This is a genomic window from Sphingomonas hankyongi, assembly GCF_023516575.1.
Lineage (GTDB): Bacteria > Pseudomonadota > Alphaproteobacteria > Sphingomonadales > Sphingomonadaceae > Sphingomicrobium > Sphingomicrobium hankyongi.
Genome location: NZ_JAMGBE010000002.1, coordinates 110,918 through 164,981, shown reverse-complemented (window position 1 = coordinate 164,981; position 54,064 = coordinate 110,918). Strand labels below are relative to the sequence as shown.

Genomic DNA, 54,064 nt, shown 5'->3' with positions numbered 1-54,064 from the left:
CGGAACCGTACCGGTCTTCCACCCGGACGTCCGCACCTTCGAGGTGACCGACCGCAAGGACGGCCACGTCGTTGGGGAGTTCTATCTTGATACCTATGCGCGGACCGGCAAGCGCTCGGGGGCATGGCACAACGCCTATCGCGCCCGCGTCCAGCTGACCGGCGACAAGATCGTCCTCAATTCGAACAACAACAATTTCACCAAGCCGTCACCCGGCGAGCCGGTTCTCATCAGCCTCGATGACGCAGAGACGATGTTCCACGAGTTCGGCCATGCGATTCACTATCTCACGGTGGACGTCGAATATCCGAGCTTCGCCGGAGCACAGCGCGACTTCGTCGAATATCCGAGCCAGGTGAATGAGAATTGGCTGCTGACGCCGGCGGTGCTCAGCCGCTTTGCCAAGCACTACAAGACCGGCGAACCGATGCCGCAGGCGCTCGTCGACAAGATCGAGAAGGCAGAGACCTTCAACCAGGGCTTTGCCACGGTGGAATATCTTTCGTCCGCGATCGTCGACATGATGCTCCACACGGACCCGAACGGCGTCATCGATCCTGACAAGTTCGAGCGCGATGCGCTTACGAAGATCGGAATGCCGAAGGAGATCGTAATGCGGCACCGCCTGCCGCAGATGAACCACCTCTTCTCGTCCGATTCCTACTCGGCCGGCTATTATTCCTACCTCTGGTCGGAAACGATGGACGCGGACACCTGGGCAGCGTTCGAGGAGACCGGGAACGTATGGGACAAGGCGACTGCCGAGCGGTTCAAGACGATGCTCCTCGCGACCGGCAACGAGACCGACAGGATTGAGGCCTATCGCGCCTTTCGCGGGCGTGATCCCGACGTGACGGCGTTGCTGAAGCGCCGCGGCTTCCCGGTCGATGGCGCATCGACCGCGTCGGAAGGCGCAACAAAGTAAGGCTGAACCGGGCGGGTCTGGACGCGTTGTCGGTCCATGACCCGCCTGGTTCATCTTTCAGACCTTCATTTCGGCGCCCACGACGAGGACCTGGTCGATGCGGTCGAACAGTCCGTAGCCGAACTCAAGCCCGACCTTGTGGTGGTCAGCGGCGACTTCACGCAGCGCGCCCGCACCGAGCAGTTCAGGGAAGCCTGCGAATTTCTCGAAAGGCTTCGTGATGGGGGCCATGAGGTTCTCGGCGTCCCCGGCAACCATGACGTGCCGCTCTACGACGTGCTTCGTCGCTTCCTGTCTCCGCTGGCGCGCTACCGCCGCTTCATCGATGCGACGCTCTGCCCGTTCATCGAGCTGCCGGGCGTCGCGGTCCTCGGCGTCAACACCGCGCGTTCGCTCACCTTCAAGGACGGACGCATCAACGATGACCAGGTCGCTTTCATTCGCGACACATTTGCCCGCATCCCCGCCGAGGCGGTGCGCATCCTTGTCACGCATCACCCACTGTTCGCTTTGACGGTCGGGGACGAAGTGGAGCGGGCGATAGGGCGACAGGAGCTGGCGCTCGACGCGGTCGAAGATTCCGGCGTCGACATGCTGCTTGCCGGCCATGCGCACCACGCATCAAGCCAGGATGCGGGCGACCTGGTCACACGTGCCGGCGGTGTGCTCGTCGTGCAGGCAGGCACGGCGACGTCGACGCGCGTCCGAGCGCAGGAGCAAAGCTTTAACAGGATCGACATCGCCGAAGGAAGCGTCACGGTAACGGTCCACGGCTGGACGGGCGAGAATTTCGCGGCAAACGACGCGCAGCGCTACGACTGGCAGAGCGGCAAGTGGGTCCTGCGGAAGTCAGCGGAACCGGCCCACTGACCTTGTCGCGGGCGGCGGGCCTCGCCTAGACGGCCGCTATGGCGCTTCCACAAGATTTTGACCTCGATGATTTCATCCGGCGAACCCTGGCCGAGGACCTTGGCGCCGGTGGTGACGTAACTTCGCGCGCGACCATCGGTGCGGATGCCGTCTTGGCCGCCGACATGAATTGCCGTGAACCGATCGTCGTCGCTGGCATGGACATCGCGGCCGCCTTTTTTCGTATGCTCGATCCGGGTGCGGAGCTTGCTGCCTTAGTGCGCGATGGCGAGGGCATTGATGCCGGGACCGTTCTGATGCGGCTCAAGGGAAACGCGCGCGCCATGCTTACGGCCGAGAGGTCCGCGCTCAACACGCTCCAGCATCTTTCGGGCATTGCGACCCTGACCCGGCGATATGTCGATGCGATCGCCGGAACCGCGGCGATCGTGCTCGACACGCGTAAGACCCTCCCGGGCCTGCGGATCCTTGAAAAATATGCTGCGCGCATGGGCGGCGCACACAATCACCGCATGCGCCTCGATGATGGTGTCCTCATCAAGGACAATCACGTCGCCGTGTGCGGCGGGGTGGCTGAGGCCGTTAGACGCGCGCGTTCCGCCGAGACCGGCTTGCAGGTCCAGGTCGAGGTCGACCGGATCGACCAGATCGAGCCCGCACTGGCAGCAGGCGCCGATCGCCTTCTCCTCGATAACATGCCCCCGGCGGTTCTTCGCGAAGCCGTTGAACTCGTCCGCGGCCGGGTCCCGCTCGAGGCGTCCGGCGGAGTCAATCTCGAGACGATCAAGGGGATTGCGGAGACCGGGGTCGACTTCATCTCCGTCGGGCGCATCACGCAGTCCGCGCCCGCAGTCGATATCGGGCTCGATTATTCTTACGTTAATGTAATTTAGGATAACGGCTCCGTAACAGTACGGATGGCATAAGCCCTGTTGCGTGCGCACTGAGCGCGCTCCCCCATCGAGGAGTCTTTCCATGAGGACACTCGCAGTCATCCTATCGGCATTGGTGATCACGGCGGCGCCGAGCGCGTCAGAGGCGCGCGGGGGTCACGGCGGCTGGGGCGGCGGCCATGGCGGCTGGGGCGGCGGTCATGGAGGTCACGGCAGCTGGAGCGGAGGCCACGGGCATTGGGGTGGCGACTGGCACGGCCATGGCCATCACGGTCACAGCCATAGCTCTTTTTTCCTGAGCACGGGCTTCTTCCCCTATGCCGGCTATGGCTACGGCTATGGCTATTCGAGGCCCTATTACGCGGGCTACGGCTATCAGCCCTATGCCTACGGTTACCCAACCTACGGATATCCGGGATACGCTTATCCAGGCTACGGTTACGGAGCTCCCGGCTATGCCTATCCAGGCTACGGCTACGGAGCGCCCGGCTACGCCTATCCCGGCTACGGCTACGGCTATGGAGCGCCCGGATATGCTTATCCCGGATACGCTTATCCGTCTGCTGGCTACGGGAACGGCTATTACGGGCATCCGGCGTACGGCTATCCGGGATACGGCGGATATTACGGGTACGGCTGCACAAATCCTGGCGCAGGGGCCGCGGTCGGCGGCGTAGCTGGAGCGGCGCTTGGCGGCGCAATTGCGGGAACCGACGGCAACCACGGCAATACTGGCGTAGGCGTGGCCATTGGCGGCGCGTTAGGCGCCGTGCTCGGCGGTGCCGTTGCGGCGGGAAGCTGCTACCACTGACTTCGAATGGAGCGGGGCTGAAGCCGCTTCCGGCGCCGCTCACTTTTTTCGCGCATTGCACGGCAACCGCCTCTATATGCGCGATGGAAGGCGCCTGATGCGCTCGGGAGAGAAAGTTTGTTCAAGGGCCTCAAGCCCATTCTCTACGGCGGGCGTGAAGTCTGGCCGTTGATCGAAGGCGGCAAGGGCGTCAGCGCGACGAACCATGCGAGTTCCGGCGCCTGGGCGGCTGCCGGCGGCATTGGGACCGTCTCTGCGGTCAATGCCGACAGCTATGATCCCGAAGGGCGCATAGTTCCGCAGGTCTACGAGGAGCTCACCCGCCGCGGACGGCATGAAGAGCTGATCAAATATGCGATCGACGGCGCCGTGGCGCAGGTGCAGCGCGCCTACGACATCGCGTCCGGCAAGGGCGCCATCAACATCAACGTGCTTTGGGAAATGGGCGGCGCCCAGCGTGTGCTGCACGGCGTCCTGGAACGCACCAAGGGCCTCGTGACCGGCGTCACTTGCGGTGCCGGCATGCCGTACAAGCTGAGCGAGATCGCTGCATCCTACGGCGTGAGCTATCTGCCCATCATCAGCTCCGCGCGCGCGTTCAGCGCCCTGTGGAAGCGCGCCTATCACAAGGCGGCCGAATGGCTCGCCGCAGTCGTCTACGAAGACCCCTGGCTCGCCGGCGGCCACAACGGCCTTTCGAACGCCGAGGATCCTCGAAAGCCGCAGGACCCGTATCCGCGCGTCAAGGCGTTGCGGGAGACCATGCGCGAGAACGGGATCGCGGACAGCGTGCCCATCGTCATGGCGGGCGGCGTTTGGCGGCTGGACGAGTGGGAGGATTGGATCGACAATCCGGAGCTCGGTCAGATCGTATTCCAGTTCGGAACGCGCCCGCTGCTCACGCAGGAAAGCCCTATTCCGCCGGAATGGAAGGCGCGGCTGCTCACGCTGGAGGAAGGCGATGTGCTGCTGCACCGCTTCTCCCCGACCGGCTTTTATTCATCGGCGGTCCGGAACCCGTTCCTGCGCAATCTCGAAGCGCGCAGCGAGCGCCAGATCGCCTACACCAAGGAGCCGATCGGGGATCACCACTTTCAGCTCGACGTTGGCGTGGGCACGAAGAAGAATTTCTGGGTGACGAAGGGCGACCTTCAGCACGCGCGCGAATGGTATGCGCGGGGTTACACCAATGCGATGAAGTCCCCGGACGACACGCTCATCTTCGTGACGCCGGAAGAAGAGAAGCAGATCCGTGTCGATCAGGCCGAGTGCATGGGCTGCCTCAGCCAGTGCGCTTTCTCGTCATGGGCGGACAATGAGAAGAATTCGACCGGGCGGCTCGCCGATCCGCGAAGCTTCTGCATCCAGAAGACCCTGCAGGATATCGCGCATGGTGGACCGGTGGAGCAGAATCTGATGTTCGCGGGTCATGCCGCGTTCCGCTTCAAGAGCGACCCATTCTATTCGAATGGCTTCATCCCGACGGTGAAGCAGCTCGTCGACCGCATCCGCACGGGCGCGTGATGGTCATCAGAGGGGCGGCTGCGGCAGTCCTGTTGGTGCTGTCAGCGGCTGCAGCCGCGCAAGAGAAGCAGCCGCCTTACTGGGCATCCATCGCGAGCGGCGAAGCGATGACGCGCACCGGTCCCGGCAAGACTTACCCCGGCATATGGCTTTACAAGCGCCGTGACCTGCCAGTTCGCGTGGTCAAGCGTTACGAACATTGGCGCCTTATCCAGGATCCCGACGGCGCGCAGGGGTGGATGCTTGCGACTTTGCTCAGCGAGCGCCGAACGGCGGTTGTGAAGAAAGGCGATCCGCGGCCGGTTGCTGCCGGGCCCGGCGACAATGCCAAGGTTCGCTACCTCGCGGAACCGGGCGTGGTCGGCCGTATAGAGAAATGTCACGATGGCTGGTGCCACATCGCGATGGGCAAGCGCGAAGGATATATCCGCACGACCGATCTGTGGGGCGTGGGAGAGACCGAGGTGGTCGACTAGCTGCAGCAGGAGGGGGTCACATGAAGTTCACTGCCGCGATCGCAACTGGAGTTCTCTTGATGACCAACGCAGCAAGCGCCGCGCCCCGACAAGCTGTCGAACATTATGGAAAGCCAGCCTTGAACGGCCAGGCTTTGCCGTTCTCCGACGCGGTTCGGGTCGGCGATGTGCTTTATCTCTCCGGCCAGCTGGGTATCGGCGCTGACGGCAAGTTGCCTGACGGGATCGAGGCCCAGACGAAGCAGGCGCTCGAGAATATCGGTGCGATCCTCAAGCGCACAGGCCGCGGCTACGAAGACGTGTTCCACTGCACAGCGATGCTCAGCGACATGGCCAATTGGGCGGCCATGAACAAAGTCTACGTGACCTATTTCCCCGAAGGAAAGCGGCCGGCCCGTAGTGCGTTCGGAGCGAACGGTCTCGCGCTCGGCGCTTTGATCGAGCTCGAATGTCAGGCCTACGCCGGCCCTAAATAGGCCGGCGTTTGGCCCTCCGGGCTACATGGTCAGCGGCGTGTAGGCGACACGCGTGACGTTCAGGGTCTCACCCTTGTCGTTGGTCGTCTCCATCGACTGACCGATTTCCACCGGCTTCGTAGTCCAGCAATCCTCGCCTTCCTTGGTCATCGCGCTGGTGAAGCACGCCTTGTCGCCCTTCATGACCGCAGTCCCGTGGTCGACATGCTCGCTTCCTGAATTCACGATGTAATTGCCGCTTGCGTCGACTGACTCCTGCATCTCCTTGCCTTTGCGGCTGTAGGTCCAAGACGTCTCGTTAAGCTGGAATGCGGCGGGCGTGGCCACAGCGTTGGCATCCGCCGCATTGGCGTCCGCCGTCGCATTGGTGTCCGCGACGTTGGTGTCAGCCGGGGCCTCGGCCTTGTTGCACGCAACCAAGGCAAGCGCGGTAAGCGCGACAATCGTCAGGCGCATGGTGATTTCCCCCTTGTCTCAGGAATGGCGCTCTTACCACTGTTCCATGCCCGAAACATCAGGGAGTCTTGCGAGGCCGTTGCTAATCGTTGGAGGCTTGCGCGAGCCTTTTTCGTACCAGCCTAGCCTCCTCACTGAGCCGGCCCTGCCAATCCCGAAAATCGCGAAGACGCTGAATGTCCGCGGCGATCTCATGCTTCAATTGGCCATCCGGCTCCCAGAACGCTGAAGGCCCATCCTTGAGATAGGGCCAGACATCGACCTGCGCGGCCGCAGAGTAACGCTGATACAGGTCGCCCACCGTCTCAGCGCGGGTATAAAAACGCGCAAGCTCGAACATTAGCTCGGGCTCGACCAGTTCGATGGTCCCGGTGGCTATCGCTGCGTTCCAAACTCCGGTCGGCGGCCGCTCGGCATCCGGAATTCGAAAGGCTGGCGGGATTGGCTTTTCTCCGCGTGCAACGGCCTTGTCCCAGGCATCGAGCTGCTCGGTTATGCGCCTGTGCATCATCGGGCCGTGAGTCTCGGCCATTTGTTTCAGTTCGCGATCCAGCGCTCGGTAGACCGCTTCGCGACGCCCGTCTTGCGCGCGAGCATCGCGATAATTCTCGACTGCGAACGCGGCCGAGACGCCGACGAACACGATGAATAGCTCAAGCGCTATCTTCGAAAGCAGCGGACCAAATCCGCCGCGCTTTGAGTCCTGGCTAATCGAGGAGGCCGGCTCGCTCATCCGTGAACGATATCACGTCTGAGCGGCCGCTCGAACTGTTCGGTTAGACCAGCTCCACCGCTATCGCTGTTGCCTCGCCGCCGCCGATGCAAAGCGATGCGATCCCCCGCTTGAGGCCGCGATCCTGCAACGCGGCGATCAGGGTCGTCGTGATGCGCGCGCCGCTGGCGCCGATCGGGTGACCCAGAGCCGTCGCGCCGCCGTTCACGTTGATCTTCTCATGCGGGATTCCGATGTCGCGCATCGCGATCATCGCAACGCAGGCGAAAGCCTCGTTGACCTCGAACAAGTCGACGTCGCCGACGCTCCAGCCGGCCTTGTCGAGCACCTTCTGAATTGCCGGAACGGGCGCGGAGGTGAACTTCTCCGGCTCCTGCGCATGGGCAGCGTGCGCGACCACTCTCGCGATCGGCTGCTTGCCGAGCTTGTCGGCAACGCTCTGCCGGGTCAGCACCAGAGCTGCCGCGCCATCGCTGATCGACGATGAGGTCGCGGCGGTGATGGTGCCGTCCTTCGCGAACGCGGCGCGGAGCTGCGGGATCTTCTCCGGATTGCCCTTGCTGGGCTGCTCGTCGCGGTCGACCGTGACATCGCCCTTGCGGCTGGTGACCGTCACGGGAACGACCTCCTTGTCGAATCGGCCGTTGGCGATGGCGTCATTGGCGCGTCGCAGGCTTTCGATCGCATACTCGTCCTGCTGCTCGCGCGTGAACTGATATTCGCGTGCAGCGTCCTCGGCGAAGGTGCCCATGGCGCGACCCGCCTCGTAGGCGTCCTCGAGGCCGTCGAGCATCATGTGGTCGTAGACGGTGTCGTGGCCGATGCGGGCGCCGGACCGGTGCTTCTTCAGCAGGAAAGGCGCGTTGGTCATGCTCTCCATGCCGCCCGCGACGATCACGTCGGCCGAGCCGCTGTTCAGCATGTCGTGGGCGAACATCGCGGCCTGCATGCCCGACCCGCACACCTTGTTGATCGTCACCGCTTCGGCGGAGCGGGGAAGGCCCGCCCCGAGCGCCGCCTGCCGCGCCGGCGCCTGGCCGAGGCCAGCCGAGAGCACGTTGCCCATGAAGACCTTGTCGACCTGGTCGCCGCTGATCCCAGCGCGCTCGACGGCCGCTTTGACGGCGGTAGCCCCGAGTTCGGTAGCGCTAAGTCCGGAGAGGGCACCCTGGAAGCTGCCCATCGGCGTGCGCGCATAGGAGAGGATGACGATCGGGTCGGCAGAAGGCGAAGTGGCCATGGTTGTGCTCCGGAGTCGGGATGTTGCAGCGCACATAAGGCGGGCGGCTCGCTTGTTCAAACCATGGACGCTCTGCTAGCGGCGACCCGCAACGGAGAAGCGATAATGTCCCAGGAAGCTGCCCTCGATTTCGGCCTCGGCGAGATGGCCGACACCATTCGGGAGACGACTCACCGCTTCGCCTCCGACAAGATCCAGCCGATCGCGGCCGAGATGGATGAGACGGACGAGTTCCCGCGCCAGCTCTGGCCGCAGATGGGCGAGCTTGGCCTTCATGGCATCACGGTCGAGGAAGAGTGGGGCGGGTTGGGCCTCGGCTATCTCGAGCATGTGGTCGCCCAGGAAGAGGTCGCGCGAGCCTCGGCATCGGTCGGCCTCAGCTACGGTGCGCACTCCAACCTTTGCGTCAACCAGATCCGCCGCTGGGCCAACCCCGAGCAGAAGAAGAAATATCTCCCCAAGCTGATCAGCGGCGAACATGTCGGGGCACTCGCGATGAGCGAGGCGGGCGCCGGCAGCGACGTCGTCGGGATGAAGCTCAAGGCGGAGAAAAGCGGCAACGGCTACCGCCTCAACGGAACCAAGTTCTGGATCACGAACGGCGGTTATGCCGATACACTCGTTGTCTACGCAAAGACGGGCGAGGGCAGCCGCGGGATCACCGCCTTCCTGATCGAAAAGGGCATGGACGGTTTCTCCATCGGCCAGAAGATGGACAAGCTCGGGATGCGCGGCTCACCAACGAATGAGCTGGTGTTCGACGATTGCTTCGTTCCGCCCGAGAACATCCTCGGCCAGGAGAATGAAGGCGTCGCGGTGTTGATGAGCGGCCTCGATTATGAGCGCACCGTCCTCGCCGGCATCCAGATCGGGATCATGCAGGCCTGTCTCGACACGGTCCTGCCTTACGTCCGCGAGCGCAAGCAGTTCGGCAAGCCGATCGGCAGCTTCCAGCTGATGCAGGCCAAGATCGCTGACATGTATGTCGCGTTGAACAGCGCGCGTGCCTACGTCTACCAGGTGGCCAGGGCCTGCGATGCGGGACAAACGACGCGCTTCGACGCCGCCGGCGCGATCCTTTACGCCTCGGAAAATGCCGTGAAGGTGGCCAATGAAGCCGTGCAGGCGCTCGGTGGCGCCGGCTACACCAAGGACTGGCCGGTCGAGCGTTACTATCGTGACGCGAAGCTGCTCGATATCGGCGCGGGCACGAACGAGATTCGCCGCATGCTGATCGGCCGCGAGGTGATCGGCGTTTAAGGAAGCAGCCGGGCGCCCCCCCAGGCAATCAGCGCCACTCCCGCCAGACGTCCGATCAGGTCGCCGCCCGGGACCAGCTTCTCGATCCCGACGATCACGGTCAGGCCCGCGATCCACGCGAAGTTCATCACCCCGCCGACGAAGAGCAGCGCCATCAGCAGCCAGCAACAGCCCACGCAATAAGCGCCATGGAGCACTCCCAGGCGTAGCGCGCCGATCGTGCCGGGCCGCCAGTGCCGGCTGAGGAACTGCGCGGGCGTTCGGCATTCGCGGAGGCAAGCACCCTTCAGTGGGGAGAGCTGGTAGAGACCGGCCAGGATGAGGATCGCGCTGACGATCGCGGGATTTTCGAAGGTCATAGACGGTCCGGCCATTAAATGCTGCGCGCTCGCTGCGATGAACGAGAATAGCAACCAGACCGCGACATAGCCTGCGAGGAACACCCACGATTTCGCGACGTCTGCATCGCCCCCGCGCATTTGGCGAACGCGGCCGTAAAGCAGGACAGCTGGTGCGGCCGAGGGCAGCATCATCGCCACCATCATCAGCCACCACATCAGCACCAGCGCACTCAGCGACGGCGGCGCCATCCCAGGCATGGCCATGCCATGATCCATCCCCGCGCCGCTAAGCAGGAACCACCAGCTGAGCGCGACGAGCAGCGCGATGCCGATGGCGACGATCGCGCGCTCGTGACGCAATATTCGGCTAGTCAGGTCAGGCGCGGACGACACCGTGACTGCAGAGATGAAGATTGGCGAACTGGCCGTAACTGTCCGCGAACTCGACCTGCATCGGCCCGCCGGTCGTGCGGCTCGAGGCACTGCCGATGTCGGCAACTTCATATTCGAAGCCGGCCGGCAGTACGATCTGCGCCCGCGATTCCTCGCCCGAGACCTTGTTGCGGATCGGCTCGCCGGTCATCTCGACATAGCCGGGCACCGACATGCGGCCGCGTCTCGCTTCGACGTCGACCTCGAACTCGATTGGAGTGAACACCGGCGGATGCATGGTTTCGACCGTCGAAGCATAGACCGCAAACATCGTCGCGAAGGGGTCGGTGTCCTGGCCGGTCATGATCTTGAGCAAAGCTTCGCGCTGTTCGTCGTCGGCGCGCTCATCGACGAAGGCGAGCGCCTCGCCGTGCCCTTCATGGATCGGTCCCGGCCATTTGAAGATGGCGCCGACGCGCAAGCCGTCCAGGCGCGTTTCGCCGTGGTGCCCCTGGTCGATCTGGATGGCCGCCACAGCGTGGCAATGGCCCTTGTCCGGAAGTGCATTGAACTGACAGTTGCAGCCATATTCGCACGTGCAGTTGACGAGCTCGCGGCCCTTGAACTCCCAATAGGTCATACGCTTGACCTCCGTTGCCCCCTCGCTGGCCCGGCATAGCATGCCGCTTGCGGCCATTGAAGCGGAACCGCCGGGCAGTTTTCAATCTCGATCGCAGCGGCTAGGCCACTCGCCATGAGCGCTCCGCGTCTGGACAGCAAGATTGCGACGGAAGGCGAGGAGTTCCGCGCTCGCGCCGCGCACAACCGTACCTTGGCCGCGAAGCTGCGGGCCGACGTGGCCGAGGCTGCAAAAGGCGGTCCCGAAAAGCACCGCGAACGCCATGTCTCGCGCGGCAAGCTATTGCCCCGGGAGCGCGTCGAACGCCTGCTCGATCCCGGTTCGCCGTTCCTGGAGATCGGTCAGCTTGCCGCCTGCGACATGTATGACAGCGAGGTGCCGGGCGCCGGGCTGATCGCAGGCATCGGTCGCGTGTCGGGCCGGCAGGTCATGATCGTTTGCAACGACGCCACGGTCAAAGGCGGCACTTACTACCCGATGACGGTGAAGAAGCATCTCCGCGCACAGGAAATCGCGCTCGAGAACCGCCTTCCGTGCGTCTACCTGGTCGACAGCGGCGGCGCGAACCTGCCGCACCAGGCCGAGGTCTTTCCCGACCGCGAGCATTTCGGCCGCATCTTCTTCAACCAGGCGCAAATGTCGTCGAAGGGTATCCCGCAAATCGCGTGCGTGATGGGAAGCTGCACCGCGGGTGGGGCTTACGTCCCGGCGATGAGCGACGAAAGCGTGATCGTCCGCAACCAGGGCACGATCTTCCTCGGCGGACCGCCGCTCGTGAAGGCCGCGACGGGTGAGGAGATCAGCGCCGAGGATCTGGGCGGCGGCGACCTGCACGCGCGCAAGAGCGGTGTCGTCGATCACCTCGCCGAGAATGACGAGCATGCGCTGACCATCGTTCGCGACATCGTCTCGACGCTGCAGCCGCAATCCTCTGCGATCGAGCTGCGTGAGCCGCGGTCGCCGGCGTTCGATTGCGACGAGCTCTACGGCATCATTCCCGAAGACGTGCGCGCGCCCTATGACGTGCATGAGGTGATCGCGCGCGTCGTCGACGGGTCGGAGCTGCACGAGTTCAAGCCGCTTTACGGACCGACCCTTGTGTGCGGGTTCGCGCACATCTGGGGAATTCCGGTCGCAATCCTTGCCAATAATGGCATCCTGTTCAGCGAAAGCGCGGTGAAAGGCGCGCATTTCATTGAGCTCGCCTGCCAGCGCCGGACCCCGTTGCTGTTCCTGCAGAACATCAGCGGCTTCATGGTCGGCGGCAAATATGAGGCAGAGGGCATCGCCAAGCACGGTGCGAAATTGGTGACCGCCGTCGCCACCGCCAGCGTTCCAAAGATTACCGTTTTGATCGGCGGCAGCTTCGGTGCGGGCAACTACGGCATGTCCGGCCGTGCTTACTCGCCGCGGTTTCTGTTCACCTGGCCTAATTCGCGCATCAGCGTCATGGGTGGCGAGCAGGCCGCTAGCGTGCTGGCGACCGTCCACCGCGACGCGGACAAATGGACGCCGGAGCAGGCCGAGGCCTTCAAGCAGCCCATCCGCGACGATTATGAAGCGCAAGGCAATCCGTGGCACGCGACCGCGCGCCTATGGGACGACGGGATCATCGACCCCGCGCAAACGCGTGATGTTTTGGGTCTCGCCTTCGCCGCAACGCTGAACGCGCCGATTCCGGATCGGCCGCAGTTCGGCGTGTTCAGGATGTAGCGGCCGATGATCAAATCGCTCCTCATTGCGAACCGTGGCGAGATCGCCTGCCGCGTGATTCGCACTGCGCGCAGGCTCGGAATTCGCACGGTCGCCGTCTATTCGGGCGCCGACGCCAAGGCGCTGCACGTCCGCATGGCCGATGAGGCGGTGCACATCGGACCGAGCCCGGCGCGTGAATCCTATCTCGTCGGCGAGAAGATCATCGAGGCCGCCAAAGAGACCGGCGCTGAGGCGATCCATCCGGGATACGGTTTCCTGTCGGAGAATGCGGAGTTCGCGGAGACCGTCATCAAGGCCGGACTGATCTGGGTCGGGCCGAAGCCGGGCAGCATCCTCGCCATGGGTCTCAAGGACGCAGCCAAGAAATTGATGGCGGATGCCGGGGTGCCAGTGACGCCCGGCTATCTCGGCGAGAACCAGGACGCGAAGCACCTCAAAAAGGAGGCCGACGCGATCGGTTATCCGGTGCTGATCAAGGCCGTCGCCGGCGGCGGCGGCAAGGGCATGCGCCGTGTCGACGACGCAAAGGGCTTCGACGATGCTCTGGAGAGCGCGAAACGCGAGGCCGCGAGCGCGTTCGGTGACGACCGCGTCCTGATCGAGAAATATATCCTCTCGCCGCGCCACGTCGAGGTGCAGGTATTCGGCGATAGCCACGGCAACGTCGTCCATCTGTTCGAGCGCGACTGCTCGCTCCAGCGCCGCCATCAGAAAGTGATCGAGGAGGCACCCGCACCGGGCATGGACGCGGAGACTCGCGAGGCCGTGTGCGGTGCCGCCGTACGCGCCGCACAGGCCGTGAACTACGAGGGCGCGGGGACGATCGAGTTCATTGCCGATGCGTCCGACGGCCTGAAGCCCGATCGCATTTGGTTCATGGAGATGAACACGCGACTTCAGGTCGAACATCCGGTGACGGAGGAGATCACTGGCCAGGACCTGGTTGAATGGCAGCTCCGCGTTGCGTCGGGCGAAAAGCTTCCGAAGACGCAGGACGAGCTGTCGATCGACGGCTGGGCGATGGAAGCGCGGCTCTATGCTGAAGACCCTGCAAAGGGTTTCCTGCCGAGCGTCGGACGGCTTGCGCTCCTTGATTTTCCGGAATCGGCGACGCGCATTGAAACGGGCGTCGAAGAGGGCGACGCCATCAGTCCCTATTACGATCCCATGATTGCAAAGCTGGTCGCGACCGGCGCGGACCGCACGGATGCAATGATGGGCCTCGCCGCCGCATTATTCGGGCTGCGGGTCTGGCCGGTGAAGACCAACGCCGCCTTCCTGCTGTCCTGTTTGCAGGATCCGGACTTCCAGTCTGGGAATGTTACGACGGGGCTGATCGGGGATCGTGGAGACGCGCTCGCCGCTGCGCCCGTTGCGGGCGAAAATGAGTGGCGGCTTGCAGCGATGCAGTCGTTCGCCCCTTATTTTGCGGGATCGCAAGATGCACGTGCGGGGCCCTGGACCCAGAACTTAGGCTTCCGCATGAATGCCGACGACGAGGTAAGGATCACCTTGGAACATGCCGGCGAACGCCGGACGATCGATCTGGAAGCCTGCGCTGACGCCTCGGGCTTCAGTGCTCCGTTTGGCGACGGCGCCCTGGTGTTCAAGGATGCGCAGCCCTTCTTGTTCACCCCGCCTCGCTTCGGCGGTGGCGGTGAGCACGGCATTCACGATGGCGAGATCGAGGCGCCGATGCCGGGCAAGGTGACGGCGGTCGACGTCGCGGCTGGCGACAAGGTGGAGAAGGGCCAGCGCCTGCTCACGCTCGAAGCCATGAAGATGGAGCATGGGCTGCTCGCGCCATTCGACGGAAGAGTTACGGACCTCGCTGCCACCATGGGCTTGCAGGTGACCGAGGGGCAAATCCTCGTGAAGGTCGAGCCCGACGAATGACCGTCACCCTGAACTTGTTTCAGGGTCCATAGTTGAGACTTAGCGCAAATTTACGGAATGGACGCTGAAACGCGTTCAGCATGACGACAGAGGGGACAGCATGCGTAAACTGACTTTCCTCCTTCCAATCCTGATGACGGCCTGCGTCGCGAACGAGCCGCCGGGCGGCGCTCCGATGGCGCTGATCAACGCAGCTGGTGTCCAGATCGGCACCGTCCGCGCCTGGCAGACGACCGGCGGCGTGACCTTCCGCATCGTTGCCGAAGGATTGCCCCACGGAGTTCATGGCCTCCACGTGCACAGCGTCGGACGCTGCGACGCCCCGGACTTCGCGAGCGCAGGCCCCCACTGGAATCCGACCGCGCACAAGCACGGGCTAAACAATCCCGAGGGGCCGCATGCCGGCGATCTCCGCAATGTGAACGTCGCGGCGAACGGCGTGCTCGGGGAGACGGTCACTCTTTCCGGCGCCAGCCTCACTGCGCCGGTGGGTACGCCTGGCGCTTTGTTGGACGCGGACGGCGCCGCGCTCGTGATCCATGCGGATGCGGATGATTATGTTACCGATCCGAGCGGCAAGAGCGGGGCGCGCATCGCCTGCGCCGTCCTGCAGCCGACGCCGCAGGTCCTTTAAGCTCTCCTTAGGAGTGCAGAACTAGCCTTCCCGATCGAATTCGGGGAGTGGCGTATGCGTGGGCGTTGGGTATGGGCGGTCGCCGCGGCGGCGCTGGCGATTGCCGGCTGCAAGAGTCAGAGCCCGCAGCAATTGGTCAAGGAAGATCCGGCCACGGTCTCAAAGGCATTTGCCGAGGCTTTCTCGGAAGGTGCGATGGGCGGGGCGAGCCAGTACAGCAACCTCTGGCATGGCGGCATGCAGACATTCGTCGAGCGAAAGTCGGATGAGGCAGTCGACGTGGTCACCAAGTTCGATGGCGTAACGGCCTCGCAAGTACATTTCACCTTCACGCCGAAGGACGGCGGCAAAACGACGTTGGTTGATGCCGACGTTTCAATGGACACTTCCGTGATGAAGAAGGCGTTCACCGGCACGCCGCAGGAGCGGCTCGCGGATTTGCCCGAAGCTGCCTACGTCAACGGAATGCGGCGGACGATGGCCAAATATACCGAAAGGATTGAGGCAGGAATGCCGCTCAATCTTCCCGGAGAGGGTTGGCAGACGTCGGGCTCCGAGCCGCCGCCCGAATTCTACGAGGGCATGGACCCGGAGCAGCTCGCCGAGGTCCGGCGTCATGACGGAGAAACGCGGCAGCAATCCGCCGCCCAGCCGATGATGGATCCGAACGACGCGGCGAAGCGGTACATGAGCGGGCAATAACGGGCCTTAACATCGCGCAAGTTCTACGCGGCCGATTTCATGTTATGTGGATAACTCCTGCTGCCGCGACTCGGGCTTCGAGTCGGGCAAGCGCAGCCATCGGGGGGTGGCGCTATGGAGAGTGATCGGGTCTATTACGTTCGACGTGCGGCCGAGGAGCGCGCTGCGGCTTTGTCTGCGCCTCATCCGAAGGCGCGAGAAGCGCATCTGGAGATGGCCGAAGGCTACGATCGCCGGCTTCAGGAACTGGGCCAGCAGGAAACGGCCAATATCGTTCACCTCGTCGGCGTCGCCTAAGCGCTAATCGTTCATCTGCTGAAACGTCCGCAACCGTTGTTGCGTAGCATCGTTTCTGCACATGCAATGACCGACAAACCGACGATTTACGACCAGCCCAGCAAGGTTCGAGCGCTCAATGATGCAGTCGAGGTCAGCGGCCCGGACGACGTCGATGTGGCGATGACCCCGGACGCGGCGGAGGAAACGTCCGAGCGGCTTCTCAGCGCCTCCTTCGAGGCGCGCGGCAAGAAGCGGTTCGACAAGTTGCCGCACCGCGCCCGCGACTGAGTTCTTAAGCACTCTTTAGGCGCTTCGCGGTAGCAGTTCGCCCGCAAGGGTAGGGCGGAGTGTTGCCATGCGGATGTTCCTCTTGAGCGTTGCGGGATTTGGCGTGGCCGGGATCGCCGCGTTTGCCGGCTTCGGCCACGACGCACAGCAGGTCGTTCACAAGGATCCAGACGCGGTCTATTCCGCCTTTTCGAGCGCCATAGGCAGCGGTAGTGCGAGCGACACTGCCGATTACGGCAGCGGCGGCAAGATCGACTATGAGGTCAAGGTCGAACGCGAGAGCGGCAAGCGGATCGACCTCAAGCTGATGCTCAACAAGGCCGAGGCTGGCCAAGCGCATTTCACCTTCAGCCCGCAAAATGACGGCACCGAGACGCTGGTGACGGGCGACGTCGATGTCGACCAGTCGGTGCTGCGCTCGGCGCTGGCCGACGGTCCGAACGGCAAGATCGCCGAGATCCCTGACTTCGCCTACGCTCTCGGAATGAAGAAGATGCTGATCGACTCAGCGAAGAGGATCGAATCCGGGATGCCGCTGGGCAACCCGCACCAGAATTTGGTCGACGTGCTCGACCAGGAAGGCCGCCGCGCCGAATATGAGGCTGCGCGCCAGGCGGACGAGCAGGCCTTTCGGGCGCGCGCCGACGTGACCAAGCCCATGGTCGATCCGAACGAGTCCGCGCGACGGTACCTGCAGGGTAATTGACGCTCAATCCGGCACTTTGAAGCTGTTGGAATCGAATTCGTCCGCGGGCCGTACCTGCAACGTCATCGAGGCCTTCATCGGCAAGGCAAAAGCGCGAAAGCCCGGCCGGAGCGCCGCGGCGACAGACTTATCGAAATCGACCTCCGCATTGGCGAAGATCTTCTTCGCGCCCTTGTGGCTGAGGATGCCGGCAACCTTCAGCGGATAGAGCGGGTGCCCCTGGGGGTCGCGGAATTCGGGCGACTGGTTCACGCCGCTCCATGTCGCCCGCATCGAATCCCAGAACTGCAGCGCAGGCTGGTTGCTCGTAACCCACAGCACAGCCGCGGCGCCGCGATCGAGCGCCGTCCGCCACTGGCTCGCAAGGTCCGAGCGGCTCGTTCGGACACCGCGCGACCGCCCGCCGTCGTCGGTAATGACGATCACCGTCTTCCCCGCGACATCGAGGCCGGCGTAATTTTCCGCACTGCCCACCCCCGCGAAGACCATCTCGCTGTCCGCCAGCTTCACCTCCGGGCCCGGGAGGAAGGTGCTCCCGACCACGTCGACCGACCATTCGAGCTTCAGCGGCTTCCTGCCGCCGGTGGTCTTCATGTGCGCCGGGAAGACCACGTCCCCTTCGGCCGGGATCCCCTGGAGGATCTGGTTCAGGTAGCGCCTCACCGAAACCGTCTTGCCCGAAGGGAGGGTCGCATTGCCCATCGCCTCATAGGGATCGCGCATGAGTCGCTCCGTCATGTCGTCGAGCCGCTTCTGCGCCTCGCGCGCCTCCTGCTCTAGAGTCTTGGAGGAGCCGGCGGAGCTGATGGAGACGCTAATGAGCGCGGCAAATACGAGCAATCGCAAGGACATGGCCCCGGTTTTCGAGTGATCGGCATCGCCGCAAGGGCCCGCGCGTCAAACTGCTCGCCTCGCCGACGAACGACCCGGCCAGTAACCCAGGTTAGCCCGCACACGGCCGCATTATGTTACACAGCCGTCATCACCGCGTCCGGCTTCAGCACGGCGGTGACCGAGAGACAATTGAGAGCTCCCGCTGTTTCGAGGAGCTGTTGCGTATGACCCTCCCAACCAAAACCTACCGAATCTGTTTCTACGACGGTGCTCGCGACACCGTCATGTCCGACTGGATCGACGCCGCGACCGACGAGGAAGCGCTCGCCCGCGCACAGTCCTTCGGCTTCACCAAGTGCGAGCTGTGGGACGGACATCGCCTGGTGGCCGAGCTCGACGGCGAGCAGAACCAGGCCGCCTGACCGCGCGTCAGGGCCGCTGCTTGCCCCTGATGCGCGCGACAAGCCTGCGGCCCTGCCAGAGCTCGCAGTCCTTGCCGTCCATCATTTCGTTCGCGACCTCGACTGCGGTCTCGTCATCTTCGGCGTCAAACCATTCGCCGGACGCGACCTTATCGACCCCGTCGAGGCCATAAAGCCTGTAGCCCGCCACGCGCACAAACCCTGATTTCGCGACCGCAGATGCGGCCATTTCGCCTCTCAAACGACAATCGCGAAATTTGGTTTCAACAGCCGTATCCGCGGATCAAGGTTCATCAAAGTGGACGGTGAAGCGGGTCGAAACGGGGCTCCTTCCACTTCCTCCATTTCGTGACTTTGGGGCGGCGGGGAAGGTCACGAAGTTGACCGTGCCGCGCGCTTTGTGAGCGGGCGGTACAGAGAGAAGAGGCGGCGCCGAAGTTGACTGAGATGTGACTTTCGTCAGCGAGGGGGGTGCGGAGACGAGCGACGCGGTCATCCGCAAGCTTAGGGCACAAGAGGCGGCCTGTAGGAAAATACATTCTGCGCCGAGGCCGCGCGATTCTATCGCCGGTGAAGAAAGGGCCCGGCCGGAAGGGGAAACCGGCCGAGCCCAAACGCTTCAGTTCGCTCGAAAAGTTACTTGTTCTGCTTCAGCTTCTGACGCTGGACGATGTTGGCGAGCGCGCTGTTGGCGGTTTTCGCGTCGCAGGCGGCATCGCCGGTCTTGCGAAGCGCTGCGAGCGCATTGACGGTCGTCCCGCAAACGTTGGCGGCGACGCTGATCGGCGCCTGCACGGTGATCGGCACGCCCACGTCGTTGAGCGCGGCGATCTGCGAATCGTTCAGGAAGTTGTTCAGCAGGTCGACATTCTGGATGTTGACGGCGACAAGGCCGTTTCCGCTTCCGGTGTTCGTCTGGGCGATAGCGGGGGTAGCGAGGGCCGCGATGCTGGCCGCGGCAATCAGGATATTACGCATAACTCGTCTCCTCAGGTTGCGCATACAAAACAGGCGCGCGAACGCGCCCGCCCTTTTCCGCCTCGTTCGGACGGCTCGGGTGCTAAACGGAGCTAAGTTGCTGAAGTTCTTGGTGTTGCGACGGGTTGAGCCAGGGGCGGGGCGCGTTGCGTCGTCTGCCCAACACTAGGGACAGGGGAAGAGGCTGTCGCGGGCTAACGCCGGCGCCGTTGTTGCGGCGGCGGCTGCTCTTGCGGAGGCTGGAGCAGAGGCTGGCCCCCGGCCTGCGGTGCGGCCCCCGAGTGCGGGCAGGGCTGGAAGGTGAAGTAGAGATCGACCGGGAGCGGGCGCATGCGGATCTTCCCGGTATCGGTGTTCTTCGCCATCGCCAGCATGATCAGGCGCGGCGGCGGATTGCCGCAGAGGGTTCGGCGCACGGGATAGAAAGGCGCCTTGTCGTTGAAGCCGAACATGGTCGAAGGCTCGACCGTCTCGTCGAGGATCTTCTTCCAGCTCGGGTTCGGCTTGCCCTGTCCGTCCGGCTCGTTGAACAGGCTGATCTCGACCTTGCTCCCCGGCTTCCAGCCCCAGCCTTGCGGGGTGAAGCCCGGAGCCCCGTTCTTGCCGGCCGAAGTGACCATGAATTCCGGGTCGGAGTCCGTATCGCCGCCGATGCCGCTGCCGGCGCCGCCGTTGCCTTTCGCGCTCTTGTCGGGCGGCTGGCAGGCGGCGAGCGCCAGGACGAGCGAGCCGCTGGCGGCGAGAAAGAGCGTGCGCTTCAAGGTCATGCCAACCTCCCCTGTCGGTTCCGAATGGAGGGCACGCATCACTTCATAAGGCGAAACGGCTAAGGCCGGAGTGGGGACTTTCACCGATCTTTCAGGTGATCCGCGCACTTGGAGAACATCTGACGCCACAAATTTTTCGGGGTGGCGAGGGTCCTCGCCGCTTCCTAGACGAGCGACATGACAGCGGCGAACATGGTGCAGCGTATGTCTGCGGGTTACCAGGCACTGACCGAGAAGGAGAAGCAGACGCTTCGCCTTATCGTGCGCGGGCACGACGCAAAGTCCACGGCACGGCATCTTGGTCTCTCGGTCCACACGGTGAACGAGCGGCTGCGCGACGCGCGGCGCAAGCTAGAGGTTTCGAGCAGCCGGGAGGCGGCGCGCCTCCTGCTCGACCGGGAAGGCGAGAACCCTCAAAAGTTTGCGGACAAGAGAATGGGGGAAGCGCCCGCGCTCGAAACGATGACACATCGAGCTGTGCCCGGCCTGGGAGAAGCGAACGCATCGGGCGCCGCTCCCCGGGTCGCCTGGCTCATCGCAGGAGTAGTCATCATGTCTGTCATTCTCGGGATCCTCGCCCTCGTGGCCGTCCCTCAGTCCGCCGGCAACGCCGGATACTCCGAAGCGCCGGCAGTCGTCCCGGCCGTCCAGACGGAAGTCGAGCGCGCCGCGCGCGACTGGCTTGCGCTCGAGGACGAGAGCCGCTGGCGCGAGAGCTGGAACGCCACGAGCGCTTCCTTCCGCAAGCTCAACACGCTGGAGAGGTTCACCCAGGTCGGGCAAAAAGTCCGGGCCCCGCTCGGTGCAGTCGTCTCGCGCGTCGCGATCGGCCAGGACCGCGTGCCCGCCCCGCCCGCAGGCGTTCGCGTCGTCAAGTTCCGCACAAGCTTCGCCAACAAGGCCGACGCGCTCGAGACGGTCTCGCTCGCCCGCGAGGATGGCGCGTGGAAGGTGGTCGGGATCTACATCAACTAGCCATGTGGGGCTGGCGGCCGCGCGATCCGCGGCCGCCACGCGGAGATATTTGAGGCCGCACCGGAAGCAGCGTAAATCGTTCGTCGGGAGGGGGCTCCCATGAGCAATTTCGAGTTCGTCTTCTCGCTGCTGGTGATCCTGCTCAGCCTCGCGCTGGCGGAGGTTCTCGGCGGGCTCGCGCGGGTTGTGAAGCGGCGGCCGCGAATCCGCGTCGGTTGGGCCACCGGCCTGCTCGCGACCTGGGTTACGACCGAGACGGTGCTGTTCTGGCGCGTCGTTTGGCGCGCGCGCAACGCGCTGACGGACCAGTCGGCTGTGTTGTTCGGCGGATTCCTCGTCACCGCCTTCTGCTATTTCGCGGCGGCGCTCGTCTTTCCCGACGACCTCGAGGGACAAACCGACCTCGACGATTATTTCGCGCAGGAGAAAGGGAAGGCGATTGGCGCGGTACTCGCGGCCAATGCCCTGGCGTTCGGGCTGCGCCCCGCGACGATGGGCTGGGCCTCGTGGAGCTATATCGAATGGTGGGGCTGGATCTTCCTCGCTTTGCTCTTCGCGGCCGGGATCGCGGCGATCGTGACCAGAAGGCGGAACGTGGCGATCGGCGCGCTTGCCGTCCTCGTCGCGATCGACCTGCTCGACCCGATCGAAAGCGTTTTGACCGGCAGCTAGCGGACCTCCGCCGATTTCTCAGGCTGGCCGGTGAAGTCGGTGCAGCCCGCCGGACCAGTTCTCAACCGATCAAATCCACGTATAGTCGCGGCGCCGAATCGCTCTCTGGAAAAGAGGCAGTGATGCGGCGTGCATGCGTTCTGATGCTTTCGACTGCGGCCCTCGGCGGCTGCGCATCGTTCGGGAGCAGCTTCCCGGACACACCCCAGACACCGGCGGCGATCTTCTCCGGCTTCAGCTACGTGCCCCTCGACCCGTTGCCGGTGCACGTGGTCGACGGCGCCAATTGCGCGCCCGGCAACCCGCGCGGATCGATCCTCAACGTGCTTCCCGACAATGCCGTCCGCATCGCGGTGCGGAAGCTCAGCGGATCGGTGAGCGGCGGCGTCGCCCCGGTCCAGGTCGGCGTCGAGGGCAACAGCTACCAAGTGATCCTCGATTACATCAACGCGGACGTCGCGAACCTCAGGTTCCGCTACAGCGGCGTCGGTATCGAGCAAGGAGCGCCGTTGCAGGCGCTGGCCCGGCTGGACGATGAAGCCCCGGCGGCGGCGCAGCCCGGGACCGGCGAGTTCGTGATCCCGGTGTATGTCGGCGTGGGCCTGCGCCTGACCGCCAACGTCACCGTGCTCAGGGGAAGCGTCAATCTGACCAGCCTCGGCGCCCTATCCGCCGCGGCGCAGGCGGAGCGGGTCAGCGGCTCGCTGATCCTGCAGACGCTGGGGATCACCGGTCGCCAGGTCACGACCGCGCTGCCGCTGCCGAGCGAGCTAAACCCGACCACCATCCAGAATGCGATCCTCGCGCTCGGGTCGGTCAAGGCGATCGTCTACGATAAGGATACGGTCGTCGCGCCGCGGGTGACCGGCATCTACAACCCGCTTCCGAACTCCGACCAGAGGACGATCAACCTGATCGTGTCGGAACTGGCGAGCAAGCCGATCCCGTGGAAGCAGGATTGCCCGGTTGGTGGTTAGGGTGAGCGTCAGGGCAGCGAGCTTTCGCCCGCCGCCCTGCGCCTGGTTCGAAGATGAAACGCCTAGTAGCGGCGCGTCGCGACGTCGCGGTCGATCCGAACCCTGGTGACGACGCCGCGATAATCGACGTTGCAGCGGAAGCCGATGTCGCCCGCGGCATAATTCCGGTTCTGGTAGCCGTTCTGGTAGCCGTACTGGCCGCCATGATGGCCGGCATAGCCCGAGCTCAGCAGCCCGCGCACGCGAAGCCCGTTGGAGCGGCGCTGCACGTCGGTAATGGCCGTCACCCGCATCGACGGCGCGGCGAATTGCTGCTGGTAGCCGTAGCCCTGGTTGTAGCCCTGCTGATAGCCGTACTGGCCGGCATGATTACCCCGATATTGCGCCTGCGCCTCGGTGGTCGCGGCCGCCGCGCACTGGCTTACGGCCCGCCGGTCGGTGACGTTGTAGCGGTTGCCGAGCAGCTGATCGACGATCGCGCCGACGGAATTCTGCGCGCCATAGCCCTGGTTGTAGCCGTAGGGCTGCGCATAGCCCGGGTAGGCCTGCGGGTACGCCTGCGGGTAGGTTTGCGGGTAGGCCTGCGGATATTGCGCAACGGCGGGAGCGGCGATGGCGCCGATCGTCGCTGCAGCGACGAGAAAACGGGTTCGGGTCTGCATGGGATTTCCTTGTTCTCGCCCGGGAAACGCCGGCGAGTTCAGGGGCAAGAACGAGCCGTCCGCGAAATCGCCGCATGAACTGAAAACAACAAGGCGTGCGCGAACATTTTGCATAGTTGAATCACTTCGGGCAGGTTGCGGCCTGCGCTCGAGCTCGGGAGCCGGTCGCAAAGGGGGAGTTCGTAAAGTGATGTACATGAGTATCGCGTTCGCCGCGGCCGCCGCGGCGCAAGCAAATTCTGGCGCCCAGTGGACGCCGCTTCAGCAACAGCAGCAAGCAACAGTAGCCGCAGCGCCAGTCGCAGCGCCGGTTACTCCGATCATCGCGCCGGCCACGCCCAATGCGATCCTTCGCGTCGGGACCGAAGTTCCGCTGCGGCTTTCGGAGGAGCTGACGACGAAGGGCAAGAAGCTTCGCGTCGGCGGGCGCTTCCATCTGGAAACGTCCGAGCCGGTGATGGTCCAGGGCGTGAACGTCATCCCGGTCGGCAGCCCTGCCGTGGGTGAGATCACCGACGTCCGCAACAAGGGCATGTGGGGCAAGTCGGGCCACCTCGGCGCGCGCATCCTCTACGTGACGGTGAACGGCCGGCAGATCCGCATGAGCGGTGCGTTCGACGACAAGGGCGTCGCCGGCGGCGTTGGCGCGGCCCTCGTTTCCGGCATCGTTTTCCTTCCGGCGGGCTTCTTCATGACAGGAACGAGCGCGCTGGTACCGGCCGGAACGATCATCAAGGCGTTCGTCGATGAGGACGTGCCGTTGGCGATGCCGGTGGCATCGCAGGCGCCGATGGTCGTGGGCGCGCCCGCAGCCCCGATGCAGGTTCAGGCTGCGCCGGCAGCATCGGGCGCAGCGCAGCAGCGCTAGTCAGGAGGCGCCATGCCGCCTGAAATCGCAGCGCTGATCGATAAGCCCATCCTGCTCATCGCGCTCCTGTTCGTGGGCGCGATGATCGGGATTTATGTCGAGCGCTTCGTCGCGTGGCCCAATCGTCAGAAATGGCGACGCCGGAAGGGTTGGGGCCGCAAGGGCGAGTTGAAGGCTGGCCCTTGGATGCCGAAGCATGACAGGCTGCCGGAGAAAGTGCCCGACGCGGCGGACCAGCTGCGCACGGTGATGAACGCCGACTTCATGGCGCAGGCGTTGCTCAACAAGAGTGAGGCGCGGCTGTTCAAGGCGATAGACAAGATGGTGCTGGAGATGCGTCCCGGCTGGCAGGTGATGGCGCAGGTCAGCCTGGGCGAAATTCTGCGCAGCGCGGACAAGGACGCATACGCCTGCATCAACTCAAAGCGCGTCGACCTGCTGATCGTCGATGACGAGTGCAGGCCGCTACACGCGATCGAATATCAGGGCGGGGCGCACTTCAAGGGCGCGCACGCGACCGCCGCGCGCGATGCGGTCAAGAAGGAAGCGCTGCGCCGCGCGGGAATAGGTTATGTCGAAGTGGTTGGCGGCGAAATGAGCCCGGCCGAGCTGCGGCAGGTCGTGGTGAAGCTGGTGCAGAACGCGGCTGCTTAGCTGCTCTCCTAGCTATGTGCCTTCAGTAGAGCAGACTGTAGTACGACGGGGGCTCAATGCTCTTCAGCCCATACCGTAGATAATATCGTCTTGCAGCACGCCACCCTCGAACGAAGCTCGGTAGTCGTACGTCGTTCAGGATCGCCGGATAGTTATACCAATCGCCGCTCAGGAGTTGCTCTTTAGTGAGGGCTTGCTGGACGATACCAAGAGCGTGAAGGACCTTGATGCGCTCCCGAACTGCGCGATGCATCACATTTGAGAGCCATCCGTCGAGACGGATCAGATCCGCCGGCCGATCTATCAGAGGATAGAATGCTAGAAGGCCTCTCACAAACGGAAGCTTGCCTTCGCCTTCCAGGAATGGCGTGATCTGCTGTTCCCTGAGACCGCCATATAGATATCGACGGATTTCGTTCACGCATGTGACCAAGTCCCAATCGTAGAAGCCCGGACCAACACGATTGGGATCAATCAGGTTCGGAGCAGACCGACGATAAAGGAAGAGGTGCTTGTAAATTATCTCCGAGACTCGGCGCTTGATCTTTTTGATCGCTCCGCTGCTAAGCGTCACGCCATGCGCTGAAAGATTGTGACCTAAGTAATCTAGGTCCTTAATCATTTCGATTGGTCCGCCATCATCCTGATCTACGAAGAATGTGCGGATATCGCCGCCCTTGCCCCGGTCGAGTAGTTTTATTCCGGGCGATTTCTCATAATTGATGGAAATGCCTGCTCTTTTGCAGTGCGTCCTGAACTGCAGAGCTATGTTCCGCGCGTCGGTGTAAGAATGCGCTACGGCGACGACGTCATCGGCGAAGCGCGCAAATGTGCCGTTTTGACGCTCCAGTTCCAAATCGAGTTCGTGGGCCGCGGCGTTCGACAAAAAGAGCGAAAGCGAGCAGCCCTGCGGAACGCCCTTCGCTCGTATGGTAAAATCTCTCTGCGGATAGTCATTCACGTGAGCGAACGCATGCGAGAGAAACGCTCTAATGGCGGTTCGCTCCGCCTTTGTTATTAGGAATAGGTCTCGGTCGCTGATGAGACTTTCTATGTACGCATGGTCGATAGTGTCGAAGTACTTACGAAAATCGTACTGTATCACGTACGATTTCGGATGTTTCATTGATCTTTGCAGATGCAGAATGGCGTCGAATACATTCTGGTCAGGACGATAGGCGAAACTATGACTAGAAAACAGGTTCAGGTTTCGCTTCGTGATAGATCGATGGAATACGTTGGCTACTGCGGCATCGGGAATGGCGAAGCCCATGATTTCGCGAAAGGAGCCATCCTTCTTGGGCACGTCAAACTGAACCGCAGGGACCGGTTGATAGTCGCCTGAGACAAGGCGCTGCCAAATGGTCTTCGCGAGATATTCCGCATGACGTATGCAGTAGGTAGGGTCGAAGTGTGGGTGGAAGCCCCACCAACGTGGTGTGATAAGGTTGGGCTGACCCGCGAACGCACCCGTCCTTTTTGAGAATCTGTCAGCGTATTTTAGGCGGGTCGCACGTGCAATCCGCTGGTCTCGCAAGATGGCGCGGGACTTAAATATGATGGCTTCTTCGATGACTTCACGCACGTACTGGTAACCTAAAGAGGGTCACCGGCGCCCGATAGTCAGGGATGCGTTTACGAAGGGCGTTTGACAGCCGTTGTCAAACTGCAAGGTGATCTTCCGGACGCCGGTTAGCACAACACGTGCATGGCATAACCAGAAATTATAAACGCGTGTTAGTCAAGCGGCGTAGCAACTACTACTTCGCCGCGATCAGGTCGGGTTCGTCGACATCAACCTTGCGGGTGCGCTTCGGCTTCCTGGGTTTCACATCGACAATGATCGGCTTCACCGACGCCCGTTCCAGCATGGGCTTGAGATACTGCCCCGTCGCCGAAATCGCGACTTGGGCGATCGTCTCCGGCACGCCCTCGGCGATCACGCGCCCGCCGTTGACGCCTCCGCCGGGGCCGAGGTCGATCACCCAATCGGCGGTCTTGATGACGTCGAGGTTGTGCTCGATCACCACCACCGTGTTGCCCTGGTCGGCGAGGCGGTGGAGCACCTCGAGAAGCTTGCGAACGTCCTCGAAGTGGAGGCCGGTGGTGGGCTCGTCGAGGATGTAGAGCGTCTTGCCGGTCGCCCGCCGCGACAGCTCCTTCGACAATTTCACGCGCTGCGCCTCACCGCCCGACAGGGTCGTCGCCGGCTGGCCGACCTTGACGTAGCCGAGGCCGACTTCCTGCAGCATCAGCATCTTGTCGCGAATGCCGGGGACCGCCTTGAAGAACTCGCAAGCGTCCTCGACCGTCATGTCGAGCACGTCGGCGATCGACTTGCCCTTGAACTTCACCTCCAGCGTCTCGCGGTTGTAGCGCGCGCCGTGGCAGACGTCGCAGGTGACGTAGACGTCGGGCAGGAAGTGCATCTCGATCTTGAGGAGGCCGTCGCCCTGGCACGCCTCGCAGCGGCCGCCCTTGACGTTGAAGGAGAAGCGGCCGGGCTTGTAGCCGCGGGCCTTCGCCTCCGGCAGGCCGGCGAACCAGTCGCGGATCTGGGTGAAGGCGCCGGTGTAGGTCGCGGGGTTGGAGCGCGGGGTGCGGCCAATGGGCGACTGGTCGATGTCGATGACCTTGTCGAGCTGCTCCAGCCCGCCGATCTTCTCGCACGGGCCGCAGACGATGCGGGCGCCGTTCAGAGCGCGCGCCGCGCCGGCGTAGAGCGTGTCGATGGTGAGCGAGGACTTGCCGCTGCCGCTCACCCCGGTGACGCAGGTGAAGGTGCCGAGCGGGAACTTCACGGTGACGTTGCGCAGGTTGTTGGCGGTCGCGCCGTGGACGGTGACGAACTTGCCGCTGCCCTTGCGGCGGGTCTTTCCGAGCGGGATCTCGCGCCGGCCGGAGAGGTAGTCGGCAGTGATGCTGGTCTCGCAGGCGAGCAATTGCTCCAGCGTGCCCTGGCACACGACCTCGCCGCCGTGGACGCCGGCGCCGGGGCCCATGTCGATCACATGGTCGGCATGGCGGATCGCATCCTCGTCATGCTCGACGACGAGCACGGTGTTGCCGAGCGACTTCAGGCGCTTGAGCGTCTCTAGCAGGCGGTCGTTGTCCTTCTGGTGCAGGCCGATCGACGGCTCGTCGAGGACGTAGAGGACGCCCGACAAGCCGCTGCCGATCTGCGAGGCGAGGCGGATGCGCTGGCTCTCGCCGCCGGAGAGGGTGCCACTGGTGCGGTCGAGGTGCAGATAGTCGAGCCCGACATTGTGGAGGAAGCCGAGGCGCTCGTTGATCTCCTTGAGGATGGCCTTGGCGATCTCGTTCTGCGTGTCGGTGAGCTTCTCGTGCAGCTTCGCGAACCAGGCGAAGGCGTCGGCGACGCTGCGGCGGGTGGAGAGCGAGATGTCCTCGCCGGCGATCTTCACCGCCAGCGCCTCGGGGCGGAGGCGGGCGCCGCGGCAGACTTCGCAAGGGCGACTCCCCTGGTAGCGCGACAGCTCCTCGCGCATCCACGCGCTCTCGGTCTGCGCCATGCGGCGGTTGAGGTTGCCGATGACACCCTCGAACGGCTTCTTCACCTCGTAGCTGCGCTTGCCGTCGATGAAGCGGAGGGTGACCGGGCGGCCGCCGGTGCCGTGGAGCACGACCTCGCGCGCTTCCTCGGGCAGGTCCTTCCACGCGACGCCCAGGTCGAAGTCGTAGGCGCGGGCGAGGCTGCTCAGCACCTGCATGTAATAGGGGCTGGGCGGCTGCGACTTGGCCCAGGGGACGACGGCGCCCTTGGCGATCGAGAGATTGTGGTTGGGGACGACGAGGTCCTCGTCGAACACGAGCTTCTCGCCGAGGCCGTCGCAGGCGGGGCAGGCGCCCTGCGGCGCGTTGAACGAGAACAGCCGCGGCTCGATCTCGGCGATGGTGAAGCCGGAGACGGGGCAGGCGAACTTCTCGGAGAAGATGATGCGGCCGGGCGGGGCGTAGTCGAGCTTCATGCCCTTGCCCGAGGGCTCGGCGTCCGGCTGCGGGTCTGCAGGGTCGAGATAGGCGAGGCCTTCCGCGAGCTTCAACGCGGTCTCGAAGCTGTCGGCGAGCCGCGCCTCGATGCCTTCCTTCACGACGATGCGGTCGACCACGACCTCGATGTCGTGCTTGTACTTCTTGTCCAGCGCGGGCGCGTCCTCGATCGCGTGGAACTCGCCGTCGATGCGAACGCGGGTGAAGCCCGCCTTCTGCCACTCGGCAAGCTCCTTGCGATACTCGCCCTTGCGGCCGCGCACGACCGGCGCGAGCAGGTAGTGGCGCGACCCTTCGGGCAGCGCCATCGTGCGGTCGACCATCTGGCTGACCGTCTGCGCGCTGATCGGCAGGCCGGTGGCGGGGGAATAAGGGATGCCGACGCGCGCCCACAGCAGGCGCATGTAATCGTAGATCTCGGTGACGGTGGCGACGGTCGAGCGTGGGTTGCGGCTCGTCGTCTTCTGCTCGATCGAGATAGCGGGGGAGAGGCCGTCGATATGCTCGACGTCCGGCTTCTGCATCATCTCGAGGAACTGGCGGGCGTAGGCGCTCAGGGACTCGACGTAGCGGCGCTGGCCTTCGGCGTAGATGGTGTCGAACGCGAGCGAAGACTTGCCCGAGCCGCTGAGGCCGGTGATGACCGTCAGGCTCTCGCGCGGGATGTCCACGTCGATGCCCTTGAGGTTGTGCTCGCGCGCCCCGCGTACGGAAATATGGGTCAGCATTCGGCCTGCTTCGTTCCGCTTATGTTCTAGTCTAACTGGAGGTGGTCGTCGTCGTCAACGTCGACACTGGCAATATGGGTGCGCGTTGTTGGATTGCTAGCCTTTCGCATTGATGTAAGCTGCGAAACGGGGGGCGAAATATGGCGACAGCCGTAGGAACTGCCGAACCTGCGCCGCGCCGGTGGCGGCTGCGCCTGCCCGAGCGGCTGCCCGACCTCAAGGGCAAGTGGCTGACGCTTTACACGGTGGTGTGGGCGATCGTCTTTCCGCTTTCGCTGATCGGTGCGGGGATCGCCGCCTACATAGTGATTTCGACTCCGACCATGTGGTCGCCCTACGGTTTCGCGACCGCCGAGGATTCTCGTGGGCTGCAAGTGTACAGCGTCATGTCCGGGCCGGCTCGAGCGAGCGGGCTGGAGGCGGGTGACTATGTGATTGCGATCGACGGCTGGACGGTCCCCAAGTCCGCCGCGCGAGCCGAAGCCAGAGCGCATGTCGTAAAGCCTGACGGATCACCGACGGCCTTCACAATTCGCAAGTCAGACGGTCGCATTTTCGACATAACGCTTAGGCGTAGCATGGCCTTCGAGCGTGAGCGGTTTCGCGACGCAGGCGTAAGCTTTCCCCTGGCGAGGGCGCTGTCGATTGTCGGGTCCTTATTAAGGCCAGCGCTCTTCATCCCGGCGGCGGTCCTGTTGTTCCTGAGACGTCGCCGGGAAGTGGTTCCCGCGTGCCTGTCGCTCTCGTTTCTGCTGTTTGCTGGAATCGCGACCAACAGCGACATGTTGGGAATCGGAGTCGACGCAGTCAACATCATTGGGGCCGCGGCGACCGCACTGCTTTTTGTCGCTATCTTCGCTTTCCCCTCCGGCCGTTTCGAGCCGCGCTGGACGGCCATTCCGTTCCTGCTTCTCCTTCCAACGTACCTGATCGATTCGCCGGTCGTCGGATTGGTAGTCGTCCTTTCCGCCCTCATTGTCCTCATTAGCCGCTATCGGGCTGTCGGACCGGGGATGGAGCGCCTCCAACTGCGCTGGGCCTTTTTTGGGCTCGGGGTCGGCATGATCCTGATGGGCGCGCTGTTGCTGGGACAGATCGCGGCAGCTGCATGGCAGGCTCAAGACCCACGTTGGGTTGCCTGGGAATATGCGATCGGCGGGCCGTTATTGTCTGCGGTCTTCTGCGTCATGTCGCTGGGGCTGATCGTGTCGATCCTGCGGTACCGGCTTTACGACGCCGACGCCGTGATTGGCCGTTCAGTTGCGTATGGCGTACTCACCATTGGCTTCGTGGCGCTTTTCGCGGGCAGCCAGAAAATCATCGAGCTGATCGGCCAGGAATATCTCGGCCAGAATATCGGCGGGTTCGCCGGCGGCGTGGGCGCGGCGCTCGCCGCGGTCGCCATTGCCCCGATGCACAACCGCGCGCAGCGTTGGGCAGAGCGCAGATTCCAGAAAGCGCTGTATCGCCTCCGCTACGGCCTGCCTCCGTTGGTCGGGGATCTCCGCGAGACGGCAGGTCTCGAACAGATCGCGGGCGCTACGTTGGATAGCGTGATCGAAGGCGTCCGGGCGCAACGCGCCGCGCTGATCGCGCGCGACGAGGTCATCGACGCCCGCGACATTCCTGCCGCCGAGGTCGAGACATGGTGGCGGAGCTGGGCACCTCCCGCGCACGACGGCATCGATTGGGACCGCTCGGACGAACTCTTCCCGGTTCGCGTCCCGCTCGAAGCCGAAGGCCACGGGCGCGTTGGCTGGCTCCTTCTCGGTGCGCGCCCGGACGGAAGCCTGTTCGGCAAGGCCGAATGCGACGCGATCGAGGAAATCGCGGACTCCGTTGCGCGTGCAGTGCAGGTCGCTGTCAGCCGCCAGGAGCGGGAGTCCCGCTACGAACGATTGTTCGAAAGCCTGGAAACCCGCCTGAAGCAGCTCGAAGCGCGAACCGCGCCGGGAGGTTCGTCGACGGACTCCTGACGCTCGTCGATCAGGGGTGGCTGGCGAGCTTCGCGCCTTTCAACTAGCGTCGGCAAATCAATCATTTGGGGCAATTCATGGCACTCTTCGATTCTACTCGCTTGTCGCGAGCCGGCGCGCTTTTGCTGGCGTGCACGGCGCTCTCGGCAACGCCGGCTGCGGCTCAACAGGACAGCGCCGGTTCAAACGCCGCCGCGTCCCGCGTCGTTCACTTCGGGACCTGGGGCGTCGACCTCGGCACGCGCGACCTGTCGGTCAATCCGGGCGACGACTTCCAGCGCTATGCCGCGGGCAAGTGGATGGACGAGACTGACATCCCTGCCGACAAGTCGCAGAATGGTGTCGGGTCCGAGCTTGCCGACCGCAACCAGGAGCAGCTGCGCGCAATCGTGATGGGCGCCGCCGCGGACAGCCAGCTCGGCGCGTTCTACGGAAGCTACATGGATGAGGGACGGCTGGAGCAACTCGACGCCGCGCCGCTCAAAGCCGACCTCGATCGCGTTTCGGCGATCAAGGACAAGGCCGAATTCCTGCGCCACATGGCGTCGACGCAGTGGGACTTCGGGAGCACCTTGTTCGGCGTTGGCGTCGGCCCGGATCCCGACAATCCCAAGATGAACCTGATGTTCGTCGGCACGAGCGGACTGGGCCTGCCGGATCGCGATTATTACTTGCTCGACAAGTACAAGAAGCAGCGCGACGCCTATCGCGCCTATATCGAACGCACGCTCGGCATGATCGGTACGCCGAACGCCTCGGCAGAAGCCGACAAGATCATGATCCTTGAGACCGAGATGGCAAAGCTGTCCTGGGCCCAGGCGGACCTGCGCGACATCGACAAGATCAACAATCCAATGAACGCGGCGCAGCTCGCGGCTTACGCCCCCGGGTTCGACTGGGCGAGCTTCTTCGAGACCAGCAAGGCAAGCAGTCCGAAGATGATCGTAGCGGACAACACGGCGGTCAAGGCGATGGCCGTGCTATTCGACAAGACGCCGCTGGAGACGCTGAAGACGTGGCAGCGCTTCAAGGTCGCTGACCAGGCGTCCAACTATCTTTCAAAGCGCTTCGTCGACAGCAAGTTCGAGTTCACCAAGACGCTGAGCGGTGCGACCGAGCTTCGCCCGCGCTGGCGGCGTGGAATCACGGAGGTCGACAACCGCCTCGGCGAGCTGCTCGGACAGACCTATGTCCAGCGCTACTTCTCGCCAAAGTCGAAGGCGATGATGGAAGAGCTGGTCGGCAACCTGAAGAAGGCCGCCGCCAAGCGCATCGAAGGCAATAGCTGGATGTCTCCGGCGACCAAGAAGTCGGCGATCGCCAAGCTCGCCCGAATGGACGTCATGGTGGGCTACCCGGAGAAGTTCCGCGACTTCTCCGGCCTCGAGATGAAGGCCGGCGACCTGTACGGGAACGTCAAGCGCAGCAGCGCATTCGAATGGGCCTATCAGCTCAGCGATCTCAATAAGCCGGTCGACCGCAAGAAGTGGGCGATGAGCCCGGCGACGGTGAACGCCTACAATGGCGGGCTGGAGAACAAGATCGTGTTCCCGGCCGGAATCCTGCAGCCGCCGTTCTTCGATTCCGAAGCGGACACGGCGGTCAATTACGGATCGATCGGCGCCGTCATCGGCCATGAGATCATGCACGGGTTTGACGATCAGGGCCGCAAGATCGACGAAAATGGCGCCGTTCGCGACTGGTGGACCAAGGAAGATGCGACGCGCTTCAAGGCGCTGACGAGCGACCTCGGCAAGCAATATTCGTCATATGAAGCGGCGCCGGGGGTCTTCATCAACGGCGACCTGACCATGGGCGAGAATATCGGCGACATGTCCGGTCTCGAGGTCGCGTACGAGGCCTACAAGATGGCGCTTGGCGGCAAGGAAGCGCCGGTGGTCGACGGCCTGACCGGCGACCAGCGCTTCTTCCTGGCCTATGCGCAGGCATGGCGCGGCGAGCAGCGCGACGATGCGATCAAGACGCAGGTCGCGAGCGACCCGCACAGCCCGCGGCGTTACCGCATCATCGGGCCGCTTCGGAACCTCGACGCCTGGTACAATGCGTTCAAGATCGACCCGAAGTCGAAGTTCTACATTCCGCCGGAGAGGCGCGTCCGCCTCTGGTAGCGCCATCGAATTGCCCTGGGCTTCGGCCCAGACGGGGGGAGCCGTGCCCGTACGGCTCCCCTTTCCTATGCGGCGAACAGTGGCGCCAGCACCAGTCCAAGGCCCACCATGCTGATGCCGAAAACGACGGTTCGGATGACCGGAATGCCGGCCGCGTAAAGCGGCAAGTAAACGACGCGCGCCCCGAGCCAGATCCAACCGCCTAGCGCCGTCATGTCGTTCGTCCGGTCTGCGAGCACGACGCCGAGCAGGGCGACGATGGCGATCGGGAAGGTCTCCTGGAAGTTCGCCTGCGCGCGCATCGTCCGGCCCGTAATGGGAGAAGGCGGAGCGAGGGCCTCGTCGCGCGCTCCGGCATTCCATTTGCGGCCATATTGCGCGGTCTTGAAGCGCGTCGCCGTGAAGATGTGGACGACAAGCAACAAAGCGCCCCACGCAAGTATCCTGAGTTCGACCGGCATGTTTCCCCCTTCCGCTACCCTTCCTCAAGGGCATAACCAAAATCCTTCTAATCACAGAATTCTCGCCTCGCGAATGGAGCGCGTAGTGAGCGTTCGTCGATCCAATGACGCATTGGTCGAACAGATGGACGCAATAGCGTCTCAGATCACCCGTCGGTTGGTGACGACGGTGACGGCTCTTCGATCCCTAGGTAAATTCATTGCGTCAGGGGTTCTGTATGCATTCTTTAACCAAGGCTCTCGTTTCGCTCGCTGCATTGGTGTTGATCGCCGCGGCGCCTCCTTCGGAGCCGGAAACGGCGCAGTCGGGCGACATCCTGGTTACCGGACAACGGAACCCGGCGCAGGCAATGCGCGGTTTCGTTGGTTCTGTGGCAATCCCGTCCGCCGACAAGCAGCTTGCTCGATTCTACGACCCAGTGTGTCCGTACGTGGCAGGTCTCGGCGAGCGATCGAACGAGTTCGTGGAGCAGCGCATGCGGCGAGTAGCTGCGGCAGCGGGCATGAAGGTTGCCGATGAGCAATGCTCTGCGAACGCACTCCTTTACGTAGCGCCCGACAAGGCCAAGCTCCTGGCGGACTGGAGGAAATCGGATTCAATCCTGTGGGGAAGCGAGCTGACCGACGGCGAGATAAGGCAGCTCGTTCACAGCACCGAAGCGGCGACGTCCTGGCAGGTGCTGGCTTATCGCGGCTCCGACGGTCGAGGGCTGGCTCGAAACAGGATTGCCAGACTTTCAAATCCGAACGAGGCGGCAAAAGTCGAAATGTCCCCTGGATCGGCAATCGACAATGTCGGGGCACCGATTTCGCGCATCCTGAATCCGCTGCGGATCGGCTTCGACATCTCGGTCCTGGTCGTCGACGGACGGGCAGCCGGAGGCTCTAACCTCACTCAGCTCGCCGACTTCGCGGCGATGCAGCTGTTCGCCCGCACCAAGCTGCAGGCTGGAGCAACGCAACCTGCGCCGACGATCCTCACCTTGCTCGATGACGCGCGGACCGGGAGGCCGGCGCCCGCCAGCCTGACCGAATGGGACCTCGCCTATCTGCGCGCCCTCTACAGTTACTCCGACATGTATGTCGCCGGAGCGCATCGAGGCGATCTCGCCAAGCGCATGACGAAGTTCATTCGGACGGACGGCGACGCACGCGCGAAGCAGCCTGATTGAAGATCGGATGCTCCCGGGTCAGGCCGATTTTGGGAGCGGTCTCGGGCCGCGGTGTGCGGCGGTCCGGCGGTAATATTCGGCAAGCCTTGAATGCGCTTCCTGGGCGGCTTCGTTGTCGCTTTCGGCGGCTTTGGCTTCTTCTTCCGCAGCGCGACTGAGGAAATAATCTCGGTCGTCAGCCATCTTGCGCTCACAAACGGATTCCAGGCTCGGCCGTTTCACATTTTGACCTAGATTAGCCGCTCGTCGTCGCGCGCCTTCGCCTTCACCCGGGCGGATATTCGGCAACCTCTTCGTAGCGCGCGCCGTGACGCGACAGCTGGCTTTCGAACAAAGTGAAATTGTCCACCGGAAAGGGTTCCGAGACGAGTCCTGCATGCCGTTCGATGAAGTCGTGGACCTCGAGCGTCCGGCGACCTTTCCAACGTGCAAGCGTGATGTGCGGATGGAAGGCGCGCCGCTCGGGCTCGAGGCCGACTTGCTGACAGACCCGCTCGACCTTTGCGGCCAGGGCAGCGACCGGATCCTTTGGCTCGACGCTGGCCCACAAGGCGCCGGAGTTGCGCTGCTCGAAACGGCCAACCCCGCGAATGCGCAGCTCAAAAGGCTCGGCGCGAATGCGCGACAGGGCGTCGGCCAGGTCGTTCGCGACCGGCCGATCGACTTCGCCCACGAAACGCAAGGTGAGGTGGAGCTGCTCATCCTCCTGCCAGCGGAAGTCGGGACTATCGTCCATCGCGTCGATCAGCAGGTCGCGGATATGCTCGGGCGGGCGGATGGCGACGAACAGGCGATGCATGATCAGAGCCTATCCCGGACGGCGTCGATCCAGCGCTCGGCGCGACGTGACAGTCCCGAAGGCAAACGGTCGAGCTCGGCTTCGCAAATCCGCTCCACCTCCCAGGACCATTTAAGAGGCGCGTAGCGAACGTCCTCGACGATCAGCAGGGAGGCGAGGTCATGCTTATAGTCGGTCGCTTCATCGAGCTCGGCGGCCAGCCGGACCCGCCCATGGCTCGTCAGGCCGATCTCCTCCCGCAGCTCGCGGAGCACGGCGTCGCGCGGATCCTCGTCTTTACCTCGGCCGCCGCCGGGAAGCCGCCATCCGGGCGCATAGCGCAGCTTCACGAGCACAACCTTCCGCCCCGGGGTGAGAGCAAGCGCATGCGCTCCGAACGTGCGCGGCCGGCGGACGAACCAATTGACCTTTAGCAGCCGATGCGCGGCGGTCAGCAGCAAGCGAAGTGCGCGGTCACGGAAGGGCGGGCGGGGACCTTTCATCGACGCGATGACTCCGGCGGGATCGGGCAGTTCCATCGTCCCGGTTGCCGAGCTTTGCCGGTAATGTCACATTCCCATCAATTGGGGGCGACGGCATGAGCGGACATACCGAGCTCAGCGACGACGAATATGACGAGCTTCTGGAGCCGATGGCGAAGGAGCTCAGCGCGATGGCGCGCTGGGTGGCCGAAACCAAGCAGCGGGTGGTGGTCGTATTCGAGGGGCGCGACACCGCCGGGAAGGGCGGATCGATCGACATGTTCGCCCGGCTGCTCAATCCGCGCCAATGCCGCGTCGTAGCGCTTCCGAGCCCGAATGAGCGCGAGCGCACGCAATGGTATTTCCAGCGCTATGTTCAGCACCTGCCGGCCGAGGGCGAGATCGTGCTGTTCGACCGCAGCTGGTACAACCGCGCTGGAGTCGAGCGGGTGATGGGATTCTGTACGCCGGAACAGGCGCAGGACTTCCTGAACGTCGTTCCGGATTTCGAGCGTCACCTGGTCGAGGATGGAATCCTCTTCTTCAAATATTGGCTGTGCTGCGACCAGGAGGTCCAGGAGGAGAGGTTCGAGAACCGGCTCCACAACCCGATGAAGCGCTGGAAGCTGTCGCCGATCGACCTCAAGGCCCGCGGGAAATACACCGAATATACCGACGCGCGGGAGATGATGCTGTCGGCGACGCACACCGACTATGCGCCGTGGACCTTGGTCGATTTCAACGACCAGCCACTCGGTCGGCTGACCCTGCTTCGCGACCTGCTCGACCGCGTGCCGGACACCGAGCTGCCGCTCGCGGAAATACCGTGGCCGCCGCTCGGTCACGAACCGCACAAGGAGCGCTACGGCGTGCTCCAGCCCATTCCAGCCTACAAGGTGCACAAGGGGAAACACGGCAAACACTAGGGGGGACGTATGCGCGCTTCGAAACTGCTCGGCCAACTGACCATCTATTATCTGGTCATCGGATTGTTGGTGTTTGTCGCCGTGAAGCTCTGGCCCGATCTCAAGGGCTACCTTCCGATCGGGGGCGTCGAATCCCTAATCAACCAGCCCGCGCAAAACCTGCTCGAAGGACCCGACTCCGTTCGCGCGGCAAGCGTCGGGAACCTCGGCGACAGCCTGTTCTGGCTGGTCGTCGCGATCTTCGGCGCATTGCTCGCCGCGCTGCCCGTCAGCTGGGTCTACATGGCCGTGCGCAGCGGCGAGGAATATGACCAGTCGCTCGTGAACACGATCATCGTCCTGCCGATGGTCGTCACGGGTATCGTGATCATCGTGCAGAACTCGCTGGCCCTGGCGTTTGCGCTGGCAGGGATCGCGGGGGCGGTGCGTTTCCGCAACTCGCTCAAGAGCTCGGGCGACGCGCTGTTCATCCTCTGCGCGGTGGCGATCGGGCTTTCCGCGGGCATCGGCGCCGTCGAGCTCGCGGCGGTGATCAGCATCGCGCTCAACTATACGTTCGCCGCCCTGTGGCTCACGGAATACGGCGAGCGCAAAGGCATGAAACGCTATCTCGCGGACTATGACGGCATCGACGAATCCGCGCCGTCATCGGCGGAGAAGAAAGCTGCAGCGGCGGCGGCAGCCCCGCCGGCGGCGGCAGCGGCACCGCCGCCGCCCGCGCCGAGCGAATGATCAGTTGACGCAGTTCTTGAGCGCTTTGCCGCTGTCGAGGTCGCGGAAGAACCCGCCAAGATAATCGGCGGCATTGGCGCGGGTCCTCTCGGTCATGCCGGGAATGGTGGACAGCAGGCCGAGCAATTCCGAGCGTCGCGCGGACAGGTCGGCGCCTACCGCGCGCGCCTCGTTGAAGTGGGCGCAATAGCCGCGATAGACGCGCTGCCTGACGCTGCCGACCGGAATCGCGTCGGGCGGGGTGGCGTAGGGCGCGTCGACCAGGCCGGAGAAGTCGAAATCGTAGGGCACCGGAACGAGGACGCCGCTGCCGGCCTTGTTCGCGGAAAGCAGCCGACCGTTGTGGCAGCAGCTTTCGCCTGCCGGCCCGGCCCGCATCGACCAGTCCAGATTGCCGATCATGTAGTTGAAGAGCGCGAAGCGGGCCGCGCCGCGCGGCTCCAGCTGGCTGACCGAGACGCGATCTCCCAGCTTGGGCTCGTGGAGGTCGTTCCGTTTCGCCATGTCGTCGCCGTCCTCGACGAAGAAGCCGATCCGCGAAATGTAAGGCCGTCCGTCTTCGTCGACATAGTCGATGTTGGCGAGACGAGCCCTGAAGCTCAGCGGCGTCATGAGATTATAGAGGCGGTAGGCTGCATATTCGAGGAGCACCTTCTGCTGGAAGTCCTCGTTGCGCCGGCAATGGGTCACCAGCTTGAGGCGGCGCTGGCCGGCGAAGAGCGAGCCCGCTGCGGGATGCTGGGGGAAGTCGACGCGGAGCGGCGGAAACTGGCAGACGTCGCCCTGCCGCCGGGTGATCCCGCGCACCGAGAGCATGATCGGATAGCTCTCCTGCGTGCCGGTGACGGTCAGCGTTCCGGCTCGCTGAGCGTTCGATCGGTTCGACGTGAGCGCGGTGATCGGTCCCTTGATCGTGATCCTGATCGGCGTGTCGGCCGAAAACAAAGGCGTCGCCGGTCCGGCAAGAGCCGGGACGCTCATGAAAGCGGCCAGCGCCGCCCACAAAGCTGCTTTCATCTTGCGGCTCCCTGTGGCGGTCGGGGAACGGTGTGGGGGACGAGGCGGTCGCCGACGATCTCGAGATAGCTGAGCGGCCCCCCATAGTAGCGCGAAATGCCGGTATCGATCCGGACCAGCCGACCGTCGTTGCTGACGATGATGCCCTGGAGCGACGGCGTGTGGCCGACGACGATGCGCTTGGCGCCGGTCGCCGTGAGGACCGACGCAATTTCCTGGTCCAAAGGCGGGCGGGGCTTCACCGCAGCGGCGGCGGCGCCGTCGGGATCGACCTTCGGATCGCGCGTCACGAGGCCGCGGTACCAGAGCGGGCCAAGCGGATCGTTGAGAACCGATGTCGGACTCAGGTCCGCCGAAGACATTGCGGCAGCCACGCGGCGATTGATCTCGTCGATGCCGATCGCCGCATATTCCGCGCTCAAGCCACCGTGCACGAAGACGGTGCTCCCGATCTTGATCGCGGCAGGGTTCGCAGCCGCCCAGCGACCGATGTCGCCGGAGGGACTCCACGCGGCGCGATGCTCGACCCAGCCGAGTGGCGTCTGCGCCAGCCACTGATCGCGGACTTGTGAAGGCTTTAGATTGGGGTCGACTTGGTGAGCAGCGTCTTCAAGCTTCTGGCGGTTGGCCATGTAGATGCGTTCGCGGCGGGCAACGGACTTATTGTCCGCAAAGGCTGCGAATTCCTGCGGCGTCACGTAGCGCAGGTCGCCGAGCAGGTTCATGGCTTCGTGGTTGCCGAGAACGACGACGACTCGCCCGCCTTTCTTCGGTGCATCGCGCTGGAGCTGCTGCAAATTGTGGATGATCTTGAGGGAGTCCGGGCCGCGGTCGGCAATGTCTCCTAGCTGCACCAGCGTCGTCTTGCCGCCGGTCCAGCGGTTCTGGGCGTCGATCAGGCCGGCCGCGCGCGCAATGGCGATCCACGCGTCGTAATCGCCGTGAAGGTCCCCCACGGCAACGATCCGATCCGCCCCTTGCGGCACCGCGCCCTGGGCGGGCGCGAGGACGAGCAGAGCGAGCAACAGCAACGCCGTTTTGATGACCCGATGGAACAGGTTGCCCCTCCACGAGAACTCATCCGAGAGTGTGTCACCTTGGGAGGAGAGAGGCAATGGCGGGGCGGTCATGTCCGGATTCGCTTGAATCGCCCCTGCGCATCCACGATATATCAGCCTTAGCGACGGGCCCTTCGCCCGCGCGAGAGGAGAAACGATGGCCAATTGGCAAGACCCGCAAACGACCGGTGTGAACACCACGACCGCTACGGTCGGTGTTCCGCGCGCCGCCCGCGACGCGGGCCTTCGGTCCTATATGCTTTCGGTTTACAACTACATGGCTTCCGGCGTGCTGCTGACGGGCATCATCGCCCTGCTGTTCGCTCCTTATGCGGGGCAGGTGCTGGTAGGCGCCAACGGCGGCCTGAGCGGACTGGGGTGGATCGTGACGCTGTCGCCGCTGGCGATCGTCTTCGCGATGAGCTTCGGAATGAACCGGATGTCCACGGGCACGCTTCAGCTGCTCTTCTGGGCGTTCGCCGGCCTGATGGGCCTGTCGATGTCGACCCTGTTCCTGGCCTATACCGGCGTTTCGATCGCTCAGACCTTCTTCGCGACAGCCGCCGCTTACACGGGGCTGAGCCTCTACGGTTACACCACCAAGCGCGACCTCAGCGGTCTCGGCACGTTCCTGATCATGGGCGTCGTCGGCCTGCTGGTGGCGATGCTCATCAACCTGTTCCTGCAGTCGAGCGCGATGGCTCTCGCGATCAGCGCGATCGGCGTGCTGCTGTTCGCCGGCCTGACCGCCTACGACACGCAGCGGATCAAGAGCCTCTATTTCTACGTGCAGGGCACGGACATGGTGGGCAAGACGGTGATCATGGGTGCGCTGCAGCTGTACCTGGACTTCATCAACATGTTCCAGTTCCTGCTGAGCTTCATGGGGCAACGCCGCTAGACGCTCCGCATAACGAAACGGGGAAGGGCCGGCGGAGCGATCCGCCGGCCCTTTTTCTCAGGCTTCGCCGGAATCGGCCTTATGCGCTTCTCGCCAGAAAGGCCCCACGCCTTCGAGATCGTTGAAGGCGCGCTCTGCTTCCCTGATCAGCGGCCGCTCATCCGGTGAGCCGATGAGCCAATTCTCGTCTCCCTGGGGCACGCCGAGCGTTCTCGCCGTCGCCAGGTCGTTGAGCTTGCCCAAGCTCTCCTGAAGGTCTTCGACCGCACCACCGAAGCTCTTCTCGGCCCGCGTGGCGGCAGGATAAAGGTCCCGAAGGAATTCGATGGCGTAGCGCATCTTCTTGACCTGGATGCGAAGCTCGTGGCGCGTTTCCTCATCGAGGTCGGCGACGTGCCGTCCGACATGCTCGATGGAACTCCACAGCCGGTTGAGGCGATGCGCCGCATAATCCTCGACGGGCTTGGCGGCGTTGCGGGTCTTGCGCCACGTTCCGAACGCGGCCCAGCCGACGAGCTCTATCAACAGCAGCCGGAAACGCTGGGAGTCCATCGCGGCGAGGACATGATCGTAGGCCTGGTCGCGCCGAACAATGAGCGCCTCGCGATCTTTGTCGGACAGTTCACGTTCCAGATAGACGTCAAGGTTGCGCGCCTCGCCCAGCTGGCCGCTAAACCAGCGCAATTCTTCGCGCAGGAATTGATATTCGACATCGGAAATGGCGGGCTTGAAGAGCGTGAAGGCCGACCGCAGGCGCCGCATCGCGACGCGCGCCTGATGCAACGCGTCCTTCTTGCGCTTGGCGAGGACCAGAGGCTCGTTACGTCGATATTGTTTCAGGCAAGCGTGCAGGATCGTCTCGAAGGCCTCCGCGATGGACATGTCGTCGCGGACATGGACCGGCGCCGCCTTGGCGATCTTCCTCAAAGCGCCCGATCCGACCAACGCGCCCCGGTCGGCCTTCGTCAGCACTCCGAGGCGCACCGGAACCCGTTCCGCCACATCCTTCGCAGCACGCAGGAGGCAGGCTGGATCGCCCGACAGGAGCTCGAGTTCAAGCTCAGCGAATTCCTGCGAATGGCCATGCGAGGCGATCGATCCCTGGTCGAGATCGGCCTGTATCCTGCTTCCTCCCACTTCGAGGACCCAACTGGTTCGTTTCACTTCCGACCGCGTGACGGCCTTGAGGTCATCGAGCTGGCCGTCCTTCACGAGATGGCTGAGTGGACTGTCCGAGAGCGCCGCAAGATCGGGGTCAATCGACGAGATTTCGGTTTCGTACTCCGCCCGTGAAAGCAGGCCCGCACTGTCGGTCGTCGGCTTCACCGTCTGGACGAAGCGATCGCGGGTCTGGCGCACACGCAGGGTAAAGCCATGCTTCCTGAGAACCGCAGCGGGCGTATCGTAATAGACGGTGGTCTGCGGCACCGCTGAAGCACCGCGCGGGGCCAGCTGTTCCAGCAGGCGCTCCACTTCGGCGGCGTCGAGCTCAAGCTTGAGCTCGATCTCGCGGTCTACAGAATCGGCGCTCGACGAGGCGTCCACTGCGGTTGTTGCAACCTTACCGAAAAAAACTGCGTATAACTTAGCATGATGACGATCAAACGGCTCATCAGCGACGGCCTGGCCCATTATAGTGCAGGCCGGACTCGGGAGGAGCTTACGGAACGTCCGATCCAGACTGGCGCGCTGCCCTGGCGTTTGGGCCCCAAGAAGCGGGTCGAAGTGCTGCTCGTCACCGGCCGCCGCTCGCGCCGATGGACGATCCCAAAGGGCTGGCCGATGACCGGCAAGAGCCTCGCCGAAGCTGCCGCGGTCGAGGCTTTCGAGGAGGCCGGCGTTAGGGGCAAGGTCGAGGAAGAGCCCCTAGGAGCCTTCAACCATACCAAGCAGAGCGTCCCGTTCGGCTTGCTGGAGGTGCGTATCCTTGTTCACACTCTGAGCGTGGAGCGCGAGCTCGATAAGTGGCCGGAGCTCGGCCAGCGCCGCCGCAAGTGGTTTTCGCTGAAGGAAGCCGCCGAAAAGGTGGAGTCGGATGAGCTGCGCGCGCTGATCATCGAATCCGCCGAGCGCACGCTGTCGGTACGGCCTCCGAAGAAAAAGGCCGGCGCTAAGGCCTAGCCCAGATAGCGCCCGAGGAAGTCCAGCGTGCGGCGCCAGGCCAGGTCCGCCGCTTCCTTGTTGTACCGCTCCGTGGACGCATCGTTGTTGAAGGCGTGGTTCACCCCTTCGTACAGATAGAAGCGGACCGGTTTTCCTGCCGTCCGCAGGGCCTCGACCCAGGGGAAGCTCGTGCGGTTCACCCGCTCGTCGAGCCCGGCGTCGTGAATCAGGAGCGGGGCCTTCACCTTGGCTGCCTCGGGGGCGTCCGGCGCCGGGCCATAATAAGCGACGCCGGCGTCGAGGTCGGCCCCAGCAGAGACGGCCAACCGGTTCACGAATCCTCCGCCCCAGCAGAACCCCACGGCTCCAACCTTGCCGCCACGGCTCGATTTCGCGAGCTCCTGCAGGATATTCACCGCATCGCCGACGCTCTTGCCGAGATCGAGCTTGCCGATCGCATCGCGGGCGGCGTCCTCGTTCGCTGGCGTGCCGCCCTGCAACGACGGGAAATCGGGCGCGACGGCACGAAAGTCGGCAACGGCAAGTCGCCGCGCCACATCGCGAATATGGTCGTTGAGGCCGCGATTCTCGTGGATGACCATCACGGTCGCCTTGAGTGAACGCGTCCGCGGCTCGGCGGCATAGGCGCTATAGCCATTCGCCAGCTTCTGGGTCCGGGTGGTGAGCCGCTTGTCGTCGGCCGGAACGACGGTCGCGGCAGCAGGCGAAGCGGCGATTCCCGCGATGAGCAGCTCGGCTGCGGCAACGCTGCCCGCGAGCTTCACCATCTCCGCCATGAATGCCCGGCGATCCGTACCCTCGTGAGTGAAGCGATCGTAGAGGCGGATCGCCTGCTGACGCGTACGCGGGTCCACCAACTATTCGGCGCCCTGCGGCACCGGCGGCTGCAGCTGGACCTGTGCCTCGTCATCGAGTTCCGTCGCGCACTTGTAGGCGTCGCGGGAGCGTAACCGATCCGTGTAGCTTGCGAAGCTGTCGCGTTGGGGAAGCGTGCCGAACTGCGTACCCCAAAGGATCGCCGAGCCGACGTAGACATCCGCCGCAGTGAAGCGGTTGCCGCAGACATAATCCCGCGACGAGAAGAGCTCGTCCAGCACATCCACGACCTTGTCATAGCTTCCGTAGCCGAACATCCGTCCCTGTTCCGGGGCCGGATCGAACTTGGCATAGTGGTTCGTCACCGCCTGCTCGACCGGACCCGCGGCGTAAAAAAGCCAGCGATAATAATCTGCTTTCTCGTCGTCGCGCGGGCCGAGCTGGGCGTCGGGGAACACATCCGCGAGATACGCGCAGATCGCAGCGCTTTCGGTGACGACGTGATCGCGATGCTTGATGGCGGGCACTTTCCCCATCGGGTTCACGGCGAGGTAGCGGTCGCTCTTCATCTCATCGTAGGTGACGATCTCCGTGACATAAGGCTCGTCCACCTCCTCGAGCATCCAGCGCACGATGCGCCCGCGGGATTGAGGGTTCGTATAGAAGGTCAGTTCGGCCATGTGCGCGCTCCTGCCAAGAACAGCCGTGCCTACGCTTGTTCGAGCGCCCGCTCCAGCATGTCCAGCATGCCCGCGAGTGATTTCACCCTGATGACGCCCCGCTCAGCCGCGCTCGCCCTTGCGCGGCTTTTCCAGAGGTGGCGGGGGAGCCGGCTCGAGCGGAGCATAGGGCAGGCTCGCACCGCGTTCCGCGGCGGTCTGGTCGCGCGCGGCGCGGAACTCGCTGTCCGCGCTCCAGTTCGGCCAGTCACGCGAATTGGCGAGATGCTCACCGACGAGATGCAGCAGCTGCGCATCCTCGGCCATGCCGCGGAAATCCCACTGCGGGTTATATTCGTCGTCCGGCTGGTGGTAGCGCTTCTCGGTATAGTCCTTCGCGTTCGCTTCGCCGCGCGCCGTCCCGCCGTTCACGAGATCGTTGCCCGGCTTGAAGCTGATCGCAGGAACGCCCGTCTTGGCCATGGTGAAATGGTCCGACCGGTAGAAACCGCCGCTTTCGGGATGCGGGTCCGCGGTGAAGTAGCGGCCCTGGCGCTTGCCCTCCGCAATCAGCAGGTCGAGCAGGTCGAGCTTCGCGGTGCCGGAGATGCTGAAGTTCTTCTCAGGCCCCCAGACGCCCATGGAGTCCGTGTTCAGAACGGCGACCGTCTTGCCGAGCGGGTAAAGCGGGTTGGCGGCATAATATTCGCTGCCGAGCAGTCCCTTCTCTTCGGCGGTCACGGCAAGGAAGACGACCGAGCGGTCGGGCTGCGGGCCCCGGGCGAAGGCGCGAGCCTGCTCGATCAGCTGGCTGATGCCCGTCGCGTTGTCGAGCGCGCCATTGTAGATATTGTCGCCATTGGCGTCGGGCCGGCCGATGCCGAGATGATCCCAGTGCGCGCTGTAGATGACCGTCTCGTCTGGATGGGTCTTGCCCGGGACGATTCCGACCACGTTGCGCGACGTGATCACTTCGGTCTTGGCCGTCCCCTGGGCGGTCAGCGTCGCCTTCAGCGGCACCGGGCGGAAGTCCTTGCGCTTTGCGGCGGCCTTCATCGCGTCAATGTTCAGGCCTGACGCCGCGAACAGCCTGGCGGCGAGGTCGCGCTGGATCCAGCCCTCGACCAGAGGGTGTTCGGCCGCAGGGTTCTGGCGGACGATGTCGAACATGGTGTTCGTGTTGGAATTCTTCACCGTGTTCCACCCGTAGGACGCCGGCGCGGTCTCATGGATGACGAGGACGCCGGTCGCGCCTTGGCGCGCGCCTTCCTCATATTTGTAGGTCCAGCGGCCGTAATAGGTCATCGCCTTGCCGCCGAAATCGCCTTCGCCGCCTTCGAAGTCCGGATCGTTGACGAGCACGACCATGACCTTGCCGCGCAGGTCCGCGCCCTTGAAGTCGTCCCAATTGCGCTCCGGCGCCTTCACGCCGTAGCCGACGAATACGAGCGGGACGCCGGCGAGATTGACCGCGGCGGACCCGTTGGTTGGCGAACGCAGCGCGATCTCCTCGCCCTGGGTCAACGGCACCTGCTGGCCGTTCAGATCGATCGAAGCCTGCGGCGGCGCCTGCCAGTCGGACTTCAGGAGCGGCACGGCCTGGGTCCAGCTGCGTTGTCCGCCGACGAGGTCACCGCCGGGCTGAACGCCGGCCTGACGGAATTGATCGATGATGTAATTGACCGTCTTGGTTTCGGCCGGAGTGTTCGGGGCGCGGCCTTCATAAGCGTCTGAGCCGAGCGTCTGCACATGCTGCGAAAGGCGCTGCGGGCTGAAGCCGCCCATCGAAGCAGCGGCCAAGGGAACGGCAGTCAGCGCGATCGCGGTCGCGGTCAGCCAGCGGAATGTGTTCACGGAGTTTCTCCCCAGAGAAATGTATGGCGCTCCGATAGGCCGTCGTGCGCGAGAGGCAAGCCTTGGAAAGGCGGTGCCGAAGGGCTTGCGAACTGCTAATGGAGCGGCGCCGCGCCTTCGTGCCGGCGGGTTCAGCGTATCGCGCCATCCCCCGCCCTGCGAGAAAGGCACATCAAATGGCGAAAATCCTTTGCGTCCTGTACGACGATCCAGCCGGCGGATATCCCACCAGCTACCCGCGCGACGACCTTCCCCAGGTTGAACGGTATCCCGACGGACAGACCCTCCCGACCCCGAGCGCGATCGACTTCACGCCCGGCGCGCTGCTCGGCAGCGTTTCCGGGGAGCTGGGTCTACGCAAGTTCCTCGAGGATGCGGGGCACGAGTTCATCGTCACTTCGGACAAGGATGGACCTGACTCCGTCTTCGAACGCGAGCTGGTCGACGCCGACGTCGTCATCTCCCAGCCGTTCTGGCCAGCCTACATGACCACCGAGCGCTTCGCGAAGGCGCGGAACATCAAGCTGGTGGTCACCGCCGGCATCGGTTCGGACCATACCGACCTTCAGTCGGCGAGCGAGCGCGGGGTCACGGTCGCCGAGGTCACTTATTGCAACTCGATCAGCGTTTCCGAGCACGTCGTCATGATGATCCTCGCGCTGGTCCGGAATTACCTGCCGTCCTGGGACGTCGTGCGCACCGGCGGCTGGAACATCGCGGACTGCGCGGCGCGGTCGTATGACGTCGAAGGCATGCATATCGGGACCGTTGCCGCGGGCCGCATCGGGTCCGCGGTGCTGCGGCGGCTAAAACCCTTCGACGTCCACCTCCATTATTACGATCCGCACAGGCTGCCGCCCGAAGTCGAACAGGAGCTTGGCGTCACGTTCCATGAGCGGGTCGAGGACATGCTCCCGCTCTGCGACGTGGTCACAATTAACGCGCCGTTGCATCCGAAGACCGAGAATCTCTTCGACGAGCGGATGATCGGCAGGATGAAGCGCGGCGCTTACCTGGTGAACACGGCGCGCGGAAAGATCGTGAACCGCGATGCGGTCGCGGCGGCGCTCAGGAGCGGGCAGCTGGCAGGCTATGCGGGCGATGTCTGGTTCCCGCAGCCCGCGCCGCAGGACCATCCGTGGAGGACGATGCCGCACCACGGGATGACGCCGCACATTTCCGGAACGTCGTTGTCGGCCCAGGCGAGATATGCCGCTGGCGTCCGCGAAATACTGGAATGCTTCTTCGAAGGCCGTCCGATCCGCGACGAATATCTCATCGTCCAGGGCGGCCATCTGGCGGGGGCAGGGGCGCACAGCTATAGCGAGGGCGACACGACCGACGGCTCCGAGGAAGCAGCGGAGTTCCGTGCAGAGCAGAAGCTGCCACCCATTCCAGCGCAATGAGGATGTGAGCCGCCGACCGGCTCAGGCGGGGGCATGCTCCCAGCTCAGCCAGTCGTGCCTGAACATTTTCAGCTGGGCGAGAAGCGAGACGAGGAATGCTGTTGACCACCCCAGCATGATGACGCCCGCGGCTCCTTCGATCGCCGCTAGGATCCGCCACGGCTTGGGCATCAGCAAATCTCCGTAGCCGATCGAGGCGAAGGTCACCGTCGAGAAATAGAGGGCCTCCTCGAAACTCCCGAAAGCGTGAAGCGCAAGGTAGAGGCCGGCGTAGATCCAGATCTCGATCGAATGGATCGTTATGATTCCGATGGTCGCTGCGATCAGCAGCGTCAGAGGCATGATGCGCAGCTTGCGGAACAATCGCGTGTGCGATTGCAGCAGGCGAACGAGAAGGCCCAGGCCCACCAAGTGGGTCAGTACGATGACTACGACCATGATTGTCGCAAGAAGAAGCTCGACGAGCATTTCGCGTCCCCTTTCGATTTTGCGCACATAGTCATTTGGGATGCGAGGGTGGACACTCCGAGTTTGTCCCGATGTCGCAATGACCGCGACGAGCTAAGTCCATTCCGTCAAGCAGCTGGGGGAATGATGCGACACCAGATCAAGATCTTTCTGGCCGCCGTCGGAATGACGCTTTTATCGATGCCTTCTCCAGACCCCGCGCAGACGCCGGCAAATGACATCGTTCTGCGCAATCCTTCGAACAGCGTTCATGTGCGCATTCACCCGTGCGGCAAGAGCCGGTGCGGAACGGTCGTTTGGGCCAACGACAAGGCCAAAGCTGACTCGGCGCGCGGAGGAACACCCAACCTCGTCGGAACGGAGCTTTTCCGTGAATTCCGCGAGGTCAGCCCCAAAGTCTGGAAGGGGAAGGTGTTTGTGCCCGACCTTAACAAGGTCTTCACGGGGACCGGAACCGTGAAGGACCAGAATACCGTGGTCGCGCGCGGCTGCCTGATCGGCAATATCGGCTGCAAGTCGCAGACCTGGACTCGGGTCAGGTAAGCCTCGAGCGTGCCAGTGGCCCGTCCGGCAGCGTCCGTCGCCCAATTCAACAGCGGGGATTCGTCCGCGCGCCGCGCCTGGAACCGCGACGCGATTCAGCTCATCCAGGCAGACTACCATCGATCGGCCGACACCCACCTGATTCTTCACCGGTTCCTGTCCGGTCCGAACATCCGGATCTACTTCAAGGACGAATCCAGCCACCCCACGGGTAGCCTCAAGCACCGACTTGCGCGCTCCCTGTTTCTCTACGCGTTAAGCAACGACTGGATTGGGCCCGGGACGACGGTGATCGAGGCCTCCAGCGGTTCGACGGCCGTGTCGGAAGCATATTTCGCCAGGATGCTGGGGCTGCGTTTCATCGCAGTCGTGCCTCGCTCCTGTGCCGCCGCGAAGATCGCCCTGATCCGCTTTCAAGGCGGCGAGATCCATCATGTGGATGATCCGAGGGAAGTCTATGCGGAATCCGCGCGCCTCGCCGTGGAAACCAACGGTCATTACATGGACCAGTTCACATATGCCGAGCGCGCGACGGACTGGCGCGGCAACAACAACATCGCCGAGTCAATTTTCAGCCAGCTCGAAGCCGAGCCGCAGCCTATTCCGGAGTGGATCGTGTGCGGCGCTGGCACGGGAGGGACGTCCGCCACGATCGGGCGCTTCATCCGCTACAAGCGGCTGACTACGAGATTGTGCCTCGCGGATCCCGAGGATTCCATCTTTCACCGGCATTACGCCGACCGCGCCGTCACCCGTCTGGACGATGGCTGCCGAACCACCTGCATCGAGGGGATCGGTAGGCCGCGAGTCGAGCCTTCCTTCATGCCGAACGTGATCGACCGGGCGATATCGGTGAGCGATTCGCAAAGCATTGCGGCGATGCGTCTGATTTCGGAGCGGCTCGGTCGGCGCTGTGGCGGCTCGACCGGGACCAATATGTGGGCCTGCGCCCAGCTCGTCTCGGAAATGATCCGCGGCAATATTGCGGGGTCAGTCCTGACGCTCATTTGCGATAGCGGCGACCGCTATCTGGACACCTATTTTTCCGACGAATGGCTTGCCGCCAAGCGCATCGACTGGCGCCCTGAATATGAGCGCCTGAAGGAGCTGGCCGACGGTGTCCGCTAGCGCGCCAGTTCATTAGCTGAGGAGAGGCGATCGTGTGCCGCTGGCTTGCTTACTCGGGTACGCCGATCCTCGTCGCGGACCTGTTGTACAAGCCGAAGCATTCACTGATCGACCAAAGCCTGCACGCGCGGCTTGGCCCCCACACGACCAATGGCGATGGCTTTGGGATCGGCTGGTACGGCGACGACGAACTTCCAGCATTCTACAAAGGCGTCGACCCCATCTGGAACGATCGCAACCTGCGCGAGCTATCCACGCAACTCCGATCTCACCTGATCTTCGCCCATATCCGCGCGTCGACCGGGACGCCCGTCCAGCAGACGAACTGCCACCCTTTCCGGCACGGCAAGTGGCTCTGGATGCACAATGGACAGATCGCCGGATTCCAGCAGGTTAAACGCGATCTGATTTTCGCGGTCGATCCGGACCTTTATCCGTTTGTCGAGGGTTCGAGCGACACTGAGACCTTCTTCTTCCTCGCCTTGACGATGGGGCTGACTGATGACCCGCCGGCGGGTGTCGAGAGAGCGGTGGGCTTCATTGAGCAAGTGTGCCGCAAGCATGGCATCGAGGATCCGATGCGAATGAGCGTCGCCGTGAGCGACGGCGAGTTGGTCTGGGCTTTTCGTTATTCCAGCGCGGGGGTGCCGCCATCGCTTTATTACTCGACCGATGTCGACACCTTGCGCGAACAGCATCCCGAGATCCCGTTGTTCGCGAAGCTATCCGAGGAGACGCGCCTGGTCGTTTCCGAGCCTCTGGGCGACCTAGCGGGAGCGTGGAACGAGGTGCCTTCGTCCCACTACGGCGTGATCGAACCTGGCAAGGATGAATTGAGGATTTTCGTGCCTCGGCGCGAGTAAGGTAGCGACTATTCGGTCGCGGGGGCCTCACCGCCGGCCTTTTTCCGCGCAGCCTTCGGCGGGACCTTGTCCGCCTTGGCCTTTCCGTTCTTGGCCTTCGGGGCCTTCGGCGGCGCCGGGGTGATCTCGAACGATGGGGCATTGTCCTTGATGCGGACCTTCACCTCGCCACCATTCACCAGCTTGCCGAACAATAGCTCTTCGGCGAGCGGCTGCTTGATCTTCTCCTGGACAAGCCGGCCCATCGGACGGGCGCCGTAAAGCTTGTCGTAACCGCGGTCGGTGAGCCACTGCCGGGCCTCGTCGTCGAGCTCGATGTGCACGTTTCGGTCGGCAAGCTGCAGTTCCAACTGCAGGATGAACTTGTCGACGACCCTGGCGACGACCGCCGGCGGCAAGTACGAGAAGGGCACGATCGCATCGAGGCGGTTGCGGAACTCGGGCGTGAACATCCTTTTGACCGCGTCCTCCTGAGCGTCCTCGCGGCTCGATGCACCAAAGCCAATGCCTTCGCGCGCCATGTCCGAGGCGCCCGCATTGGTGGTCATGATCAGGATGACGTTGCGGAAGTCGACCGTCTTCCCGTGGTGGTCGGTAAGCTTACCGTTGTCCATTACCTGCAGGAGGATGTTGAACAGGTCCGGGTGGGCTTTCTCGATCTCGTCGAGCAGCAGCACGCTGTGGGGATGCTGGTCGACCGCGTCCGTGAGAAGACCGCCCTGATCGTAGCCGACATAGCCCGGAGGCGCGCCGATCAGCCGGCTGACCGAGTGGCGCTCCATATATTCCGACATGTCGAAGCGTTGCAGCGGAATGCCCATGACGGAGGCCAGCTGGCGCGCGACCTCGGTCTTTCCGACGCCCGTGGGGCCCGAAAAGAGATAATTTCCAATGGGCTTGTCGGGATCGCGAAGGCCGGCACGGCTGAGCTTGATCGCTGAGGCGAGCTTCTCGATCGCCAAGTCCTGTCCGAAAACTACGCGCTTGAGGTCGGCCTCAAGATGTTCGAGCACGGTCTTGTCATCGGCGCTCACGGATTTGGGCGGGATGCGCGCCATCGTCGCGACGACGGCCTCGATCTCCTTGGGCGTGATGATCTTCTTGCGGCGGCTCGGCGGGACCAGCATCTGCATGGCTCCGACCTCGTCGATCACGTCTATCGCCTTGTCCGGCAGCTTGCGGTCATGGATGTAACGCGCAGAAAGCTCGACCGCCGACTTGATCGCGTCGGGCGTATAGCGGACGTTGTGGTGGCCTTCGAACGAAGAGCGCAGGCCGGCGATGATCTTGATCGTGTCCTCGACCGTCGGCTCGTTCACGTCGATCTTCTGGAACCTGCGCAGCAGGGCGCGGTCCTTCTCGAAGTGATTGCGGAACTCCTTGTAGGTCGTCGACCCGATGCACCGGATCGCCCCCGAGGAGAGAGCGGGCTTCAACAGGTTCGAGGCATCCATCGCGCCGCCGGACGTTGCGCCGGCGCCGATGACGGTGTGGATCTCGTCGATGAACAGGATGGCGTTCGGCATCTTCTCGAGCTCGGCCACGACCGATTTCAGCCGTTCCTCGAAATCGCCGCGGTAGCGCGTGCCGGCGAGCAGCGCGCCCATGTCGAGAGCGTAGATCGTGGCGCCTTTGAGCACTTCCGGAACATCGCCTTCGATGATCTTGCGTGCCAGGCCCTCGGCAATGGCCGTCTTGCCCACGCCTGGGTCCCCCACATAGAGCGGGTTATTCTTCGAGCGGCGGCAAAGGATCTGCACCGTCCGGTCGACCTCGGGCATTCGGCCGATCAGAGGATCGACCTTGCCGGCGCGAGCCTTCTCGTTGAGATCGACGGTGAACTGCTTGAGCGCGGACTCCTTCTTGCCGCCTTCCTTCTCGCTCTTCTCCTCGGTGCCTTCAGGCGGCCGCGCCTCGGCGGCGGTGTCGCCCTTGCCAACCCCGTGGCTGATGTAGGTGACCGCATCGAGGCGGCTCATGTCCTGCTGCTGCAGGAAATAGACGGCGTAACTCTCGCGCTCCGAGAAGAGTGCGACGAGCACGTTCGCACCGGTGACTTCGTCCCGTCCGGAGGACTGGACGTGGAGAATTGCGCGTTGAACGACGCGCTGGAAGCCGCTGGTCGGCGTCGGGTCGGTGGCGCTGTCGGCGACCAGAGCCCCGAGCTCATTGTCGAGATACTGCTTCACGGATGCGCGAAGCTCGTCCCGGCTGACGCCGCAGGCGGTCATGACCTTGGACGCATGATCGTCGTCGATCAGTGCGATCAGAAGATGTTCGAGGGTCGCATACTCGTGCCGGCGACGGCTGGCCTCCCCAAGCGCGTTGTGGAGGGTCTGTTCGAGTTCGCGAGCAAAACTAGGCATTTAGCTTGTTACTCCGTGCCCGCGGAGAAGCCCGCGGGCTTTGAAGGGAATGTCATACGCAGCAACGCGGCAATCAAGAGCCGTGTCCGTTCTTTTCCCCAGATTATCGCGACGAGACATGTTCGGCGGCTGAACGGCCGCCCCGATCATGACTTCTTGAACAGGTCTTCGGCGGCAGATCGGTGGACCTGAGCGCGTTGCATATGTTGCTCCACGCGCGCAATCTCTGCCTTCAGCGCCTCGATGCGAGCGTGCAGCTCCTCGATCGACATCGGATCTAGGTCCTGTTTCGCAAGCTCTACCATCGGATCGCCGGGCTTGCTCGGGAACAGGTCGTCGAGGTCCATGGGCGAAATCGTTGACCCGTAACCCGCGCGTGTCAATAAGCCGCGCCGTGGCCAACATCCCATCTTCGATGA

58 protein-coding genes (2 of these 58 cut by a window edge) are annotated in these 54,064 nt (G+C 63.6%); 33 read left to right on the top strand and 25 right to left on the bottom strand.

Features of this window, described 5'->3' with window-relative positions; genetic code table 11:
* The 7 genes from LZ538_RS05505 to LZ538_RS05475 all read left to right on the top strand — a co-directional run.
* A protein-coding gene (locus LZ538_RS05505) for a M3 family metallopeptidase (RefSeq protein WP_249831011.1) crosses the window boundary here: on the top strand, positions 1-925 show its 3' end. 1,289 nt of this gene lie to the left of the window's left edge; the window shows 925 of its 2,214 coding nt (coding positions 1,290-2,214); its start codon lies off the left edge, out of view; its stop codon occupies positions 923-925.
* Between the two features lie 36 nt (positions 926-961).
* Positions 962-1,795: a metallophosphoesterase family protein gene (locus LZ538_RS05500; RefSeq protein WP_249831010.1), complete on the top strand. Its 834-nt coding sequence runs from the start codon at positions 962-964 to the stop codon at positions 1,793-1,795.
* 38 nt (positions 1,796-1,833) lie between these two features.
* Positions 1,834-2,688 (top strand): carboxylating nicotinate-nucleotide diphosphorylase, encoded by an 855-nt coding sequence (gene nadC / locus LZ538_RS05495; protein ID WP_249831009.1) that lies wholly within the window; start codon positions 1,834-1,836, stop codon positions 2,686-2,688.
* Between the two features lie 82 nt (positions 2,689-2,770).
* Positions 2,771-3,499, top strand: coding sequence for a hypothetical protein (locus LZ538_RS05490; RefSeq protein WP_249831008.1), 729 nt, complete (start codon positions 2,771-2,773; stop codon positions 3,497-3,499).
* Between the two features lie 117 nt (positions 3,500-3,616).
* Positions 3,617-5,023: an NAD(P)H-dependent flavin oxidoreductase gene (locus LZ538_RS05485; protein ID WP_249831007.1), complete on the top strand. Its 1,407-nt coding sequence runs from the start codon at positions 3,617-3,619 to the stop codon at positions 5,021-5,023.
* A complete protein-coding gene (locus tag LZ538_RS05480) occupies positions 5,023-5,499 on the top strand; it encodes an SH3 domain-containing protein (protein WP_249831006.1) in 477 nt (158 codons plus the stop codon). Before LZ538_RS05485 ends, LZ538_RS05480 begins: the two co-directional genes overlap by 1 nt.
* Positions 5,500-5,519: 20 nt before the next feature.
* Positions 5,520-5,975: a RidA family protein gene (locus LZ538_RS05475; RefSeq protein WP_249831005.1), complete on the top strand. Its 456-nt coding sequence runs from the start codon at positions 5,520-5,522 to the stop codon at positions 5,973-5,975.
* 21 nt (positions 5,976-5,996) lie between these two features.
* On the opposite strand, the gene LZ538_RS05470 is transcribed toward LZ538_RS05475, so the two are convergent.
* From LZ538_RS05470 to LZ538_RS05460, 3 genes are all read right to left on the bottom strand, one after another.
* Positions 5,997-6,431 (bottom strand): hypothetical protein, encoded by a 435-nt coding sequence (locus LZ538_RS05470; protein WP_249831004.1) that lies wholly within the window; start codon positions 6,429-6,431, stop codon positions 5,997-5,999.
* Positions 6,432-6,513: 82 nt separating this feature from the next.
* A complete protein-coding gene (locus tag LZ538_RS05465; protein WP_249831003.1) occupies positions 6,514-7,164 on the bottom strand; it encodes a hypothetical protein in 651 nt (216 codons plus the stop codon).
* A gap of 43 nt (positions 7,165-7,207) precedes the next feature.
* On the bottom strand, positions 7,208-8,404 hold the full coding sequence (locus LZ538_RS05460; protein ID WP_249831002.1) for an acetyl-CoA C-acyltransferase: 1,197 nt from the start codon (positions 8,402-8,404) through the stop codon (positions 7,208-7,210).
* 105 nt (positions 8,405-8,509) lie between these two features.
* Here LZ538_RS05460 and LZ538_RS05455 point away from each other — a divergent pair, with 105 nt between their 5' ends.
* A complete protein-coding gene (locus tag LZ538_RS05455; protein WP_249831001.1) occupies positions 8,510-9,664 on the top strand; it encodes an isovaleryl-CoA dehydrogenase in 1,155 nt (384 codons plus the stop codon).
* Here LZ538_RS05455 and LZ538_RS05450 read toward each other — a convergent pair.
* A complete protein-coding gene (locus LZ538_RS05450) occupies positions 9,661-10,398 on the bottom strand; it encodes a DUF2182 domain-containing protein (protein ID WP_249831000.1) in 738 nt (245 codons plus the stop codon). The genes LZ538_RS05455 and LZ538_RS05450 overlap by 4 nt on opposite strands.
* Positions 10,382-11,017 (bottom strand): DUF1326 domain-containing protein, encoded by a 636-nt coding sequence (locus tag LZ538_RS05445; protein WP_249830999.1) that lies wholly within the window; start codon positions 11,015-11,017, stop codon positions 10,382-10,384. Before LZ538_RS05445 ends, LZ538_RS05450 begins: the two co-directional genes overlap by 17 nt.
* A gap of 114 nt (positions 11,018-11,131) precedes the next feature.
* Here LZ538_RS05445 and LZ538_RS05440 point away from each other — a divergent pair, with 114 nt between their 5' ends.
* From LZ538_RS05440 to LZ538_RS05410, 7 genes are all read left to right on the top strand, one after another.
* A complete protein-coding gene (locus tag LZ538_RS05440) occupies positions 11,132-12,730 on the top strand; it encodes a carboxyl transferase domain-containing protein (RefSeq protein WP_249830998.1) in 1,599 nt (532 codons plus the stop codon).
* A 6-nt stretch (positions 12,731-12,736) separates the two neighbouring features.
* Positions 12,737-14,629 (top strand): acetyl/propionyl/methylcrotonyl-CoA carboxylase subunit alpha, encoded by a 1,893-nt coding sequence (locus LZ538_RS05435; RefSeq protein ID WP_249830997.1) that lies wholly within the window; start codon positions 12,737-12,739, stop codon positions 14,627-14,629.
* Between the two features lie 100 nt (positions 14,630-14,729).
* The gene (locus LZ538_RS05430) at positions 14,730-15,263 is read left to right on the top strand and encodes a superoxide dismutase family protein (protein ID WP_249830996.1); all 534 of its coding nucleotides are present in this window, start codon (positions 14,730-14,732) and stop codon (positions 15,261-15,263) included.
* A 54-nt stretch (positions 15,264-15,317) separates the two neighbouring features.
* Positions 15,318-15,965 carry a hypothetical protein gene (locus LZ538_RS05425; protein WP_249830995.1) on the top strand — a complete coding sequence of 216 codons (648 nt, stop codon included), beginning with the start codon at positions 15,318-15,320 and terminating at the stop codon, positions 15,963-15,965.
* Positions 15,966-16,079: 114 nt separating this feature from the next.
* Entirely contained in the window at positions 16,080-16,262 is a 183-nt protein-coding gene (locus LZ538_RS05420; RefSeq protein ID WP_249830994.1) for a hypothetical protein, read from the top strand.
* A 66-nt stretch (positions 16,263-16,328) separates the two neighbouring features.
* Positions 16,329-16,532, top strand: a complete 204-nt coding sequence (locus tag LZ538_RS05415; protein WP_249830993.1) for a hypothetical protein — start codon at positions 16,329-16,331, stop codon at positions 16,530-16,532.
* A 67-nt stretch (positions 16,533-16,599) separates the two neighbouring features.
* On the top strand, positions 16,600-17,238 hold the full coding sequence (locus tag LZ538_RS05410; RefSeq protein WP_249830992.1) for a hypothetical protein: 639 nt from the start codon (positions 16,600-16,602) through the stop codon (positions 17,236-17,238).
* Between the two features lie 3 nt (positions 17,239-17,241).
* On the opposite strand, the gene LZ538_RS05405 is transcribed toward LZ538_RS05410, so the two are convergent.
* Positions 17,242-18,090: a protease-associated domain-containing protein gene (locus LZ538_RS05405; RefSeq protein WP_249830991.1), complete on the bottom strand. Its 849-nt coding sequence runs from the start codon at positions 18,088-18,090 to the stop codon at positions 17,242-17,244.
* Between the two features lie 206 nt (positions 18,091-18,296).
* Here LZ538_RS05405 and LZ538_RS05400 point away from each other — a divergent pair, with 206 nt between their 5' ends.
* Positions 18,297-18,494, top strand: a complete 198-nt coding sequence (locus LZ538_RS05400) for a hypothetical protein (protein ID WP_249830990.1) — start codon at positions 18,297-18,299, stop codon at positions 18,492-18,494.
* 7 nt (positions 18,495-18,501) lie between these two features.
* Here the strand turns inward: LZ538_RS05400 and LZ538_RS05395 are convergent, their stop codons facing one another.
* The 3 genes from LZ538_RS05395 to LZ538_RS05385 form a co-directional block, all read right to left on the bottom strand.
* A complete protein-coding gene (locus LZ538_RS05395) occupies positions 18,502-18,723 on the bottom strand; it encodes a hypothetical protein (RefSeq protein ID WP_249830989.1) in 222 nt (73 codons plus the stop codon).
* 407 nt (positions 18,724-19,130) lie between these two features.
* Positions 19,131-19,472 (bottom strand): chaplin family protein, encoded by a 342-nt coding sequence (locus tag LZ538_RS05390; protein WP_249830988.1) that lies wholly within the window; start codon positions 19,470-19,472, stop codon positions 19,131-19,133.
* A gap of 194 nt (positions 19,473-19,666) precedes the next feature.
* On the bottom strand, positions 19,667-20,239 hold the full coding sequence (locus LZ538_RS05385; protein WP_249830987.1) for a hypothetical protein: 573 nt from the start codon (positions 20,237-20,239) through the stop codon (positions 19,667-19,669).
* A gap of 177 nt (positions 20,240-20,416) precedes the next feature.
* Here LZ538_RS05385 and LZ538_RS05380 point away from each other — a divergent pair, with 177 nt between their 5' ends.
* The 3 genes from LZ538_RS05380 (at position 20,417) to LZ538_RS05370 (ending at position 22,863) form a co-directional block, all read left to right on the top strand.
* Positions 20,417-21,214, top strand: a complete 798-nt coding sequence (locus LZ538_RS05380; RefSeq protein ID WP_249830986.1) for a helix-turn-helix domain-containing protein — start codon at positions 20,417-20,419, stop codon at positions 21,212-21,214.
* A gap of 99 nt (positions 21,215-21,313) precedes the next feature.
* A complete protein-coding gene (locus tag LZ538_RS05375) occupies positions 21,314-21,886 on the top strand; it encodes a hypothetical protein (RefSeq protein ID WP_249830985.1) in 573 nt (190 codons plus the stop codon).
* Positions 21,887-22,008: 122 nt separating this feature from the next.
* Positions 22,009-22,863 (top strand): hypothetical protein, encoded by an 855-nt coding sequence (locus LZ538_RS05370; RefSeq protein WP_249830984.1) that lies wholly within the window; start codon positions 22,009-22,011, stop codon positions 22,861-22,863.
* Positions 22,864-22,925: 62 nt separating this feature from the next.
* Here the strand turns inward: LZ538_RS05370 and LZ538_RS05365 are convergent, their stop codons facing one another.
* Positions 22,926-23,525, bottom strand: a complete 600-nt coding sequence (locus LZ538_RS05365; RefSeq protein WP_249830983.1) for a hypothetical protein — start codon at positions 23,523-23,525, stop codon at positions 22,926-22,928.
* A gap of 196 nt (positions 23,526-23,721) precedes the next feature.
* Between LZ538_RS05365 and LZ538_RS05360 the strand changes: the two genes are divergently transcribed.
* Both LZ538_RS05360 and LZ538_RS05355 read left to right on the top strand, forming a co-directional pair.
* On the top strand, positions 23,722-24,393 hold the full coding sequence (locus tag LZ538_RS05360; protein ID WP_249830982.1) for a hypothetical protein: 672 nt from the start codon (positions 23,722-23,724) through the stop codon (positions 24,391-24,393).
* Between the two features lie 12 nt (positions 24,394-24,405).
* Positions 24,406-25,047, top strand: a complete 642-nt coding sequence (locus tag LZ538_RS05355; RefSeq protein ID WP_249830981.1) for a DUF2726 domain-containing protein — start codon at positions 24,406-24,408, stop codon at positions 25,045-25,047.
* A gap of 22 nt (positions 25,048-25,069) precedes the next feature.
* Here the strand turns inward: LZ538_RS05355 and LZ538_RS05350 are convergent, their stop codons facing one another.
* Positions 25,070-26,632 carry a reverse transcriptase domain-containing protein gene (locus LZ538_RS05350; RefSeq protein WP_249830980.1) on the bottom strand — a complete coding sequence of 521 codons (1,563 nt, stop codon included), beginning with the start codon at positions 26,630-26,632 and terminating at the stop codon, positions 25,070-25,072.
* Positions 26,633-26,807: 175 nt separating this feature from the next.
* A complete protein-coding gene (uvrA, locus tag LZ538_RS05345; protein ID WP_249830979.1) occupies positions 26,808-29,786 on the bottom strand; it encodes an excinuclease ABC subunit UvrA in 2,979 nt (992 codons plus the stop codon).
* A gap of 140 nt (positions 29,787-29,926) precedes the next feature.
* Between uvrA and LZ538_RS05340 the strand changes: the two genes are divergently transcribed.
* Both LZ538_RS05340 and LZ538_RS05335 read left to right on the top strand, forming a co-directional pair.
* Positions 29,927-31,762, top strand: coding sequence for a PDZ domain-containing protein (locus tag LZ538_RS05340; RefSeq protein WP_249830978.1), 1,836 nt, complete (start codon positions 29,927-29,929; stop codon positions 31,760-31,762).
* A gap of 77 nt (positions 31,763-31,839) precedes the next feature.
* Positions 31,840-33,891 carry a M13 family metallopeptidase gene (locus tag LZ538_RS05335; protein WP_249830977.1) on the top strand — a complete coding sequence of 684 codons (2,052 nt, stop codon included), beginning with the start codon at positions 31,840-31,842 and terminating at the stop codon, positions 33,889-33,891.
* A 65-nt stretch (positions 33,892-33,956) separates the two neighbouring features.
* Here the strand turns inward: LZ538_RS05335 and LZ538_RS05330 are convergent, their stop codons facing one another.
* Positions 33,957-34,352 (bottom strand): MAPEG family protein, encoded by a 396-nt coding sequence (locus LZ538_RS05330; RefSeq protein WP_249830976.1) that lies wholly within the window; start codon positions 34,350-34,352, stop codon positions 33,957-33,959.
* Positions 34,353-34,570: 218 nt separating this feature from the next.
* Between LZ538_RS05330 and LZ538_RS05325 the strand changes: the two genes are divergently transcribed.
* Entirely contained in the window at positions 34,571-35,524 is a 954-nt protein-coding gene (locus tag LZ538_RS05325) for a hypothetical protein (protein WP_249830975.1), read from the top strand.
* A gap of 18 nt (positions 35,525-35,542) precedes the next feature.
* Here the strand turns inward: LZ538_RS05325 and LZ538_RS05320 are convergent, their stop codons facing one another.
* From LZ538_RS05320 to LZ538_RS05310, 3 genes are all read right to left on the bottom strand, one after another.
* Positions 35,543-35,707: a hypothetical protein gene (locus LZ538_RS05320; RefSeq protein ID WP_249830974.1), complete on the bottom strand. Its 165-nt coding sequence runs from the start codon at positions 35,705-35,707 to the stop codon at positions 35,543-35,545.
* An 82-nt stretch (positions 35,708-35,789) separates the two neighbouring features.
* Positions 35,790-36,323, bottom strand: coding sequence for an RNA 2',3'-cyclic phosphodiesterase (gene thpR, locus LZ538_RS05315; protein ID WP_249830973.1), 534 nt, complete (start codon positions 36,321-36,323; stop codon positions 35,790-35,792).
* Between the two features lie 2 nt (positions 36,324-36,325).
* The gene (locus LZ538_RS05310; RefSeq protein ID WP_249830972.1) at positions 36,326-36,841 is read right to left on the bottom strand and encodes an NUDIX domain-containing protein; all 516 of its coding nucleotides are present in this window, start codon (positions 36,839-36,841) and stop codon (positions 36,326-36,328) included.
* Between the two features lie 59 nt (positions 36,842-36,900).
* Here LZ538_RS05310 and ppk2 point away from each other — a divergent pair, with 59 nt between their 5' ends.
* Together ppk2 and LZ538_RS05300 are read left to right on the top strand one after the other, a co-directional pair.
* Positions 36,901-37,710: a polyphosphate kinase 2 gene (ppk2, locus tag LZ538_RS05305; RefSeq protein WP_249830971.1), complete on the top strand. Its 810-nt coding sequence runs from the start codon at positions 36,901-36,903 to the stop codon at positions 37,708-37,710.
* Between the two features lie 9 nt (positions 37,711-37,719).
* Positions 37,720-38,442: a DUF4956 domain-containing protein gene (locus LZ538_RS05300; RefSeq protein WP_249830970.1), complete on the top strand. Its 723-nt coding sequence runs from the start codon at positions 37,720-37,722 to the stop codon at positions 38,440-38,442.
* Here the strand turns inward: LZ538_RS05300 and LZ538_RS05295 are convergent, their stop codons facing one another.
* The gene (locus LZ538_RS05295; protein ID WP_249830969.1) at positions 38,443-39,459 is read right to left on the bottom strand and encodes a hypothetical protein; all 1,017 of its coding nucleotides are present in this window, start codon (positions 39,457-39,459) and stop codon (positions 38,443-38,445) included.
* Positions 39,456-40,589 (bottom strand): metallophosphoesterase, encoded by a 1,134-nt coding sequence (locus LZ538_RS05290; RefSeq protein ID WP_249830968.1) that lies wholly within the window; start codon positions 40,587-40,589, stop codon positions 39,456-39,458. The genes LZ538_RS05295 and LZ538_RS05290 overlap by 4 nt, the downstream gene beginning before the upstream one ends.
* 85 nt (positions 40,590-40,674) lie before the next feature.
* Between LZ538_RS05290 and LZ538_RS05285 the strand changes: the two genes are divergently transcribed.
* On the top strand, positions 40,675-41,418 hold the full coding sequence (locus tag LZ538_RS05285) for a Bax inhibitor-1/YccA family protein (RefSeq protein WP_249830967.1): 744 nt from the start codon (positions 40,675-40,677) through the stop codon (positions 41,416-41,418).
* A 57-nt stretch (positions 41,419-41,475) separates the two neighbouring features.
* On the opposite strand, the gene LZ538_RS05280 is transcribed toward LZ538_RS05285, so the two are convergent.
* Complete coding sequence (locus LZ538_RS05280) at positions 41,476-42,963, bottom strand: CYTH and CHAD domain-containing protein (RefSeq protein WP_249830966.1); 1,488 nt, start codon at positions 42,961-42,963, stop codon at positions 41,476-41,478.
* 45 nt (positions 42,964-43,008) lie between these two features.
* Between LZ538_RS05280 and LZ538_RS05275 the strand changes: the two genes are divergently transcribed.
* Positions 43,009-43,539 (top strand): NUDIX hydrolase, encoded by a 531-nt coding sequence (locus LZ538_RS05275; protein ID WP_249830965.1) that lies wholly within the window; start codon positions 43,009-43,011, stop codon positions 43,537-43,539.
* Here LZ538_RS05275 and LZ538_RS05270 read toward each other — a convergent pair.
* From LZ538_RS05270 to LZ538_RS05260, 3 genes are all read right to left on the bottom strand, one after another.
* Positions 43,536-44,396, bottom strand: coding sequence for a dienelactone hydrolase family protein (locus LZ538_RS05270; protein ID WP_249830964.1), 861 nt, complete (start codon positions 44,394-44,396; stop codon positions 43,536-43,538). The genes LZ538_RS05275 and LZ538_RS05270 overlap by 4 nt on opposite strands.
* A 3-nt stretch (positions 44,397-44,399) precedes the next feature.
* Positions 44,400-45,038, bottom strand: a complete 639-nt coding sequence (locus tag LZ538_RS05265; RefSeq protein WP_249830963.1) for a glutathione S-transferase family protein — start codon at positions 45,036-45,038, stop codon at positions 44,400-44,402.
* 102 nt (positions 45,039-45,140) lie between these two features.
* Positions 45,141-46,871, bottom strand: a complete 1,731-nt coding sequence (locus LZ538_RS05260) for a M28 family metallopeptidase (RefSeq protein WP_249830962.1) — start codon at positions 46,869-46,871, stop codon at positions 45,141-45,143.
* A gap of 176 nt (positions 46,872-47,047) precedes the next feature.
* Here LZ538_RS05260 and LZ538_RS05255 point away from each other — a divergent pair, with 176 nt between their 5' ends.
* The gene (locus LZ538_RS05255) at positions 47,048-48,277 is read left to right on the top strand and encodes an NAD-dependent formate dehydrogenase (RefSeq protein WP_249830961.1); all 1,230 of its coding nucleotides are present in this window, start codon (positions 47,048-47,050) and stop codon (positions 48,275-48,277) included.
* Positions 48,278-48,298: 21 nt separating this feature from the next.
* On the opposite strand, the gene LZ538_RS05250 is transcribed toward LZ538_RS05255, so the two are convergent.
* Positions 48,299-48,745, bottom strand: coding sequence for a potassium channel family protein (locus LZ538_RS05250; protein ID WP_249830960.1), 447 nt, complete (start codon positions 48,743-48,745; stop codon positions 48,299-48,301).
* 123 nt (positions 48,746-48,868) lie between these two features.
* On the opposite strand from LZ538_RS05250, the gene LZ538_RS05245 reads away from it, so the two are divergent.
* The 3 genes from LZ538_RS05245 to LZ538_RS05235 are packed head-to-tail and all read left to right on the top strand — an operon-like array spanning position 48,869 to position 51,279.
* The gene (locus LZ538_RS05245; protein ID WP_249830959.1) at positions 48,869-49,288 is read left to right on the top strand and encodes a DUF2147 domain-containing protein; all 420 of its coding nucleotides are present in this window, start codon (positions 48,869-48,871) and stop codon (positions 49,286-49,288) included.
* A gap of 15 nt (positions 49,289-49,303) precedes the next feature.
* On the top strand, positions 49,304-50,416 hold the full coding sequence (locus tag LZ538_RS05240; protein WP_249830958.1) for a PLP-dependent cysteine synthase family protein: 1,113 nt from the start codon (positions 49,304-49,306) through the stop codon (positions 50,414-50,416).
* Positions 50,417-50,448: 32 nt separating this feature from the next.
* A complete protein-coding gene (locus tag LZ538_RS05235; protein WP_249830957.1) occupies positions 50,449-51,279 on the top strand; it encodes a class II glutamine amidotransferase in 831 nt (276 codons plus the stop codon).
* 8 nt (positions 51,280-51,287) lie between these two features.
* Here the strand turns inward: LZ538_RS05235 and clpA are convergent, their stop codons facing one another.
* Positions 51,288-53,645 (bottom strand): ATP-dependent Clp protease ATP-binding subunit ClpA, encoded by a 2,358-nt coding sequence (gene clpA / locus LZ538_RS05230; protein WP_249830956.1) that lies wholly within the window; start codon positions 53,643-53,645, stop codon positions 51,288-51,290.
* A gap of 146 nt (positions 53,646-53,791) precedes the next feature.
* Entirely contained in the window at positions 53,792-53,992 is a 201-nt protein-coding gene (locus LZ538_RS05225; RefSeq protein WP_249830955.1) for a DUF1192 domain-containing protein, read from the bottom strand.
* A gap of 47 nt (positions 53,993-54,039) precedes the next feature.
* On the opposite strand from LZ538_RS05225, the gene LZ538_RS05220 reads away from it, so the two are divergent.
* Positions 54,040-54,064 carry the 5' portion of an NAD(P)H-quinone oxidoreductase gene (locus tag LZ538_RS05220; RefSeq protein ID WP_249830954.1) on the top strand. 977 nt of this gene lie beyond the right edge of the window, so the window shows 25 of its 1,002 coding nt (coding positions 1-25); its start codon is at positions 54,040-54,042; its stop codon lies off the right edge, out of view.

Excerpts from the sequence above, each read along its gene's own strand:
- LZ538_RS05380 (WP_249830986.1), top strand. The coding sequence starts at position 20,417 with ATGACAGCGGCGAACATGGTGCAGCGTATGTCTGCGGGTTACCAGGCA.
- LZ538_RS05320 (WP_249830974.1), bottom strand. The coding sequence starts at position 35,707 with ATGGCTGACGACCGAGATTATTTCCTCAGTCGCGCTGCGGAAGAAGAA.
- LZ538_RS05355 (WP_249830981.1), top strand. The coding sequence starts at position 24,406 with ATGCCGCCTGAAATCGCAGCGCTGATCGATAAGCCCATCCTGCTCATC.
- LZ538_RS05275 (WP_249830965.1), top strand. The coding sequence starts at position 43,009 with ATGATGACGATCAAACGGCTCATCAGCGACGGCCTGGCCCATTATAGT.
- LZ538_RS05325 (WP_249830975.1), top strand. The coding sequence starts at position 34,571 with ATGCATTCTTTAACCAAGGCTCTCGTTTCGCTCGCTGCATTGGTGTTG.
- LZ538_RS05250 (WP_249830960.1), bottom strand. The coding sequence starts at position 48,745 with ATGCTCGTCGAGCTTCTTCTTGCGACAATCATGGTCGTAGTCATCGTA.
- LZ538_RS05435 (WP_249830997.1), top strand. The coding sequence starts at position 12,737 with ATGATCAAATCGCTCCTCATTGCGAACCGTGGCGAGATCGCCTGCCGC.
- ppk2 (WP_249830971.1), top strand. The coding sequence starts at position 36,901 with ATGAGCGGACATACCGAGCTCAGCGACGACGAATATGACGAGCTTCTG.
- LZ538_RS05425 (WP_249830995.1), top strand. The coding sequence starts at position 15,318 with ATGCGTGGGCGTTGGGTATGGGCGGTCGCCGCGGCGGCGCTGGCGATT.
- LZ538_RS05370 (WP_249830984.1), top strand. The coding sequence starts at position 22,009 with ATGCGGCGTGCATGCGTTCTGATGCTTTCGACTGCGGCCCTCGGCGGC.
- LZ538_RS05465 (WP_249831003.1), bottom strand. The coding sequence starts at position 7,164 with ATGAGCGAGCCGGCCTCCTCGATTAGCCAGGACTCAAAGCGCGGCGGA.
- LZ538_RS05300 (WP_249830970.1), top strand. The coding sequence starts at position 37,720 with ATGCGCGCTTCGAAACTGCTCGGCCAACTGACCATCTATTATCTGGTC.
- LZ538_RS05420 (WP_249830994.1), top strand. The coding sequence starts at position 16,080 with ATGGAGAGTGATCGGGTCTATTACGTTCGACGTGCGGCCGAGGAGCGC.
- LZ538_RS05500 (WP_249831010.1), top strand. The coding sequence starts at position 962 with ATGACCCGCCTGGTTCATCTTTCAGACCTTCATTTCGGCGCCCACGAC.
- LZ538_RS05365 (WP_249830983.1), bottom strand. The coding sequence starts at position 23,525 with ATGCAGACCCGAACCCGTTTTCTCGTCGCTGCAGCGACGATCGGCGCC.
- LZ538_RS05335 (WP_249830977.1), top strand. The coding sequence starts at position 31,840 with ATGGCACTCTTCGATTCTACTCGCTTGTCGCGAGCCGGCGCGCTTTTG.
- LZ538_RS05330 (WP_249830976.1), bottom strand. The coding sequence starts at position 34,352 with ATGCCGGTCGAACTCAGGATACTTGCGTGGGGCGCTTTGTTGCTTGTC.
- LZ538_RS05385 (WP_249830987.1), bottom strand. The coding sequence starts at position 20,239 with ATGACCTTGAAGCGCACGCTCTTTCTCGCCGCCAGCGGCTCGCTCGTC.
- LZ538_RS05475 (WP_249831005.1), top strand. The coding sequence starts at position 5,520 with ATGAAGTTCACTGCCGCGATCGCAACTGGAGTTCTCTTGATGACCAAC.
- LZ538_RS05290 (WP_249830968.1), bottom strand. The coding sequence starts at position 40,589 with ATGACCGCCCCGCCATTGCCTCTCTCCTCCCAAGGTGACACACTCTCG.
- LZ538_RS05310 (WP_249830972.1), bottom strand. The coding sequence starts at position 36,841 with ATGGAACTGCCCGATCCCGCCGGAGTCATCGCGTCGATGAAAGGTCCC.
- LZ538_RS05490 (WP_249831008.1), top strand. The coding sequence starts at position 2,771 with ATGAGGACACTCGCAGTCATCCTATCGGCATTGGTGATCACGGCGGCG.
- LZ538_RS05400 (WP_249830990.1), top strand. The coding sequence starts at position 18,297 with ATGACCCTCCCAACCAAAACCTACCGAATCTGTTTCTACGACGGTGCT.
- LZ538_RS05245 (WP_249830959.1), top strand. The coding sequence starts at position 48,869 with ATGATGCGACACCAGATCAAGATCTTTCTGGCCGCCGTCGGAATGACG.
- LZ538_RS05480 (WP_249831006.1), top strand. The coding sequence starts at position 5,023 with ATGGTCATCAGAGGGGCGGCTGCGGCAGTCCTGTTGGTGCTGTCAGCG.
- clpA (WP_249830956.1), bottom strand. The coding sequence starts at position 53,645 with ATGCCTAGTTTTGCTCGCGAACTCGAACAGACCCTCCACAACGCGCTT.
- LZ538_RS05445 (WP_249830999.1), bottom strand. The coding sequence starts at position 11,017 with ATGACCTATTGGGAGTTCAAGGGCCGCGAGCTCGTCAACTGCACGTGC.
- LZ538_RS05265 (WP_249830963.1), bottom strand. The coding sequence starts at position 45,038 with ATGGCCGAACTGACCTTCTATACGAACCCTCAATCCCGCGGGCGCATC.
- LZ538_RS05255 (WP_249830961.1), top strand. The coding sequence starts at position 47,048 with ATGGCGAAAATCCTTTGCGTCCTGTACGACGATCCAGCCGGCGGATAT.
- LZ538_RS05375 (WP_249830985.1), top strand. The coding sequence starts at position 21,314 with ATGAGCAATTTCGAGTTCGTCTTCTCGCTGCTGGTGATCCTGCTCAGC.
- LZ538_RS05415 (WP_249830993.1), top strand. The coding sequence starts at position 16,329 with ATGACCGACAAACCGACGATTTACGACCAGCCCAGCAAGGTTCGAGCG.
- LZ538_RS05430 (WP_249830996.1), top strand. The coding sequence starts at position 14,730 with ATGCGTAAACTGACTTTCCTCCTTCCAATCCTGATGACGGCCTGCGTC.
- LZ538_RS05395 (WP_249830989.1), bottom strand. The coding sequence starts at position 18,723 with ATGGCCGCATCTGCGGTCGCGAAATCAGGGTTTGTGCGCGTGGCGGGC.
- nadC (WP_249831009.1), top strand. The coding sequence starts at position 1,834 with ATGGCGCTTCCACAAGATTTTGACCTCGATGATTTCATCCGGCGAACC.
- LZ538_RS05440 (WP_249830998.1), top strand. The coding sequence starts at position 11,132 with ATGAGCGCTCCGCGTCTGGACAGCAAGATTGCGACGGAAGGCGAGGAG.
- LZ538_RS05390 (WP_249830988.1), bottom strand. The coding sequence starts at position 19,472 with ATGCGTAATATCCTGATTGCCGCGGCCAGCATCGCGGCCCTCGCTACC.
- LZ538_RS05410 (WP_249830992.1), top strand. The coding sequence starts at position 16,600 with ATGCGGATGTTCCTCTTGAGCGTTGCGGGATTTGGCGTGGCCGGGATC.
- thpR (WP_249830973.1), bottom strand. The coding sequence starts at position 36,323 with ATGCATCGCCTGTTCGTCGCCATCCGCCCGCCCGAGCATATCCGCGAC.
- LZ538_RS05470 (WP_249831004.1), bottom strand. The coding sequence starts at position 6,431 with ATGCGCCTGACGATTGTCGCGCTTACCGCGCTTGCCTTGGTTGCGTGC.
- LZ538_RS05455 (WP_249831001.1), top strand. The coding sequence starts at position 8,510 with ATGTCCCAGGAAGCTGCCCTCGATTTCGGCCTCGGCGAGATGGCCGAC.
- uvrA (WP_249830979.1), bottom strand. The coding sequence starts at position 29,786 with ATGCTGACCCATATTTCCGTACGCGGGGCGCGCGAGCACAACCTCAAG.
- LZ538_RS05405 (WP_249830991.1), bottom strand. The coding sequence starts at position 18,090 with ATGTCCTTGCGATTGCTCGTATTTGCCGCGCTCATTAGCGTCTCCATC.
- LZ538_RS05360 (WP_249830982.1), top strand. The coding sequence starts at position 23,722 with ATGAGTATCGCGTTCGCCGCGGCCGCCGCGGCGCAAGCAAATTCTGGC.
- LZ538_RS05225 (WP_249830955.1), bottom strand. The coding sequence starts at position 53,992 with ATGGACCTCGACGACCTGTTCCCGAGCAAGCCCGGCGATCCGATGGTA.
- LZ538_RS05340 (WP_249830978.1), top strand. The coding sequence starts at position 29,927 with ATGGCGACAGCCGTAGGAACTGCCGAACCTGCGCCGCGCCGGTGGCGG.
- LZ538_RS05285 (WP_249830967.1), top strand. The coding sequence starts at position 40,675 with ATGGCCAATTGGCAAGACCCGCAAACGACCGGTGTGAACACCACGACC.
- LZ538_RS05460 (WP_249831002.1), bottom strand. The coding sequence starts at position 8,404 with ATGGCCACTTCGCCTTCTGCCGACCCGATCGTCATCCTCTCCTATGCG.
- LZ538_RS05295 (WP_249830969.1), bottom strand. The coding sequence starts at position 39,459 with ATGAAAGCAGCTTTGTGGGCGGCGCTGGCCGCTTTCATGAGCGTCCCG.